Below are 56,295 nucleotides of genomic sequence, written 5' to 3'. Positions count from 1 at the left end.
CGGCAGCGTCGTCGAGTCGGCCATCGTCTCGGCCGACCTCGAATCCGCGCAGGTGCTCGTCGCCGCGAAACAGACGGTGACCAACAACGGTTCGCCCGAACCCCAATCGCGTCAGTACCGATTCCGCATCACCGTGACCAACGGTGAGACGGGCATGACCGTGTCGAAAGTGGAGTTCGTGGGATGAGCCGCAGAAGCGCACAGATCATTTTCGGCATCCTCGCCGTCTTCGGCCTGACCGCCGCCGCCGTGCTCGGCGTCAGCAGCTACCAGTTGTGGCAGCACGACCGTACCGAGCAGGCCCGCGGCGAGGCGATGAGCACGGCGAGCCGCACGGTGAGCGCCATGTTCAGCTATGAGCACGTCACCGTCGACACCGAGCTGCCCAAGGCGGCCGACGGCCTGAGCGAGTCGTTCCGCAACGACTACCTGCGGCTCATCGAGGAAGCCATCGCGCCGGGCGCCAAGGAGAAGCAGCTCACCGTCAAGGCGACAACGCAGGCCGAAGGCGTGATCTCCGCCGAACCGGAACACGCGGTGGTACTGCTGTACCTGAATCAGGTGACCACGAGCAAGGACACGCCGCAGGGCACCGCCTCGGGCAGCCGCGTCCGGGTCTCGCTGGACAAGACCGGCGATCGCTGGCTGGTTTCCCAGGTCACGCCGGTCTGAGTCCTAACGGCTGGTTTCGGGGTAGTTGTCGTCGTCCTCGCTGAGTAGCGCGGAGCCGGCCACACTGCCCTGGGAGAGGGCGTCGAGGAAGGCGCGGGCCCAGCGGTCCACGTCGTGGGTGAGGACCTGGCGGCGCATGGAGCGCATGCGGCGGCGTTTGGTGTCGCGGTCGTCGTCGAGGGCGCCGACGATCGCGTCCTTCACGCTGTCCAGGTCGTGCGGGTTGCACAGGTAGGACTGCCGCAATTCGGCTGCCGCACCGGTGAATTCGCTGAGGACCAGGGCGCCGTTGAGGTCGCTGTGGCAGGCCACGTACTCCTTGGCGACCAGGTTCATGCCGTCGCGCAGCGGTGTGACGAGCATGGCGTCGGCTGCCACGAAGAAGGCGATCAGCTCGTCGCGGGGGATCGGCCGGTGCAGGTAGTGCACCACCGGGTAGCCCACACGGGCGAATTCGCCGTTGATCCGGCCCACCTGACGTTCGATGTCGCCGCGCATCTTGATGTAGCTCTGTACGCGCTCACGCGACGGCGTTGCCAGCTGGACCATCACTGTCTCGGCCGGGTCGATGCGACCCTCCTCCAGGAGCTCCTGGAGGGCATTGAGGCGGATGTCGATGCCCTTGGTGTAGTCGAGACGGTCGACGCCGAGCATGATGTTCTTCGGATTGCCGAGTTCGGCGCGAATCTTGGCCGCGCGCTCACGCACCGACCGGCGTCGTGAGTGCTCGTCGAGTTCGGCGGAATCGATCGAGATCGGGAACGCGCCCACGCGCACCGTGCGGAAACCGACCTGGACCACACCGAGCTTGGACCGCACACCGATGGTGCCGCGCGAGGTGGGCTGACCGGCCAGCCTGCGGGCCAGGTACAGGAAGTTCTGCGCGCCACCGGGTAGATGGAAACCGATCAGGTCGGCACCGAGCAGGCCCTCGACGATCTCGGTGCGCCACGGCATCTGCATGAACAGCTCGACCGGCGGGAACGGGATGTGCAGGAAGAACCCGATGGTCAGATCCGGGCGAAGCATGCGAAGCATCTTCGGCACCAGCTGCAGCTGGTAGTCCTGCACCCAGACCGTCGCGCCCTCGGCGGCCACCTTCGCGGTCTCCTCGGCGAAGCGCCGGTTGACCTCCACATAGGCCGCCCACCAGGCCCGGTCGTACACGGGCCGCACGATCACGTCGTGGTACAGCGGCCACAGCGTGCCGTTGGAGAACCCCTCGTAGTAGTCCTCCACCTCCTGCGACGACAGCGGCACCGGATACAGCTCGAGCCCGTCCTCGATGATCGGCTCGACGTCGACATCGGGCACCCCGGCCCAGCCGACCCAGGCGCCTTTGTTGCTGCGCAGTACCGGTTCCAGTGCGGTCACCAGACCGCCGGGGCTGCGCTTCCACCGGGTGGTGCCGTCGGGCAGTTTCTCGAGGTCGACCGGAAGCCGGTTGGCGACGACGACGAATCCCGATCCCGCACCCGAGGGTGCCACGGGTTCCTCGGACGGACGGTCGTTGGACTGTTCATCGATCATCTGGTCCACTCACGCATCCTTTGCGTCGCAGGGTGCCGTTTTGAGGTTGTAGTAGGTGATTGCTCAGCTGGGGCCGATGCCGAGCATCGACAGCAGCATGCGGCACTCGTCGGCGTCCTCGGCATATGCCGCGACCACGCGCTGGGCCTGGCGAGCGGTCTCGTCGGCCAGCGGTTCGAGCTCGTCGTCGGCGATGTCGTTGGCGGTGCTCTTCGCGGCCATAGTGGTTCGTCCTCCCGGTTTTCCAACGCTCTTCGTGCGAGTAGTCAATAGTATCGGGCGCCGGTTACCGTGGATTGGTTCGTCAACCCGACCGAAAGGTTTCCCCATGCCACTGGCCACGGTGAACGGCATCGCACTGAACTATCAGGTCAAGGGCGACCGTACCAAGGGCACCGACGTCAAGGGCGGCGGTCCGCTGGTGGTGTTGATCATGGGAACCGGTTCGCCCGGACGCGTCTGGGAGCTGCACCAGGTGCCTGCGCTGGTCGCGGCCGGATACCGGGTGTGCACCTTCGACAACCGCGGCATCGCGCCGTCCTACGAGGCAGCGGGCGGTATGCGCATCGAGGAACTGGTCGCCGACACCGCCGCGCTCATCGAATTCCTCGACGAGGGCCCCGCGCTGGTCGCCGGTACGTCGATGGGCGCGCGGGTGGCCCAGGAACTGGCGCTTGCCCGCCCCGATCTCGTGCGCAAGGCCGTGTTCATGGCCGGTCACGGCCGTCTCGACCAGTTCCAGAAGACCCTGTCGGCCGGTGAGCAGGACCTCGACGCCTCGGGCGTGCAACTGCCCGCCAAGTTCGAGGCGGCCGTCACCGCGGTGATGAACCTGTCGCCCGCCACCATGGCCGACCGCAACGCCGCCCGCGACTGGCTCGACCTGTTCGAATTCACCGGCGGACCGGCCACCGCGGGCATTCGCGCCCAGCGCGCCATGGACCACGACTTCGACCGTGTGGCCGCCTACCGCGCGATCACCGTGCCCTGCCTGGCGATCGGTTTCGCCGACGACCGCATGATTCCCCCGTACCTGTCGCGCGAGGTCGCCGAGGCCATCCCCGGCGCCCGGTACCAGGAAATCCCCGACGCGGGTCATTTCGGCTACCTCGAACGGCCCGAGGCCGTGAACAAGATCCTGCTCGATTTCTTCGCGAGCTGAGGTAACCGCCTACGCGTAACGTATGGCTTGCTAGGGTCGACACAACGCTCGGGGCTTGCCGGCCTCAGCGATCCCGTACACAGCGCCAGTATCCAGTGAGGTGAAATGAGCACCAACCCCTTCGACGACGAGGACGGCCGCTTCTTCGTTCTGGTCAACGATGAAGAGCAGCACTCCCTGTGGCCCGCGTTCGCGGAGGTCCCGGCGGGTTGGCGCGTCGTGTTCGGCGAAGAAAGCCGGGCCGCGTGCGTCGAGTACGTCGAGAAGAACTGGACCGATATGCGTCCCAAGAGCCTGCGTGACGCCATGGCCGCCGACGACGCCGCCCGCGCCCAGTCCTGACCGGTACCTTCCGAATACTGCGCCGGGACCGCTCGCTGGGCGTCCCCGCGTGACACCGAACTCGGTGTCACGCGGCGGACGTGTCCGGCTATGATGGTCGCTGCCCTCCGGGGCACATCAGTACCCGCCTCCTTAGCTCAGTGGTAGAGCACCGCTCTTGTAAAGCGAAGGTCGTCAGTTCAATCCTGACAGGGGGCTCCGAGAAACCCGACTTGTGGATCAGGTCGGGTTCTTCTATTTCTCCGCCACCTTTCACCGGCCGTGGCCAGGAGAAGAATCTCTGGTGAACACCCCCATCGGCCCCTCTACCGAGCGGTGATTCGCGCCTAGCATCCAACACCAGGCTCGACCGAATTCAGTGGCAACGGGGGGTTGCGTGCAGGTCTCACCAGAAGAACTCAGGACGGCGGCGGGGACCATCGACGAAGTCGTCGGTGATATCGGGCGTTTACCAGCCTTCGATGCGGGTGGTGGGGTGCTCGGAACGCTCGGGTCGTTCATGCAGGGCTCGCTCACCGGTCCCGAACTCGACAAACTCGAATCAGCCCGCACCAAGGCCCTGCGTGTGGTGTCCGGACGGTACAGCGAGCTCGCCAGCGTGCTGCGGCACAGCGCCGACGCCTATCGGGAAACTGATATCGACACCGCGACCCGGCTGAGTGCGCTAGGCGACCTCAACGCGGGAGTGCGCTGACATGGCGCCTACCCGTTCACAAGTCATGTACTGGAATATCGACCTCGATTACCCGGCGCGACAAGCTGATTCGATCAGCCAAGGGCTCGTCACCGCCGCGTCGAAGATGTACACGACGATCGCGGGGCTCGACTGGTCGGGCGAGGCGTACACCGCCGCCGCGACCCGCGCCGATCGCGAGCAGACCCAGATGCGCGTTCTGGCAAGCGCATTCGACGACCTGGCCGCCGCATGCCGCACCGGGCAAGCGGCGATGGCGCCGATCGTGCAGACCCTGAAGACAACCGTCCGAGACCTCGAGGCGGACAGTTTCACTGTGCACGAGCAGTGGGATGTCTCAGAAACGCTGACCAATGCCGCACCCGATGCGGTCCGTGCCAACGAAGCGGCCAATCAGACGGTGTCGTTGCAGCGTCTCGCCGCCGAGCTCGGCTGGGCGGATGAGGCATGCGCACAGGCCATCCGTACCGCTCTCACCGCGATTGCCACGCTGGCGCCCGAGTCGGCGGGCCTCAACCCGACCGCCGCCGAACGCGACCTCGCGGACTTCATGAGTGGGAAAGCTACGCCGGAGGAACTCGAGCGGTTGACCCTCGCCACCACCCTCACTGAGCAGCAGCGTGCCGACCTGCTCGCTGGGCGACCGGTGGATCTACCCCAAGAACAGTACGATTACCTGCAGCAACTGATGCGCTCGATGGAGGGCAAGAGCGTCGAACAGATCGCGGCGATCGGTGCGGGGTTGCCCGAGGACCAGCAGAACACCGTCAGCGCCGGTGTCGCCAACGCACTGCAGCTCATGTCGAACCCACAGGTCACCACAATGGGCATGGTGGGTGATACCGCTCATGTTGCCGATCGCGGCGGCATGACCCAGCTGCCGGCCCCGATCCGCACACTGCTCACCGAGAGCCCGCTGCAGAAGGGCAAACCGGGCGATTCCGGCCACGGCAATCCCGTCGACCTCGGCGACACCGTGCCCCGAGCCGATGATTTCACCACGCTCGCCGAGTTGATGAACCGCGGCGACGACGGTCTCGCACAAGGCAGCGATCTGGACCGGGGTGTTCTGAAACAGGCGGCGGAAATCGTGGGCGGGGCAAACACCGTCGGCGAAACCGGAATCACCGCTGACAATCCGGACAAGCTCGCCAGTCGGATGCTGGAGGCGGCATCGGGCGACCATCAGGCGGTTCACGACTTCCTGACCGGCGACAATATGTCCGCAACTGTGTCTCCGGGGCAGACTTACGATGCACAACAGCACATCGGCGCATTGCTCGACAACAACTGGGCGGGCCAAGAACAGGGACTCACCGCCGTGTTGCAGGGCATCGATGCGCATGCGATGTCGGATGACCAGCATCTGAATTCGCAAGCGGGGGCCTCGGCCGGGGAAATTGCCGAATACATCGGCTCCCACAAGGATCAGCTGCTGCATATAGACGGCAGTGTGGAGTCGATCGGCTCGGCGAATCCCAAGATTACCGGGGCGCTCGGCGATCTGATGTCGAACTACATCCCGAATATGGTCGGCGTCCGACCCGAACTACTGCAGACCGGTGGATTCAGTGCACTCGGTCAGGATCAGGTGAACAATATCTTCGCGGTGATGGATTCCAATCCCCAAACGGCCGTGAATTTCAACACCTCGGCCTATGCTGCGATTTCGCAGCTGAATCAGCAGTTCGGGCTGAGCGGTGGCCAGGACTCGGCGCTTGGCATGTGGGCAGGCAAGATCGATCAGGGAGCCCAGGTCGGGATGCAACTCGAGTTGGACACCCGTATCAAGGACCAGGCCGAGGCGCTCAAGGAAAAGCAGGCGTTGTTCGATTCTGTGCGTGAGGGCACCGCCTTTGCGGGCAAGCGATTGCCGATTATCGGCGACGACAGTACCGAATTGGCATGGAAGATGACTTCTCCCCACGTGCGTTCGTGGCTCCTCGGATCGGTGCCCGAGATCGGACCACAAGCCGACATCAGCGCGGAGGGGAACTCGTCCGAGCGCTACTACAACGTGTTGCAGGGGATGTCGCTCGCATCCGGACAACCGGACTATCGTAACGACCCCGACGTCGGACAATTCTTCGATCCGGCAACAGGGAAACTGAAGTCGTACGAGGATATCGGCCGGATGAACGGAGATTCCCCCGAGACGAATTTGGTCGAGTTCAATGGTGCGATGATGCGTTTTCTCCCCGGTCTCGTACAGTACGAAGCTCAGTGGGACAACGGGAAGGATCCCCGCGAGAGCGGGACGCGGTAATGGGGTGGGCGCGAGTGTGGGGCGCCGCCGCGGTAGTTCTCGTCGGTACGTGCGCCGGCTGTTCACCGAAGGATGCGGAGCCTTACCGATTGCCCGAGTATCTTCATGTCAGTTTTCGCTGGTCGGCAGATCCGGGTATCGAGGTGCGGTCCGCACCCGCTGCAGTTGTCCGGGGATTCGTTGAATCGTCGTTTGTCGCATGGGCGACCAATACAACCTTCCTGCACGAAGGTGTTGCCGACACAACGTATCCGGGATTTCGGGTATTTTTCGATAATGCCGAGACCAGCAGGACTTTGTATTTCGGAAAGTTCGGACATGAAGTCATCGCCGCTGATCGACCAGCTTTCGGGACAATGTACGCGCATTTCGTCGACCTCGATCAGCAACCCGACGGTGGTTGGCGTGCGGGGGTCTGTACCTGGGCCGACGCGGTGGTGACTCAGCGGGGGCCCCGCGAATTTCAGCCGTTCGGTGCGAACGCCCTCAATCCACACTGGACAACGCTCGACTTCAGGCGGGCTACCGACAGGCCAGTGGCGGTGCCGACGCTGTCCGGGCCTGCGCGATACCCCACCGACGACGTTTTCGAAGGATGGGTGCTGCGCGACACCACCATCACCGAGAAGTGGTCCACGCGCGCGAGCAGCGACCCTTGCGCCACAGTTGAGAATCCAGTGCCTCCGGAGCTGCGCAACCCGCAACCCTTCAGGCAACCTGCGGCGCTTCCAGAATTGCCACCCGAACCAGGATGGCCTGAGTAACAGGCGGATTCGGGGAGCTCGCGCTGGATCCTCTCACTTCGGGAGGGAACGCATTACTTCTACACTGCCGTCGGGCCGACCTTCTGATTACTCTGAAACGGTTAGTTCGTCCTGATTCATCGGTGCGGTAGCAACGGGATGGAGGATCGGCGTGGCTGTTTACGAGGTGGGGCATCGGTCGGCTGTGGTGAGTGGGGCGGGGTCGGGGATCGGACGGGCGGTGGCGCTCGGGCTGGCGGGGAACGGGGCGTCGGTGGTGGTGTTCGATCTGAACGAGGGGGCGGCGCGGGAGGTTGCCGACGAGATCGTGGTGAACGGGGGGACTGCGGTGGCGCTGGCCGGGGATGCGGCTGATCCGGGGGACGTGGCAAGGAGTGTGGCGGCCGCGCAGGAGATGTTGCCGTTGGGGATCGCTGTGAACAATGCGGGGATCACGGGGGAGCGCAACGCGATCGGTGATTATTCGATCGAGGGGTGGCGCAAGGTGATGGCGGTGAATCTCGATTCCGTGTTCTACGGAATGCGCGAGCAATTGCCGGTGCTCGCGGCCAACGGTGGCGGGGCGATCGTGAATATGGCGTCGATCCTCGCCAGTGTCGGAAATCCCGAATACGCCGGATATGTCACCGCCAAGCACGCGCTGCTCGGTCTGACGAAGAACGGTGCCCTCGAATACGCCAGGCAGAATGTCCGCGTGAACGCCGTCGGACCCGGCTACATCCGCACCCCGCTCCTGGCCGACGATCCCGAAACCACCAAGTTCCTGGAAGACAAGCACCCGATCGGCCGCCTCGGTACGCCGGAAGAGGTCGCCAACCTGGTCCTGTTCCTCGCCAGCGACGCCGCCAGTTTCATCACCGGCAGCTATCACCTCGTAGACGGTGGCTACACCGCGCAGTGAAAGAGTCTGCCTACCAAGCCGACTGGTTTTGGTCGGCGGCCGCTCGGGCGATGAGGTTTTGGAGCTCTTTGTTCAAGCGGTCGGAGGTCAGGGGGTGGGCTGAGACTCGGGTCGCGTCTCGAAGGAGATAGCGGCCGTCGTCGGTGTAGTCGATGACCTGGAGTGTTGTGCCACCTTCTTGCCAGCCGTCCAGGGCGGGACCCTTGTCGACGCGGAATTCGGCGTAGGTGCGGAACGGGCGTTTGAGGAACGCCAGGGCGTGTTCGGCCGGAGTCCGACGGGTGGCGTAAGGGTCTGGGGTGGTGGTGAATTCGTCGCGGTGCAGGTCGAAACCCTGGCTTGTGCCCGGCGGAACCGTCGGCAGGATGGAGATCAGCCGCTGGGTCACGGCGTGGGCGGGGCGCAGGTAGATGAGGATGTTGGCGCCCTGGCCGTATTCGGGGCCGGGGAGTTGAGCCGCGACGGTGCCGATGGTTGACTCGGTTGTCGCACACGCTCGGACCATGCGGGTCCGGCCGTCGAAACGGTGACCGAACAATTCGATGCGGATCTCCGGATGCGCCAAGGCGTGCAGGGCGTGGTACAGCGACTCGTCGTCGCCGATCTTGGCGATCAGGGAGTCGGCGGCGATCCGGCATTCACGGTCGAACTCGGCCTGCGTTTCCACACCTGCGGTGAAGGTCAGCGGCCACGGCATGCGGTCGCGGCCGAGAGTTTCCCAGGCGACCCAGAATTCGAACTGGGTGAGCTCCCAGTTGTCGGTCATGCGTCGCCACCGATGACCGGCGGGACATGCGCCCGGTCCGGACCGAGCAGTTCCTCGTGCACGCCGCGCAGATAGTCGGGAGCTCCGTGTTCGTTCTCGTCGTCCTTGCCACCGCGCGCGCCCGGTGCGCCCATGCCGCCCATGCCGGGCATCCCCGCCCGGCCCGCCGACCCGCCTGCGGACGCGGCGAGCTTCTGGCCTGCTCCGGCGCCGGGGGCGGCACCGCCTGCGCCGGGGAGCGAGCTGCCCGCGCCGGGAACGCTCGGGCTTCCGCCGCCCGCACCTGCACCCGCACCTGCGCCGCCGCCTGAGCCCAGGCCGTTCGGGGTGGTGCCTGCTGGCGTGGTTGCGGCTGGGTTCGTCGCCGGGGTGGAGGCCGGTGTGGTGTCCTCGGGTGTCGTGGCGGCGGGTTCCTCCGTCGACGATGAGGAATCGTCGCCGCTGTCCTCGTCGTCGCCCGGTTCGGTCGTTGTCGGGTCTTCCGGCTCGGTGGTCGTGTTTGCCGGGCTCGTACCCGGGGTTCCACCGGTGTTGCTGTTGTCGCCGTTGGTGATTCCGCTGCCGGGGCCGTCGCCGGGATCGCCGTTCCCCGGGTTGTCCTGCTGCGGTTTGGACGGTCCCGGCACCTTGGGGACCTGGGTGTCGGACTGCTGGGCAACCGGCTGGTAGACGGTTCGCATGACCTCACGGGCGGCGGCCTGCGCGGCTTCCGCCCGGCCGGCGCTTGCGCTATCGATGACCTTCCCGGTGGCGGGCGAGAGAACGGACACCAGGATTCCCAATTTGCTGTCGCCCTGGTCGTCGGACTCGTGCGGGACCGAGTACTTCACCTGCTGAAAGCCCGACCGCGCCTCGTCAATCTTGTTGGCGATCAGCTTGGCGGCCTGATCGACCTTGTGGATATCCGCGAGATACGCCTTGGTGCTGGCCAGTGCCTGAGTGGCAGCGCTACCCGCCCATCCACGCTCCATCTCCTTGCTGATGTTGTCGTGGAAGGCGGTCGCTTTGGCCGTCGTATCGTTGGCCAGCTGGGTCCAGCCTTGAATGCTTGTGCTCATCTGGCCGATGTCGATCGACTCGACGAACTGCATGATGCGGGAATGCGACATGTCGGTGAAAGTCTCCATCACCGGCGGCACGACCTGCTGGGTGTACTCACCGGAGAAACCCGAGGCCAGCGCCTGGTTCTCGCCGTAGATGCGGTTCCGCTCCTTGTTCCCGTCGGCCTGCGCGTCCAGTTCGGACTGCGCCGGCGCGATATCGGAATCGAACAGTGAGCCGACGCGATCCGTGGCCGCGCGCAGATTCGACAGTCCGGTCATAAAAGCTACGAACGGCATGGTTCCCCCAGTAGTCAGTCGAGCTTGTTGGTCTGCTGCTTGATCGCCAGTTGAGAGGCTTCGTCGCAGTTCTTGAATGCGGCACCGGCTTTGCGGTACATGTCGGCCATTTGAGTAAGGATCTCGATGTGTTGGGTTACCGCATCCAAGTATGATCCGCTTCCCGGCCCGCCCTCCGCGAGGTCGGCAAACTTCTTCGCGAGGGTACCTGCGGAATTGAGGTCGCCGAACGAGTCGGCGTCGACCATCCTTCGGGTACGCAGGGAGAGTGTCCGCAGGTCGGTGATGTAGTCCTCGCACCACTTCGCGCAACGCTCAGCAGCGTCGGATTCGATTATCAAGCGCCCGCCGGCGGCTTCACCAGCCAGTCGCTGAAATTCTTGTGCGGCAGCGTTAGTCATGGCAGTCGGCTCCTTTCGGCAGAGGGCGTCTACTGCGGGATGTAATCGATGAAGTGTGGGGCAGCATCCTCGGCAAGGACACATGGGTCGATAGTCGACTTACTGTCGACAAACTTTGTGGCGTTGATGAGCGCGCGACCTTGCTGTGTTTCCACGGCAATTTCGCACTCGACCGGAACTGCTTCGTCGCCGATTGTGAATCGCAGGGCTTTTCGGTCACCTATCGTGACATCTTTGAAGTCGTGGTAGCGATCGTTAGCGCGAATCTCTTCGATGGTGTAGACGGTGGACATGAACGAGATGAAGTGATCGCCGCCCCGCCACGCGCAGCCCTTCCACTCCGCCCGCGGGACCGAGAAAAGGTTGGTGTCCTTCGACGCCGGGTCGAGTCCCGCCGCGACCAACGCACTCTCCGGCACCCCACACGGATCGAACAACTGCTCCTTCGTCAACGGAGCCCCACTCACCTCCGGCTGCCCGTCCACACTCTGCCCACACCCGGAGAGCACGAGCGCAACGCCCACCCCCACGGCGATCCCCACCAGTCGCATCGTCTCTCCTCTTCGCACAGAACCACTCGCTCTCTTTAGACGCGCGCCGACCCATTCCGGTTCCATTGCCGACCAACCCCTCGAGTTGACGGGCCGACGCTGTCAGCCTCCCGCGGCCCGCGAGCGTTGCGGCTGGGCCGGGCGACGTAAAGCCGCTCGCCAACGTATCCACGGTGTCCATATCGGCGGCGACCGAGTTGTCGCCGTGGCGGTGCCCGTGGGTTGGCACGGGCACCAGTAGCGATCAGGCGGGGACGTTGGCTCCGTAGCCCAGGTCGCGGAGGGCGGCTTTGATCTTGGACTGGGCTTCGTCGAGGGATTCGGGCGTGGGGGAGTTGTCGGCTCCGGAGATGTCGAAGTCGCCCATGGAGTAGGCGGGGAAGACGTGGGTGTGCAGGTGGGGGACCTCGAGGCCGGCGATGAGGAGGCCTGCGCGCGGGGCCTCGAAGGCGGCGCGGACGGCCTGGCCGATCTTCTGGGCGACGGCCATCAGGCGGGCCATCACGTCGGGGTCGATGTCCTGCCACTGGTCGATCTCGGCGCGGGGCACCACGAGGGTGTGGCCCTGAGTGACGGGGGCGATGGTGAGGAAGGCGACGAATTCGTCGTCCTCCCAGACGAAGCGGCCGGGGATCTGACCTGCGATGATCGCGCTGAAAACGGATGCCATAGAGCGAGCCTAATCTGCCCTTTGGCACCCCCGCCTGCTGCCGTCGAGGGCGAGTGGTCACCTCCCGCTGTTGTCTGCCACGCCGACATCGACCTGCGACGTGCCTCTGCTCGGGTGATTCGCGGCTGGGTGTCGAGGACGTGGTCATCGGGCCGCATGAATGGTCGGGCGGGTCGTGGCGAATCGGCCCTGAGCATCGCCTGACGGGTCGAGAGTCGTGCATTAAAGTACTGGCGGCGCGATTATGGAGGGGAGATTCGCTTGCCAGATGTTGATCCTGTCTCTGGTCAGATCGAACAGCTTCAGCGCGCACTCAACGACGCGCGAGGCACAGCGACGAGCCCGGACGGAGCGCTTCGGGCCGAAGTCGGCGCCAATGGCACCTTCCACAGCCTTGAATTGACCGTTGAAGGGGAAGCGCTCACACCGCAACAGGTCGTTGCGATGGTAGTCGACCTGCATCGCCAGGCTCAGGCGCAAGCCGCTGAGGCTATGCACAAGGCGGTGGCGGCTTTGGGGAACGATCCGCGGTTGCGGGAGGGACGTCGAGCGGTCGCCGATAGTCTGGCCGCCCCGTCGGCGGAGCAGCCGCCAGCGAGTAGCCCTTCGGTGAGTAGCACGCCAATGAGTAACCGACCGGCGAACGTGGTAGAGGCACAGCAGTCTGCGCAGACACAACTGCCGCAGCAACGGAGGACAGGCCGCGCCCGCAGTCCCCGCTCAACCGACCGGGCCCGCGTAGCACGAAAACCCGATCGCGACATGGTCGTCGAACCAACCGATGTGGTCGATGAGGAAACACTGTACTTCCGCGAACGCAATCGCAATGGATGGCTCATCGACGGATGGGTGAAGCTCGAGAGTGGGGAGTAGAAGATCATGGCTGCAGTAGACCTGAGCCTGGATACAGGACGCGCGAAAGAACTCGCGACAACGCTTGGCAACGCAGAGTCGGACATGGCGACTGTGTTCGAGGGCGAGACCGGCGATGCTGGTGTCACGCTGCCTGGCACGAACATTCCTAATGTAGCGACTACCGCGCTCACCAAAGTGTCCAAGGCCTCCCGCACTCTGATCTCGGAGTACGAGGCGCTGTCGACCGGCACCTCAACCTCCGTCATCGAGTTCGAGAACCAGGACACCACCACCGCGAGCGGTATCGCCGCAAACCAGGGGGCGTTGGCATGACCACGTTGAGTCCATCGGAGCAGAAATCAGCAACTGATGCTGGTGCGTTGACAGTCGCGCAGGTCCTCGGATGGAACACCGATAGTCTCAGCACGCTGGGAAGTAGATGGACCGCGCAAGCAGTGGAGCTGACGACATTCGACGACGCGAAAGCCCGGGCGGTCGACGCGAGCCACGACTACTGGACCGGTACCGCGGGCGACGCGATGCGGACCAAACACGAAGAAGTCCGCGCCACGACCAAGACCCTCATCGTGGCGCTGCAAGATGGTGCCACGGCCGCGCGACAGGGCGAGACCAGCTTGACCACGGCGAAAACCGCTGTGAGGAACGCCGTGGATACCGCGAAGTCCAATGGATACGAAGTCGCCGATGACGGCACCGTCACAATATCGACGACTACCCACCAGACCTTGCTCGCTCAACTCCCCGACGCGTCGTCGTATTCCGTTGCGGCTGGCGCGCTGCAGGTCGATGCTGATGCGTCCACAGTTGCAATCAAGAATGCGTTGGAGAACGCCCGCACGGCAGCTGTCGCGGTCGAGACGGCGCTCCAGAAGGCGTTCGCAAGTCTGACTGAAGGCGACTCTCCCACCACGCTCCTAGCCGGGAACCCCCAGAATGTCTCCGACCCAGAGGTCCTGGCGCCAGGACCGACCTCGGCTGGTCAGCAGATCGTCGACGCCAAGTACGACTATTATAAGGCGCTGATCGAACGAAATGGGGGAACTTTCGACGAGGGGGTTGATCAGAAGAATTTGCTTGCCATTCGAAAGGAGACGAATACTGCCGCGAACGGCGGAAACGGGGTTTACGACGACAAGGCAGTTCTACTCTGGGTTGACGAACGTGGAGTAAAGCACGTCAGCGAGTACAAAGCCAACACGGATCCGACGAATAGATACATCGACACAGATGAGGCGGTTGATGTGAACGGGGACGGCAAGAAGGAGCTCGGCCGACTCCCCGCCGGGTCCTATGAATACGGGCACAATTGGTTCAAGAACAAGCATGACAGCGTCGGTGACGGAAACGTATTCAAGATGCCGGAGGGTTCGAAAGCGGAAGCGGAGTACGACACCGATCACGACGGGTTGTTCAATGAGAACGTCCGTGCTGGGGGTGGCGAAACTATGTACTGGCATTGCGGGAGGGAGGAAGGGGCGGGGGAGAAGGAGGGCGTCGCCAGCGCGGGGTGTCAGACAATGCCGCCCGACGATTGGAGCCGATTCACCTCCGATATGGGAGTCTCGGTCAATGATAAATTCACGGGCGAACAGACACCTCTACGTTACACACTGGTGAATGAGAACTCGGCGAACGGAAATACGGAGTATCGGCATAACGATGGAACAGTCTGAGCGCCGGCGGCCACCCTTGCCGATGGTTTGGAAAATACCGATGGCGGTGGCCACGGTCGCAACGCTCGCTAGCTGCGCCTGGTTGTTGTGGGCGTGCTGCAGGGTTTTCGATGATGACGAGGTCAGGTTTTGGGCAGGGGCGGCCGCTGTCGTTCCGATCATGGTGTGGCTCGTGTCGACGATCATTTCTGCCATACGGTATTCGGGGTGGTGGCGCTGGAGTTTGGTTCTGCCGTTGTGCGTGATCATCACCGTGTTGCTGACCGAGTTCTATGTACCTGGTCGAATCGGCTGGCAGATGTCGCGAGGTGATATGGAGCGTGCCGCAGCCGAATGTGAAAGATTGGGCGCCCAGTACAGGAATGCGACATCCGGCGATCCTGCCGCGCTGATCGGGCAGTACGAATTCCATCGTATAGAAGACGGGCCTGATGGAGAATGCGAATTCCATTTTCCGAAGGGCTATCAGGGTGTTGGCAACGGGTTTGTTTATATCCCCTCCGGCCGAAATCCGGACGGAATCGGCAGTGGTGATACAAATTATGTCCACTTGGGTGGACACTGGTATTACTACAAGTGACTCACACGGCGACGTAGTGGGACAGGATGCCCTGTACCTCGTAGATGTCGACCTGGCGGTTGAATCGCTGCTTGACCGGTTCGTGGCTGCCGCTGAGCCAGATGTAGAGCTCGGCGTCGAGGTCGAAGGTGCCTGCTGTTTCGACGGCGAAGTGGGTGATCGAGCGGTACGGGATGCTGTGGTAGCTCACCTTGCGGCCGGTGACGCCCTGTTTGTCGATCATGATGAGGCGCCGGTTGGTGAACAGCATGGCGTCGCGGACCAGCAGGTAGGCGGCGTACACCTGCTCGCCCTGGCCGAACAGTTTGGCGTATTCCTGCTGGGCGGCGGCGGGGTCGATGCGACCCGCGTTGCCCATCATGCCGTCGAGCAATCCCACGATCGTCCCCCGCTTCCGCTGTTGGATCCATTGTGGCCCAAGCCGACCCGATACGGCCAGGGTGAACCGTGGTCGACGGGCAGATGTCGGGATCAGGGGGTCGCGCGTGTGCGCGCGGCGGCGCGACTAATCTGTTCCGGTGCGCGTACTCGTCATCGGTTCCGGAGCCCGTGAACATGCCCTCGTCCTGGCGCTGCGCCGGGATCCGTCGGTGACGGCGGTGATCGCCGCCCCAGGCAATCCCGGTATCGGCCAGCAGGCCGAGCTGCGGCCGGTCGATCCCTGCTCGGCCGAGGACGTGGCCGCGCTGGCCGGTGAGGTCGCGGCCGACCTGGTGGTGATCGGGCCCGAGGTGCCGCTGGTGCTCGGTGTGGCCGACGCGGTGCGCGCGGCCGGGATCCCCGTGTTCGGCCCGTCGGCCGACGCGGCGCGGATCGAAGGGTCCAAGGCGTTCGCCAAGGATGTGATGGCGGCGGCGGGTGTGCGGACGGCGCACAGCGAGATCGTCGACACCCCGGCCGACCTGGATGCCGCGCTCGACCGTTTCGGCCCCACCTGGGTGGTCAAGGACGACGGCCTGGCCGCCGGCAAGGGTGTGGTGGTGACCGCCGATCGCCGGGCCGCCCGCGATCACGGTGCCGAGCTGCTCGAGCAGGGTCATCCGGTGCTGCTCGAGTCGTTCCTCGACGGGCCGGAGGTTTCGCTGTTCTGCCTGGTCGACGGCGAGACCGTGGTGCCGCTGCTGCCCGCGCAGGACCACAAGCGCGTCGGTGACGGCGACGCGGGCCCCAACACCGGTGGCATGGGCGCCTACACCCCGCTGCCGTGGCTGCCCGCCGAGACGCTCACCGAGATCGTCGACGATGTCGTGAAGCCCGTTGCGGCCGAACTGGTTCGGCGCGGCAGCGGTTTCTCCGGGCTCCTGTACGCCGGTCTGGCGATCGGCACCAACGGTCCGGCCGTCGTCGAATTCAATTGCCGCTTCGGTGATCCCGAGACCCAGGCGGTGCTCGCGCTGCTCGACAGCCCGTTCGCCGAGCTGCTGCACGCCACCGCCACCGGCCGCCTCGCCGAGATCGATCCGCCGCGCTGGAAGGACGGCTCGGCCGTCACGGTCGTGCTCGCCGCCGAGAACTACCCCGCCCGTCCCCGCACCGGCGACGTGATCACCGGTGCCGAGGAAGGCGCGCTCGACGGTGACACCCTCGTCCTGCACGCGGGCACGGCCCTGCGCGAGGACAAGGCCCTGGTCTCGGCGGGTGGCCGCGTCCTCAATGTCGTCGGCATCGGCGAGGACCTGGCCGAGGCCCGCGAACGCGCCTACGCCCGTCTTGCCAAGATCAAGCTTCCCGGCAGCCATTTCCGCACCGATATCGGCGCCACCGAGGTCGTCGTCCCGGAACGGAAGCGGTAGCCGGTCAGGTCAGGCTGAGGCCGTGCAGGGCCAGCCAGGCCTGGGGGTCCACGTGCTGGCCGTTCTGGACGATCTCGAAGTGCAGATGGGGGCCGGTGGAGTCGCCGCGGTTGCCGATGCGGGCGATCTGCATGCCCGCGGGGACGCGTTCGCCCGGGGAGACGAAGAAGTCGTACATGTGGCCGTAGATGCTGATGGTTCCGTCGTCGTGGCGGATGCGGACCCACAGGCCGAAGCCCTGGGCGGGGCCCGCCTCGACGACGGTGCCGTCGGCGACGGCGTAGATGGGGCTGCCGATGGGTCCCGCGATGTCGATGCCGCGATGCATGGTGCCCCAGCGTGAGCCGAAACCGGATGTGAACAGCCCCTTGGCGGGCAGGCTGAAACCGCCGGTCGACGGGGTGCTCGCACCGGGAACCATGACGCCGGGCACCACGGGGGCGCGTTCGCCCATCCAGTCCTGCCACTGGCCCGACGACGCGGCCGCCGCCTCGGCTTTGGCGCGTTCCAGGGTGGCCCGGGCCGCCGCGGCGACCACCGCGGCCTCGCGGCGCTTCTCGCCGTTGTCGATGGCGACGAGCAGGCGGCGCACCGACTGCGGGTTGGGTGGGATCTGCGGGGGATAGGCGATGGCGACCCGCTGGGCCTCACCCGGTGCGAGCGGCCGGTCGACGAGCCCGCTGAACTGCCCGTCCGAAGCCGCGAGCACCGCGACCACCGCGACGCCCGCGATGAGCACACGCCGCTCGACGAGCACCGCACGCACCCGCTCGCTGCTCGGCCTGCGCGACCACAGTTCCGTCGCCCGCCGAGAAGGCCGCTCCCAGAACACTTTCCGAATGTCACCACGGCGCAGGTCAGCCGCGATATCCCCGAGCGCCGGATGCTTGCCGGCCCACGCCGACACCCGATCACGCACCGGCACCTGTGCAGGTAGATGCTCACGCCAATTCGCCCGGAGCACAAGACCGTTCATGGTCGAACGGCGAGTATGTAAGGTACCCGACCTGTTCGGTGTGACAGCCCCCATTTCATCGCTGTCCGACTCGGCACCGCCGTCCGAGCCCGCCCTCGGCCGTGCGGCGTGGCCCGCCGTCGGGACGACATCGCCGTTCGCCCTTGTCCCGCGTGGCGTGGAATCACCGTTCGCCTGCACGTCGCAGGCCTCGATCCCGTGCGCCTCCTCGGTGGTGTTCGCATCGGCGGACGCGGTGTCGCGATCGACCATCGCTCCGGGCACGGCATCGGCGACGACTCCTCGCCCCGCATCGGCAGGCTCGCGCACCCCACCCGACGCGAGTCCGTCCACCTCGGTCCGCCTCATACCGCCCCCACGACCCTGTCCCGGCGCCACGCTTCCAGTGGCGTCGGTGCCTGCGTATTCGCTGTCGGAGCCATTGTGCCGACCATATCTGTGCAGGCGCGCGATCGGGTGATCTACCGTCTCTCGGGTGTCCACAGAATCGCTACGGTCGACCATTCCTCCCTTCTACGTGATGGACGTGTGGAAGGCGGCCGCCGAACGGGCCAGGTCGCACGGTGACGTGCTGGTACTCGCGGCGGGGCAGCCGTCGACGCAGGCGCCCGCGCCGGTGCTGCGGGCGACACGTGCGGCGATCGACCACGAGCTGCTCGGGTACACCGAGACGTTCGGGATCCTGCCGCTACGCGAGGCCATCGCGGGCCATCACAGCGAGACCTACGGCTACGACGTGCACCCCGACGAGGTGGTGGTGACCACCGGATCGTCGGGCGCGTTCACGCTGATCTTCCTCGCCGCCTTCGACGTGGGCGACACCGTCGTGGTCGCCCGGCCGGGCTACCCGGCCTACCGCAACACGCTCACCGCCCTCGGTTGCCGGGTCGTCGAGCTGGACTGCGGCCCGCAGACCCGCTTCCAGCCGACGGTGGCGATGCTCGAGGCACTACCCGAACCGCCTGCGGGGCTGGTGCTGGCGAGCCCGGCGAATCCGACCGGAACCATGATCGACCCGGCGGAGCTGGCCGCCATCGCTTGTTGGTGCGAAACGCACGGCACGCTGCTGATCTCCGACGAGATCTATCACGGCATCACCTACGCGGGCGCGAGCACGCCGACCTCCTCGGCGTGGGAGTTCTCCCGCGACGCGGTGGTGATCGGGTCGGTGTCGAAGTACTTCTCGATGACCGGGTGGCGGCTGGGCTGGATGCTCGCGCCCGCGCACCTGCGCCCCGCGTTGCAGCGGCTGGCGTCGAACATGACGGTGTGCCCGCCCGCGATCTCGCAGTACGCGGCGGTGCACGCCTTCGGGCCCGAGGCCAAGGACGAACTCGACGGGCACGTGCGCCGGTACGCGACCAATCGGGCGTTGCTGCTCGAGGGTTTGCCCGCGCTCGGCATCACCGATCTGGCGCCCGCCGACGGTGCCTTCTACGCCTACGCGGATATCGGTCATTTGACCAGTAATTCACTGGAGTGGTGCGCACGGGTTCTCGCCGAAACCGGAGTGGCGGTGGCACCGGGACTCGACTTCGATACCGAGCGCGGTCTTCGCACGATTCGCTTTTCCTTCGCAGGCGCCACAAACGACATTTCCGCAGCGCTGGACCGGTTGTCAACGGTGATGTCCCCCAACAACTTTCCCTAGTACGAACACATCGGTGCCGGGATACGGTAAAACTCAGATATCCCGAATTCCCAGCGTTTCCCCGATGACGATTGCGCACGGTTGAACTGATGATGACTGGCACGATGGCACGGTGACCACCGCGACGACTCCGAAAGGCGAACGACGTCGCCAGACTCTGGTGGCGGCGGCGGCTGAACTGTTGCTCGAAGGCGGCTTCGACGCCGTGCGACATCGTTCGGTGGCCTCGAGAGCCGATCTTCCCCTCGCGTCCACCACCTACTACTTCGCCTCACTGGAAGATCTGATCGCCAGCGCCGTCGAGTTCAGCGGCGCCCGTGAACTCGACGCGATGCGCCGCCGCGTCGGCGACGTGAGCCACCGCCGACGCGGCACCGAGGCGACCGTCGATCTGGTGCTCGACCTGCTGGTCGGCCCCGACGACAGCGATCTCGACGCCCGTGGGCAACTGATCGCCCGCTACGAGCGGTCGGTCGCCTCCGCGCGGCATCCTGAGCTGCGCGAGGTGCAGCTACGACTACGCACCCAGCTCGAAGACCTGCTCGCCGACGTGTTGCGCCGCTCCGACCGGGTGGTGCGCCCCGAGCAGTTACGCAGGCTCGTCGCCGTCGTCGACGGTGCCGTCGTCGCCGCGCTGATCGAGGGACACCCCGAGCCGCGCCGCCCCGCCCGAGCCGGATTGCTCGAGATGATCGACATCGTGGCCCCGCCCGTGGTGCCCAACATGATGCCCCAGCAGGGCGAACGGGTCAGGCAACTAGACTGAGTGCTCGTGAGCCTCGTCCCGAATGTCCTCGCCACCCGATACGCCAGCCCGGAGCTCGTCGCGCTCTGGTCGCCCGAGAACAAGATCGTGCTCGAGCGCAAGCTGTGGCTCGAGGTGCTGCGCGCCCAGTCGCAGCTCGGGATCGACGTTCCCGCAGGGGTGGTCGAGGACTACGAGCGGGTCATCGATCACGTGGACCTGGCCTCGATCGCCGAGCGCGAGCGGGTCACCCGCCACGATGTGAAGGCCCGCATCGAGGAGTTCAACGCGCTGGCCGGGCACGAGCACGTGCACAAGGGCATGACCAGCCGCGACCTCACCGAGAACGTGGAGCAGCTGCAGATCCGGCTCTCGCTCGAGCACGTCTACGACCACGGTGTCGCCATCGCCGCGCGGCTCGGTGAGCGGGCCGCCGAGTATCAGGCGCTGGTGATGGCGGGCCGCTCGCACAATGTCGCGGCGCAGGCCACCACGCTCGGCAAGCGTTTCGCTTCGGCCGCCGACGAGGTGCTCGTCGCGCTCACCCGGCTGCGTGAGCTGATCGACCGCTACCCGCTGCGCGGCATCAAGGGCCCGATGGGCACCGCCCAGGACATGCTCGACCTGCTCGACGGTGACGCGGGCAAGCTCGCCGCCCTCGAGCAGCAGGTGGCGACCCACCTCGGTTTCAAGAACGTCTTCACCAGCGTGGGCCAGGTGTACCCGCGCTCGCTCGACCACGACGTGCTCTCGGCGCTGGTGCAGCTGGGTGCCGGGCCGTCGTCGTTCGCGCACACGATCCGCCTGATGGCGGGCCACGAGCTGGTCACCGAAGGGTTCCAGCCGGGTCAGGTCGGGTCCTCGGCCATGCCACACAAGATGAACACCCGCTCCTGTGAGCGGGTGAACGGTCTGCAGGTGGTGCTGCGCGGCTACGGCTCGATGGCCGCGGAGCTGGCGGGCGCGCAGTGGAACGAGGGCGACGTGTTCTGCTCGGTGGTGCGTCGCGTCGCACTGCCCGATGCCTTCTTCGCCATCGACGGGCAGATGGAGACGTTCCTGACCGTGCTCGCCGAGTTCGGTGCCTACCCGGCGGTGGTGTCGCGCGAGCTCGACCGGTACCTGCCGTTCCTGGCCACCACCCGCATCCTGATGGCGGCGGTGCGCGCCGGTGTCGGCCGCGAGACCGCGCACGAGGTCATCAAGGAGCACGCGGTGGCCGTCGCCCTCGCCATGCGTGAGCAGGGGCGCGAACCCGATCTGCTCGACCGGCTCGCCGCCGACGACCGGATGCCGCTCGACCGTGCCGCCCTCGACGCGGCGCTGGCCGACAAGTCCGCGTTCATCGGCGCGGCCACCGATCAGGTGTCCGAGGTGATCGCCCAGGTGCAGAAGCTGGTCGAGGCCAACCCGGAGGCCGCGCGGTACACGCCCTCGCCGATTCTGTAGAGCCGTGCGCATGAGCCCGCCCCTGCCCGCCCTGCGGCGGCGGTGGCGGGCTCTCGTGCGTTTTCGATACCGTGCGCGGATGAATCCGTACACGATCTTCGCCGACATCGTCGCCGGTCGGGCGCCTGCTTCCAAGGTGTACGAGGACGATGATGTCCTGGCGTTCATGGATATTCGTCCCGTGACGCCCGGCCATGTGCTCGTGGTGCCCAAGGTGGCCGCGCCGAGCCTTGCCGAACTCGATCCGGAGTTGGGCGGCAAGCTGTTTCAGGTGGGGCAGCGGATCGCGGCGGCTCTGCGTGACAGCGAGGTGGCCGCCGACGGCGTGAATTTCTTTCTCGCCGACGGGGTTACGGCCGGCCAAGAGGTATTCCACGTGCACCTGCACGTCATTCCGCGCACGCCCGGCGACGGCTTCGGGCTGCGCGCGCGACCCACCTCGCCCGCCCGCGCCGATCTGGACTACCTCGCGGGCTCGATCCGGGGCGCTCTTACCCGCTGACCTGCGATTTCGGACGAAGCGGTCAATACATACCCAAAAGTTTGCCGAAGAAACGCCCAAATCGCCGAATGCTTCCTTGGTGTTCATCGGTGGGTTACTTTGGACTGTCATTGGCATGCGGTTATGGAGGGTAGATCGTGCGTCGTTCAGGTGTTGCTGCTTCAGTGCTGGCATTCGCCATCGCGTTCATCGGTCCGGGCGTTCTGCAGCCCGCACCCGCCGCGGCCGCGGACATCGTCGGGGAGCGTGCGCTCACCCCGAACCGCACCGCGATCACCGTCACCTCGCCCGCGATGGGGCGCAATATCGAGCTGCAGGTTCTGCACCCGGCGGGTGGCGGAGCGCGCGGTACGTACTACCTGCTCGACGGCCTCGATCCGGGCATCGGCCAGAGCACCTGGACCAATGCCACCGACGCCGAGGCGTTCTTCCGTGGCAAGCACGTGAACGTGGTGCTGCCGATGGGCGGGCAGGCCAGCTACTACACCGACTGGATCGCCGACGACCCGCGTTTCGGCCGGTACAAGTGGGAAACGTTCCTCACCCGTGAACTGCCGGGCCTGATCGACGCTCGCTTCGACGGCAACGGCGTGAACGCCATCGGTGGCCTGTCGATGGGCGGCAACGCGGCCTACATCCTGGCCGCTCGCAACCCCGGCCTCTACCGGGCCGTCGCCGGCTACAGCGCGTGCCCCGACATGGGCATGGCGGCGGGCGCGATGATGTTCTCCATCACCAACCGCGGTGGTAACCCACTCAATATGTGGGGTGCGCCGGGCAGTCCCGAATGGGCGGCGCACGACCCGGCCCAGCTGCTCGACAACCTGCGCGGCAAGGCGCTGTACATGTCGACCGGCACCGGCATCCCCGGCCACCACGAGGCCCAGCTCAAGCCTCAGCTGCCGGAGAACATCGTTCTCGGTGGCCCCATCGAGGTCGGCGTCAACGGCTGCATGGCTTCCTTCGGCCAGCGGCTCGCGGCCGCGGGCATCGGGGCCGACATCGACTACCACCCTGTCGGCACCCACTCCTGGGGTTACTGGCAGGACGCCCTGCACCACTCCTGGCCCACCATCGGACCCGCTCTCGGGGCCTAACGTGTCGAGCGGCGGCGCAGCAATGCGCCGCCTGCCACGGCCAGGATCGACAGTGCCACGGCGACAAGGACGTAACCTGCGGGGAAGCCGAGGATTTCGACGTACTCCTTCTCGACTACGCGGTCGCGCACTGCGGTGTCGGTGTCGGCCGGGCCGAAGGTGAAGTCGGTGGTGATGGTGGCGGGGCGGGGAATGGAGACCGACAGTTCGGTCAGGTAGGTCTTGCCCGCGGCGAGCGCGATCAGATCAGGGTCGGTGAGTGCGCCCACGGGGGAAGCGAATTCGGTCGTGGTGAACTGGGATTCGGTGTCGGCGTCGGTGCGGGTCAGGCGGTGGTCGCCGAAGACGTAGAGGTGCACCGACTGGGGAGTGGTAGCCGCCGCCGACATGCGCATCGGGTAGACGAGGCGATCGGAATCGAAGGTGAGGCGCACCGGGTCCAGGGCGCCGTCGAGGGGTTCGGGGCTGGTGAGCCGCATGGCGACGAACGACCAGCCTTCGCGCAGGTACGGTTCGAGGGTGGCGCTCACCTCGGGGCGCAGTTGATAGCCGTTGGCGGACAACCATTCCCGCACACCGGTGAGGTCACCACCGCGCAGCGTTGTCGCCTCGAGCGGACCCAATCGCACCTGGCCGAGCACCTCTGGACCGGAACCCGGTGCGCCACCGGAGGACTCGTACCTGTCGCTGTCGAACCAGTACCGGTCGACCACCACCTCCGGCGCGGTCAGCCGCGACAGCTCGGCGAACGAAGCCGCACTACCCGCCGACACCGTGGCAGGCGTGGGCGTCGGCACGATCAACGCCGCATCGGCACCGGTGAACCGCATCCCCAACCGCATCAGAATGGTTTCGCGTCGACCGTCCCAACCGAGCACGGCGGTCTCACTGTCCACCCGCGCCGAGCCGTCGCCGCTCACCACCCCGCCACACGCACACGCCACCGCGGGCGCCACGACAACCGAACCGGAAGCCAGCAGCAGCGCACCGGCGACAACAAGCGAACGAACCGTCCCGCGAATCCCCATGCGAGCAGGTTACGGACCCCGCCCCGAGCCGCCATCCGCAGAAATACTCACCGCCATGAGCGGGGCGGATCCCGGTGACGGCCGAGTTGGCGGGCCGGGGTCGGGGGCGGCGACTACGGTGGACACATGGCTGGCGAGAATCAGACGGTGGTGTCGGCGCCGATCGCGAAGAAGGTGCCCGTCGAACGGGTGCACCACGGTGACACGTTCGTCGACGAGTACGAGTGGCTGCGGGACAAGGAAGATCCCGAGGTCATCGCGTACCTGGAGGACGAGAACGCCTACACCGCGGCGCGCACCGATCAGCTGCAGCCCCTGCGGGACAAGATCTTCGACGAGATCAAGGCGCGCACCCAGGAAACGGACCTGTCGGTGCCGACCCGGCTGGGGGAGTACTGGTACTACTCGCGCAGCTTCGAGGGCAAGCAGTACGGCGTGCACTGCCGCTGTCCGATCGACGCCGAGGCCGAGGGCATCGACGCCTGGACGCCGCCGCAACTCGAGGTCGACACCTCCATCGAGGGTGAGCAGGTGCTGCTCGACAGCAATGTGCTCGCCGAGGGCCTCGACTTCTTCGCACTCGGTGCGTTCTCGCTGAGCCACGACGGCAACCTGCTCGCCTACTCGGTCGACAGCACCGGCGACGAGCGCTACACCCTGCGCATCAAGGACCTGCGCACCGGCGAACTGCTGCCCGACGAGGTCGTCGGCGCCGCACCGGGGGCCACCTGGTCGCTGGACGGGACGCACATCTTCTATCAGACCGTCGACGAATCCTGGCGCCCCGACACCGTATGGCGGCACCGCGTCGGCACCGCGTCCACCGACGACGTGAAGGTCTTCCACGAGCCGGACGAGCGCTACTGGGTGAGCGTCGGCGCCACCCGCTCCGAGAAGTACCTGATGATCTGGCTGGGTTCCAAGATCACCACCGAGGGCTGGGTGCTGGAGTCGGACACCCCCGAGGGCGAGTTCCGGGTGCTGCTGCCACGGCGCGAGGGTGTGGAGTACTCGGCCGAGCACGCGGTGATCGCGGGTGCGGACCGTTTCCTGATCCTGCACAACGACGTGGTCGACGGCGTGAAGGCGGAGAACTTCGTGCTCGCCGAAGCGCCTGCCACCGACCCGTCGAACATGACGATCCTGATCGGGCACCGCGAGGACGTGCGGCTCGAGGACATCGATGCCTTCGCCGACCACCTGGTACTCGGCTACCGCCGCGGCGCCCTGCCCCGCCTCGCGGTGTGGCCGCTCACCCCCGCGGGCTACGGCGAGCTGACCGAACTCGAGTTCGGGCTCGAATTGTTCTCCGCCGGTATGGGATCCAGCCCGGAGTGGGAGCAGCCGACGCTGCGGGTGGGTGTCACCTCGTTCATCACCCCGATGCAGGTGTTCGACTACGTGCCCGCCACCGGGGAACTGCTGCTGCGCAAGGAGCAGCCGGTGCTCGGTGGCTACAACGCCGAAGACTATGAGCAGCATCGTGATTGGGCAGTGGCCTCCGACGGCACCCGCATCCCGATCTCGCTGATCCAGCGGCGCGATCTGCCCGCCGGGCCCAAGCCGATGTTGCTGTACGGGTACGGCTCCTACGAGGCCAGCATCGATCCGTCGTTCTCGGTGTCGCGGCTGTCGCTGCTGGAGCGCGGCATGGTGTTCGCGGTGGCCCATGTGCGCGGCGGCGGCGAGATGGGCCGGCTCTGGTACGAGCACGGCAAGACCCTGTCGAAGATGAACACCTTCACCGACTTCGTCTCCGTCGCAAGCCATCTCGTCGACGCGGGGACCACCGCACCCGACCGGCTCGTCGCCGACGGCGGCAGCGCGGGCGGTCTGCTGATGGGCGCGGTGGCCAACCTGGCGCCGGAGCTGTTCGCGGGCATCCTGGCCAATGTCCCGTTCGTCGATCCGCTCACCTCCATCCTCGATCCGTCGCTGCCGTTGACGGTGATCGAGTGGGACGAGTGGGGTAATCCGTTGGCCGACAAGGACGTCTACGAGTACATGAAGTCGTACTCGCCGTACGAGAACGTCGAGGCCAAGGACTATCCGCCGATCCTGGCGATCACCAGCCTCAACGACACCCGTGTGCTGTACGTGGAACCGGCCAAGTGGGTCGCCAAGCTGCGCGCCACCAAGACCGGTGACAGTGAAGTGCTGCTGAAAACGGAGATGAGCGCGGGCCACGGCGGGGTGAGCGGCCGCTACGAGAAGTGGAAGGAAGTCGCGTTCGAGTACGCCTGGGTGCTGGACACGGTGGGCCTGGCCGACAAATAGACGCTCGCCGACAAATAGACGCTCGCTACTGTTCATCGCGCAACCACGCTGCCGTCACCTCCGGCTGCCATCGTTGACACATGAACGGCGAGCTGATCGTTTCGGTGTCGGGAATCCGGGATACCACGCGCGATGCCGCGATCGAGTTCGCGGAGCTGATGGATCAGCGCGGGGTGCGGCTGTCGTTGCTGGTCGCGCCCCGGCTGAAGGGCAAATACCGGCTGGTCGACGATCCGGCGACGCAATCGTGGTTGCGCGGGCGGCGGCTGGCCGGTGACGCCATCGTGCTGCACGGCTACGACCAGGCGGCCACCAAGTCGAGGCGGGCCGAATTCGCCACGCTGCCCCGGCACGAGGCGACGCTGCGGCTCAAAGCGGCCGATCGGGTGATGGAACAGGTGCAGTTGCGCACCCGGCTGTTCGCGGCCCCGCGCTGGGACGCCTCCGCCGGTGCGCTCGCCGCGCTCCCCGACGTGGGTTTCCGCCTCGCCCTCGGCCTGACCACCATGCTCGACCTGGAAAACAATGTGGCGCAGCGTTCGCGGGTGTACGGCATCGGCGAGGGCTTCCGGGCCGAACCCTGGTGGTGCCGGGCGCTGGTGATGGGCGCGGCCCGCACTGCCCGGCGCGGCGGCGTCCTGCGCCTGGCGATCTCGGGGGCGCAGTTGCAGCGCTCGGGCCCGCGCCAGGCAGTGCTCGACGCGGTCGACCTCGCGCTCTACCACGGCGCCCGGAGCACTGTTTACCGCTGGGAGCCGGTCCCGGCGAGCAAAGCCGCCTGACCGGCCCCGCCGCGCGCGTATCGGCGATCACCCGCGCGCGGCGGCGGCCTATCGGCTGCCCCTGCCTGCGCTGTCCGAATATTCGCGCTGTAATCGTGCCCGTTTCGAAGCCGCCGGTCGGCTGCCACACGGTTACGATCCTCGAGCGTTATTCGAGGGTTTCCGCTAGTTGTGCGAACACGGCAGGAGGCAGCGCTGATGACGGGCACCGCGACGAAAGCCGCGACCACCACGAAATACCTGTCCTGGGTGACATTGGCGCTGATGACCACGAGTTCGGTGGCGAGTCTGCGGTCCGCACCGACAATGGCCGTCTACGGACTTGCCTGTGTTTTCCTCTACATCGTTCCCGCCGTTCTCTTCCTCATGCCGACCTCGCTGGTCGCGGCGGAATTGGCATCGGGCTGGGACGGCGGGGTCTACAAATGGGTGGGCGACGGCCTGAGTAAACCGCTGGGTTTCCTCGCGGTGTGGTGCCAGTTCGCCATGACGATTTTCTACTATCCGAGCCTGCTGGCTTATGTGGCAAGCACTTTCGCCTACATCATTCATCCCTCGCTCGCGTCGAACGGCCCGTACGTGGCGATCGTGATCATCACCGTCTACTGGGCGGGGGTGTATGTGTCCTCGCGCGGCACGACGACGGTGGCCGGGTTGTCCAGCATGGGACTGATCATCGGCACGCTGGTTCCCGGCACGCTGCTCGTCGTCCTCGGGCTGGTATTCCTCGGCCAGGGCAATCCTTCGGCGGCACCGATGGACTCGGCGCATCTGCTACCGGCCTGGACCGGCCTGGCGAGCCTCGTCTTGATCGTGAACAACTTCCTGTCCTACGCGGGAATGGAGATGAACGCGGTCCACGTGTCGTCGCTGCGCAATCCCGGCAAGGAATTCCCCAAGGCCATGGCATTGGCGGCAGGGTTGGTGCTGGTCATCTTCATCCTGCCCGCGCTCGCGATCAGCTGGGTGGTGCCCTCGGCGAGTTTGAGCCTGACGGCCGGGGTGATGCAGGCGTTCGACGGATTCTTCAGCCACTTTCACATCGGATTCCTCACCCCGATCGTCGGCATCGCCCTGGTGGCAGCCGCACTGGGCGGGATGCTCACCTGGCTGGCCGGACCGTCCAAGGGGCTGCTGCTGATCGGGCGGAGCGAGGGCTATCTGCCGCCGGTTCTCACCCGGCTCAACAAGCACGGTGTGCAGCAGAACATGCTGGTCGCCCAGGGCGTTTTCACCACGGCCATCGCCTTGCTCTACGCACTGATTCCCAATGTGTCGAGCGCGTACTGGATTCTGTCGGTGATCACCACGCAGGTGTATCTCATCATGTATGTGCTGATGTTCGCCGCGGCCGCGAAATTGCGCCGCGACGACCCGGATCATCCCCGTGGTTACCGGGCGCCCGCGTTGTACGCGCTGTGTCTGCTCGGATCGGTGTCCTCGGTGGCGGCGTTCGCCATCGGATTCGTGCCGCCCTCGCAATTCGGCAGCGGTAGTCCGCTGGTGTATTTCGCGATCGTCGGCGGTGGAATGGGCATCGTCGGGCTGCTCATTCCCTATCTGTTCTACCGGAATCGCCGGGAAAGCTGGAAGATCGCCGTTCCGCAGGAGGCTCAGTGATGAGTACCGCAGATGCCCCCGACCGCACCAGGATCTGGATATACCTCACGGCCGCCGTGCTGCTCGTCGTCTTCGCCTTGATCGGGCTGCTCACCTTCGACGAAATCCACCGGAACAACGAAGCGACCGCGAAAGCCCAACAGCTGCACAGCAATTTGCTCGCCGCAGGCCTGCCCGCACCCGAGCCGGATGTCATCGCCTCGGCGCTCGGTGACGACGGTGGTTCGGTGTGCCAGGACCCGGACGCGGCCCACATCAAGGCGAAATACCAAGCCGCACTGAGCAATGGCGCCTCCGGGCCCGGACAGCGCCCGGTGATCGGCTCGAAGGAGGCCGCCGAGGCGGTCGGCCAGGCGATCGCCGTCTACTGCCCGCAACACCTGGCCGACTACCGTGCACATCTCGACACCCTGCATCTCGACGACACGACGAAGTGAGGCCACGATGACCAAGGCTCCCGATGTCGACGCGCTGCGCGCCAAGGTTTCCGGACTCATGGGCGAGGCGAAAAGCGACCTCGCACAGCTGGTTTCGTTCCGATCCGTGGCCGACCCGCGCCAATTCCCGGCGGAAGGCTGCACGCAGGCAGCGCAGTGGGTGGCCGATGCTTTCACCGAGCTCGGGCTGACGGTCGGCCTGCACGAGACGCCCGACGGCAGCCAGGCCGTCATCGGGCACCGGCCGGGTCCGCCCGGCAGCCCGACGGTGCTGCTGTACTGCCACTACGACGTGCAACCACCACTCGATGACCAGGCATGGGAAACCCCGGTCTGGACGCTCACGGAGAAGGACGGCCGCTGGTACGGGCGCGGCGCCGCCGACTGCAAGGGCAATATCGTCACCCACCTCACGGCCCTGCGGGCGATCGGCCCCGACTTCCCGGTCGGCATCAAGCTGGTGGCGGAGGGCTCGGAGGAACAGGGCACCGGTGGGCTGGAGAAATTCGTCGTCGCGAATCCCGAGCTGCTCACCGCCGACGCCATCCTGGTCGCCGACTGCGGCAATTTCGCCGTCGGCCTGCCGACCTTCACCCAGACCCTGCGCGGTCAGGTGAATGTCGTCGTCACCGTGACGACCCTCGCCGGGCCGATGCATTCGGGCATGTTCGGTGGGCCCGCACCCGACGCGCTGGCGGCGATGATCCAGCTGCTGTCGTCCCTGCGTGACGAGCACGGCAACACCACCGTCGACGGCCTCACCGCCGACCAGCAGTGGACCGGGGTGCAATACCCGCCCAAGGACTTCCGGGCCGACGCGGGCGTCCTCGACGGCGTGGACCTGATCGGCGGCGGCACCGTCGCCGACATGCTGTGGGCACGTCCGGCGCTGACCGTGCTCGGCATGGACGTGCCCGCCGTGGTCGGCTCGTCGGCGGCGATCCAGCCGAGCACAAGGGCGCGGCTCAACCTGCGCATCCCGCCCGGCACCGACCCGCAACACGCCTACGAACTATTGGAAAAGCACCTGCGGGCGCACACACCGTGGAGCGCGCGGCTCGACATCGAACTGGAGGGGCTCGGCGAACCGTTCGTCGCCGCCGAACACGGCCCCGCCCGCGACGCCATGTCCGAGGCGATGGCGACCGCGTACGGCCGACCGGCCACGACGGAAGGTCAGGGCGGTTCCATCCCGCTGTGCAATGTCTTCGCCGACACCTACCCGAAGGCCGAGATCATGCTGATCGGGGTCGAGGAACCCAAATGCCTCATCCACGCGCCCAACGAGAGCGTCGATCCGAGCGAGATCGAGCACATGGCGCTGGCCGAGGCGTTGTTCCTGAGTACCTACGGGCGCTAGAACTGGTCCTGGTCCTCGGGGTCGATCACCCGGAACTCGGTACCGGCCGGTGCCATCTCGGCGAGGCGGCCGAAGTAGATGCCGTGCGCGGAGCGATCGATGATGCCGAAATGGATCGGCAGGGCGGTGCGTGGGTTGACCGCGCGCAGGTAGTCGACGGTGTCCCAGATCCGCATCCACGGGGCGACGGCCGGGATGGCGAGCACACCGACCGGCACCGGCGGCACCCACAGCGAGTCACCCGGATGCACCAGCTGGGCGGGATCGGCGGCGGTGCCCAGCTGGAAGACGGTGTTGTCGATCACCGGGATCTCGGGGTGGATCACCGCGTGGCGGCCGCCGCCACCGGTGATCTGTAAGTCGCCGATGTCGAGCACCTGACCGGCCGATACCGGCTCCCAGCCCTCGCTGCGCTGCTGGGCGGTCTGCGGGTCGGACAGCAGTCGCGCGCCCGGATTGGCGTCGATCAGGTCGGCGATCCGGTTCGGGTCGATGTGGTCGGGGTGCTGGTGGGTCACCGCGATCGCGTCCAGACCGGTGATGCCCTCGAACCCGTGCGCGAACGTGCCGGGATCGAACAGCACTTTCGCGCCGTGCAGTTCCACGAGGATGCAGGAATGGCCGAAGTGGGCGATACGCATGACCCGATGCTAAGCGCCACAGACCCCGGAGGGCTGGCACGACGGCCGGGTCAACTAGGATTTCTGAGGTAACCCCCACACCACATGAGGAGCATTGCGTGGCACGAGTCGTGGTCGAGGTCATGCCGAAGGCCGAGATTCTGGACCCCCAGGGGCAGGCCGTGGTCGGCGCGCTCCCACGTCTGGGATTCGCCGGCATCTCGGATGTACGGCAGGGCAAGCGATTCGAGCTCGAGGTGGACGACAGCGTCTCCGACGCCCAGCTCGAACAGATCGCCGAGGCGCTGCTGGCCAATACGGTGATCGAGGACTGGAAGGTCGTCCGGGTCTCATGAGTGCTCGCATCGGGGTCATCACGTTCCCGGGCACGCTCGACGATGTCGACGCGGCCCGCGCGGTGCGCCTGGCGGGCGCCGACGCGGTGAGCCTGTGGCACGCCGACGCCGACATCAAGGATGTCGACGCGGTGATCGTGCCCGGTGGCTTCTCCTACGGCGACTACCTGCGCTGCGGCGCCATCGCCCGGTTCGCGCCGGTGATGGGCGAAGTGGTCCGGGCCGCCGGTCAGGGCCTGCCGGTGCTCGGCATCTGCAACGGCTTCCAGGTGCTGTGCGAGGCCGGGCTTCTGCCCGGTGCGCTCACCCGCAACGAGGGCCTGCACTTCATCTGCCGGGACGAATGGCTCACGGTCGAGGCGACGAACACCGCCTGGACCTCGCGGTACGAGCCGGGCGCGCAGATCCTCATCCCGCTCAAGTCGGGCGAGGGCCGTTTCCAGGCGTCGACGAAGGTGCTCGACGAGCTGGAGGGGGAGGGCCGCGTGGTGTTCCGCTACTCCGGCGAGAACCCGAACGGTTCGCAGCGCGGAATCGCCGGTATCTCCTCGGCCGACGGCCGGGTCGTCGGCCTGATGCCGCACCCCGAGCACGCCACCGAGGCGCTCACCGGGCCGAGCGACGACGGTCTCGGGATGTTCTTCTCCGTGATCGACAGCTTCGTCAACGCCTGAATCAGTCCAACCGGTCGATGATGTCGAAGTCGACCCCGTCGGCCCGCGCCAGGTGCGTGGGGCCGACGGCCTGATTGCCGAGGAAACCGCGCCGGGTGGCCGGACTGTCGACCGCGAGACCCTCGGCCAGCCGGGCCTGCAGGGTCGGCACGTCGAGCGTGCCGACGGTGTCGGCCACGCTGCGCAGCAGATGCACCGCCTCATAGGTGGAGTTGCCGAACGTTGTGAGCCCCGGGGCGAATTTCCCCTGGTGGCGGCGGTAGCGGGCGCGGCGGTCGTCGCTGTCGTCGAGGAAGAAACTCGAGGCGACATACAGATTCGTATTGGCGCCGGGCCCCGCGCTGAGCAGCACGTTCTCGTCCACGGCGGGGCTGAGGCGCGGTAGGAAAGTCGGTAGTCCCACGGCGGTGAACTGCTTGTTGAAGCGCGCGGTGTCGGCACCGACCATCAGGATCAGGACGGCGTCGGCGAACAGCAGGGCGGGTTCGTCGAGGAAGCTCGCGAAATCCGTGGTGCCCATCGGCACATAGCGTTCCAGCACGATATCGGCCGGTGAGGGCAGCGCGCGACGCAGCGCGTGCGCGGTCTGGCGCGGCCAGACGTAGTCGTTGCCGATCACCGCCCAGCGGCGCACCCCCAGCTCCCGGCCCATCCACGCGGCGGCGGGCACGGTCTGGTGATCGGGATGTTCGCCGACCATCAGCACGCCCGCGCGTTCGTCGGGCAGGCCTTCGTGATCGGTGGCGTACAGATACGGCACCCGGCTGTCGACGGCCGTGGCCACCGCACGGCGCACGGCCGAGGTGTGCCAGCCGGTGATCGCGCCGACCATTCCGGTGGCCAGCAGTGCCTCGACTTCGTTGGCGACCACGCTCGGTGGGCGGCCGCCGTCGATGGTCGTGAGCCTGATCTCGCGGCCGAGAATTCCTGTGCCGCTGTTGATTTCGTCTACAGCCAGTGATATCGCCGCAGTACACGACGGTGCGATGATGCCACCCGGGCCCTGGGTGGGCACGATCGAGAGAATCTCGATCGTCTCATCCCGGCTCTCGTCGAAGGTGGGCATTCTGTACTCTATCGCCTAGCTCGAGCAGCCTTGTTCGAATGAATTTCTCGGCAGGTGGGAATGCGATCGGTGTCCATCATAAGTGGCTGTTCCACACTGCACGGCGCGCTGCGCTCGGCAGAGCGAAATTGGGTTCGCCGATTAGACGCGGCGCTGTCGGCCGACAATCTCACCGATGACCACTGGGCGATTCTCACCCAGCTGTCCACCGAGCACGGCGTGACCATGTCGGAGTTGGCCTCGCAGGCCCGCCTGGCCCCGTCCTCGGCCACCCGGCACGCCGACAATCTCGCCGAGCGCGGCCTGATCTTCCGCGTCGCGGCAACCGATGACCGGCGCCGGATTCTCATCGGACTGAGCAGCCTCGGCGCCAAGCTCGTGGCCAAGATCCGGCGCGAGGAACAGCTGGCCGAAGAGGAGTTGAAGGCGCGGCTGGGAGCCCGACGCTACAACGATCTCGTGGCTGCGCTCGCGGTGATCGCCGACCAGTAGCGGGTGCCGGTCCCGGCGTTCGGCCGCCGGAGCCGACGGTATTGCCCCTAGGATCGGCCCTATGCCGGTATCTCTGACTGCGGCCACGGCCAGTGGATTGTGTGCGTTCATCGATGCTTCGCCGTCGCCTTTTCATGTGTGCGCGACCGTCGCGGCGGAATTGGATGCCAATGGCTTCACGCCGTTGACCGAGGCGCAGTCCTGGGACGACGCGGGTGGGAAACACTATGTGGTCCGTGGCGGTTCGCTGATCGCCTGGGCCGATTACGACGCGGCGCCCGCCGACCCGTTTCGCGTGGTCGGGGCGCATACCGACAGCCCCAATCTGCGGGTGAAGCAGCATCCGGATCTGGCCGGGTTCGGGTGGCAGCTGGTCGGGCTCGAGCCCTACGGCGGTGCCTGGCTGAATTCGTGGCTCGACCGGGAGCTGGGGATCTCGGGGCGGCTGAGTGTGCGCGACGGTGCACGGATGCGCGACGTGCTGGTGCGCGTCGACGAACCGATTCTGCGGGTGCCGCAGCTGGCGATCCACCTGTCCGAGGACCGGCGCGGGGTGACGCTCGACCCGCAACGCCACGTGAACGCCATCTGGGGCATCGGTGATTCGCCCGCCTCGTTCCTGGATTTCGTGGCCGAGCGTGCCGGGGTGGACGGCGACTCGGTGCTCGGCTGGGAACTGATGACCCACGATCTGGCGCCGAGCACCATCGTCGGCCGCCGGCACGACCTGGTGAGCGCGCCGCGACTGGACAATCAGGGCACCTGTTACGCCGGACTGCAGGCGTTCCTCGCCGCCGCCGACGACCCCGGCGCGGCCACGGCGGTACTGGTGATGTTCGACCACGAGGAAGTGGGCAGCCAATCCGATCGCGGCGCCCAATCGGATCTGCTGCCCGCCGTGCTCGAGCGGATCGTGCTCGCCCGTGGCGGTGGACGCGCGGACTATCTTGCCGCGCTCGCCGGTTCGGTGGTCGCCTCCGGTGACATGGCCCATGCCACGCACCCGAACTATCCCGACCGGCACGAACCCGCGCACCGGATCGAGGTCGGCGGCGGGCCGGTGCTCAAGGTCAATCAGAACCTGCGCTACGCCACCGACGCCGCCGGTGCCGGTGCGTTCGCGCTGGCGTGCGCCCAGGCCGAGGTGCCGTTGCAGCGATATGTGCACCGCGCCGACCTGCCGTGTGGATCGACCATCGGCCCGATGACCGCGGCCCGCACCGGCATATCCACTGTCGACGTGGGCGCACCGCAGTTGGCCATGCATTCGTGCCGCGAACTGATGGGCGCCGCCGACATCCCCGCCTACGCCTCGGCGCTGGCCGCCTTCCTCACGCCGACGCCCCTGGACTGAGGCCGATAGGTGATCACGGCGTACACCAGGACCGCGAAAGTGGCCCACACGTAAGTACTTCCGATGATCTGCTGCCACCACGCCCAGTCCAGCTCGTGATCGCGGTTGTGCGGCAGCAACCATTGCGGGCCGATGATGAAGACCACCGTGAACACGGCGACCAGCGTCGTGAACGCGCGCGAACGCCTGCGCACCGCCAGGTCGACGGCGACGACCAGCGCCAGGGCCACCCACACCCAGTGATGCGACCACGACACCGGCGAGACGAGCAGGATCGCGGCGGCGTTCACCAGCATGGCCGCCACGTCGCGGCCCGCCTCGATGAGCCGGTACATCCATACCGCTGCCAGCGTGATCGTCAACGCCGACAACAGAACCCAGAGCGCGGTGGCCACCGAGGAGTCGATGCCCAGTCGGTACAGAGTGCCCTTGATCGACTGGTTCCCGGCGAAATACGGAGTGCCGATGCGGCCGGTGTCGGTGACGGTGTGGAACCAGTACTCGACCGAATCACTCGGGAAGAGCAGGAAGCCGACGCCGACGGCGCCGGCGGCCGAAACCACAAGCGTCGCCGCGGCTTTCCAATCGCGGCGCAGCAGGAAATACAGCAGGTAACCGGCCGGGATCAGCTTGATCGACACGGCGATGCCGATCAGCATTCCGCGCGGCCAGAACGGTTTGCGCACCAGGATGTCGACGGTGACCGCCGCCATCAGGATCAGGTTGATCTGCCCGAAATTGACCGTCTGCCGCACCGGTTCCAGGAACTGCGCCAAGCCGAGACCGGCGATCACCACGGCGAGCACCGTGATCCGGTCGAACTCGGGCCGCACCCGGATGAGCACGAGCCACAGCGCGATCGCCAGGCTGAGCAACGAGGTGGTTAGCACGAGCACCTCGGCCGCGACCAGCGGCAACAGGGCGAGTGGGACGAAGAACAACGCGGCGAGCGGGGGATAGGTGAACGGCAGCCCGAGCCCGCGCACCGGCGGCATCGGTCCGTAGAGGTCGCCGCCGTCGAGCCAGACACGGGCACCGGTGCGGTACACCTGCAGGTCGATGAAGGCGGTCCACCAGTTCGCAGCGAAGGCGATCACGCCGGAGACCACGAACAACGCGATCGCGGCGGCCAGCAGGCGCCGTTGCCGACCCGGCCGCGAGTTCTGTTCCCGATCCCGGGCGCCCGACGCGATGCGCGCGGAAAACGGCGGCTCTACCTGCTCGGCAACCCCCGGACTTTCGTTCACGGCGCCAGCGTAACGGGTGCTCACCGCGGTGAACCGCAAGTGTGATCAGACCGGATCCGCGCACCACCGGCGGCCGGGGAGTACAGGCGGCGGGCCGCGACGGCCCTACCGATAGACTCGGAGCCAAGTTCCCCCCGGCCGAAAGGACCCTGGTCTCCCGTGACACTGCAGGTCGACACCGTCGCCACCGCCGCAGCCACCCCGGATGCTCCGCAGCCGTACAAGGAACTCGGTCTCAAAGACGACGAGTACGCCCGCATCAAGGAGATTCTCGGCCGTCGGCCCACCGACGCCGAGCTGGCCATGTACTCGGTGATGTGGAGCGAGCACTGCTCCTACAAGTCCTCGAAGGTGCACCTGCGCTACTTCGGTGAGACCACCACCGACGAGATGAAGGCCTCGATGCTGGCCGGCATCGGCGAGAACGCCGGTGTGGTCGACATCGGCGACGGCTGGGCCGTCACCTTCAAGGTCGAAAGCCACAACCACCCGTCGTACGTGGAGCCGTACCAGGGCGCGGCCACCGGCGTCGGCGGCATCGTGCGCGACATCATGGCCATGGGCGCGCGCCCCATCGCGGTGATGGACCAGCTGCGCTTCGGCGCGGCCGACGCCCCCGACACCCGTCGCGTGGTCGACGGGGTGGTGCGCGGCATCGGCGGCTACGGCAACTCCCTCGGCCTGCCCAATGTCGGCGGCGAGACGGTGTTCGACGCCTCCTACCAGGGCAACCCCCTCGTGAACGCGCTGTGCGCCGGCGCGATGCGCGTGGAAGACCTGCACCTGGCCTTCGCCTCCGGCGCGGGCAACAAGATCATCCTGTTCGGTGCGCGCACCGGCCTCGACGGCATCGGCGGCGTGTCGGTGCTCGCCTCCGACAGCTTCTCCGGCGACGAGTCCGGCACCGGCCGCAAGAAGCTGCCCGCCGTGCAGGTGGGCGACCCGTTCACCGAGAAGGTGCTCATCGAGTGCTGTCTCGACCTGTACAAGGCCGGCCTCGTGGTCGGCATCCAGGACCTCGGCGGCGCCGGACTGTCCTGTGCCACTTCCGAACTCGCCGCAGCGGGCGACGGCGGCATGCACATCGACCTCACCAAGGTGCCGCTGCGCGCCAAGCACATGACCCCCGCCGAGATCCTGTCGAGCGAGTCGCAGGAGCGCATGTGCGCGGTGGTCACCCCCGAGAACGTCGACGCGTTCATGGCGGTGTGCAAGAAGTGGGACGTGCTGGCCACCGTCATCGGTGAGGTCACCGACGGCGACCACCTCGTCATCAGCTGGCACGGCGAGACCGTGGTCGACGTGCCGCCGCGCACCGTCGCCCACGAGGGCCCGGTGTACGAGCGCCCGGTGCAGCGCCCGGACTACCAGGACGCGCTGATCGCCGACACCACCACGAACCTGCCCCGGCCCAAGACCGCCGACGAGCTGCGCGAAACCCTGCTGACCCTGCTGGCCAGCCCGCAGCTGTGCAGCCGCAAGTGGATCACCGAGCAGTACGACCGCTACGTGCGCGGCAACACCGTGCTCGCCGAGCACGCCGACGCGGGCGTGGTTCGCATCGACGAGACCTCGGGCCGCGGCATCGCCCTGGCCACCGACGCCTCGGGCCGCTACACCAAGCTCGACCCCTACACCGGCGCCCAACTGGCGCTGGCCGAGGCCTACCGCAACGTCGCGACCACCGGCGCCACCCCGAAGGCCGTCACCAACTGCCTGAACTTCGGTTCGCCGGAGGACCCGGGCGTGATGTGGCAGTTCCAGCAGGCCGTGCGCGGCCTCGCGGACGGTTGCGCGGCGCTCGGCATCCCGGTCACCGGCGGCAACGTGAGCTTCTACAACCAGACCGGCAAGGACGCCATCCTGCCCACCCCGGTGGTCGGCGTGCTCGGCGTGATCGACGACGTGCACCGACGCATCCCGACCGGCCTCGGCCTCGAGCCGGGTGAGTCGCTGATCCTGCTCGGCGACACGCACGACGAACTCGACGGCTCCATCTGGTCGCAGGTGGTGCACGGTCATCTCGGTGGTGTGCCGCCCAAGGTCGACCTGGCCCGGGAGAAGCTGCTGTCGGAGGTGCTCGTCTCCGGTTCGCGCGACGGCATGATCTCGGCCGCCCACGACCTGTCCGAGGGCGGTCTCGCGCAGACCGTCGTCGAGGCCGCGCTGGCCGGTGAAACCGGTTGCCGCATCGTGCTTCCCGAGGGCAGCGACCCGTTCGTGCAGCTGTTCTCCGAGTCGGCCGGGCGCGTGCTCGTCGCGGTGCCGCGCTCGGAGGAGACCCGGTTCACCAAGATGTGCGACGCGCGGCAGCTGCCGTGGGTGCGCATCGGCGTGGTCGACCAGGGTTCGGATTCGATCGAGGTGCAGGGCCAGTTCTCGGTGACGCTCGCGGAATTGCGTGAGGTTTTCGAGGGCACGCTGCCTAAGCTGTTCGGAGCGCACACCTAGAGCAGGAGGAGCCGAGCTTGACCACATCGGAGACGAGCTCGGCACCCACCGGCGCCACCGCTGCACCCGCCGACAACCCGTTGTTGCGCGGAGTGCACCTGGCGGAACGGTTCTTCCACCCGAACTACACCGGGTTGCTCGTGGCGACCATGCTGTTCGGCTGGTCGCTCACACCGTCGCTGCTGCCGCGCGACTGGTTCTTCCAGGGCCTGGTCAGCGGTATCAATGCCACGATCGGGTACGGCCTCGGGTGTGCGTTGGCCTGGGCTTGGCGGCGGTGGGTGGTGCCGCGGGTGACGGTGCCGGAGCAGCTCGCCGCGTGGTGGGCGGAGCGTCCGCGGTGGACGCCGATGGCGGTGAAGGCGCTGATCGTGGTGGCGTGCGTGGTGTTCGCGGTGCTGATGTCGATCCAATCGGGTCGCTGGCAACGCGAGATCACCGATCTGATGGGGATGGCGCCGGTTTCGGACTCGTACGCGCGCACGGTGCTGCTCGGCGCCGCCGTGGTGGGGCTGCTGATCTGGATCGCGCGTGGAGTGCGCAAGTTGGTGCGTGCGGTGGCGCGCGGTCTCAATCAGTGGATCCGGGTGCCCGCGTCGTTCGCGCGACCGCTCGGGGTGCTGATCGTGGTGATCGGCGCGGTGCTGCTGTTCAACGGCGTGCTGGCGAAAGCCTTTTTCACCGTGGCGAATTCGGCGTTCAGCGCGCGCAACAGCCACACTTCCGCGCACGCGATCCAGCCGACGCTGCCCGAACGGTCCGGCAGCCCCGGCTCGCTGGCGGCGTGGGAAACGCTCGGTTCCGAAGGCCGCTGGTTCGTCTCGAACGCACCGACCGCCCTCGCCATCAGCCAGGTCACCGGCAAACCGGCCCGCGAACCCATCCGGGTATACGCGGGGCTGGAATCGGCCGACGGATTCGAGGCGCAAACCGACCTGGCCGTGGCCGAACTCGAACGAACCAAGGCTTTCGACCGCAAGGTGCTGGTGGTGATCAGCACCACCGGCACCGGCTGGGTCGACTCGACCAGCGCCGAATCGGTCGAGTTGATGTTCGGCGGGGACAGCGCTCTGGTCGCCACCCAGTACTCGTACCTGCCGAGTGCGCTGTCGTTCCTGTCCGACCGGGACAAGTCGATGAGCATGGGCCGCATGCTGTTCGACAAGGTGTACGAACGCTGGTCGACGCTGCCCGAGAACGCTCGGCCCAAGCTGCTCGTCTACGGGGAGAGCCTCGGTTCCCAGGGGTCGGAGGGCGCGTTCTCCGGGCTGGCCGACATCCGCAACCGCACCGACGGTGTGCTCTGGGTCGGCCCGCCCAACTCCAACCGGCTGTGGTCGGAATTCGTCGCCCGCCGTGATCCGGGGACCGACGAGATCACCCCGATCTTCGCCGACGGGCTCTCGGTGCGCTTCGCCGCCAGCGCCGATCAGCTCGCCCGGCCGTCGGACAACTGGACCGATCCGCGCATCGTGTACCTGCAGCACGCCTCGGACCCGGTGGTGTGGTGGTCGCCCGACCTGCTGTTCAGCAGGCCCGACTGGCTCACCGAGAAACGTGGTCCCGATGTGTCACCGGCGATGTCGTGGTATCCGATCGTCACCTTCTGGCAGGTGGCGGCGGATCTGCCACGCGCGCAATCGGTCTCGAACGGACACGGCCACAACTACGGGAACCTGGTGCCCGATGCCTGGGCAGCGATCGCTCGACCACCGGACTACACACCGGAATTGGCGCAGCGGATCCGGCTGTTCCTCGACGAATCCGCGGCCACCGAGCATCAACTGAAGTAGCCGAACCCCTCGATCGGCTACTTGCGGCTACGACACCGACTTGAACGGATTGTGTTCGGCGATCAGCTGTTCGATGCGTGCCTCGTCGAGGCGGCTCATCACGGTCTGGGTTTCCTGCTGATCGCGCACCACCTTGGCGAGGGTGAAGCAGCTCGTCACCAGGAACAGGCCCGACATGGCGAGGAAGGCGCGCTGCCAGCCGTCCAGCGGCAGGTAGGCGATGCCCGCGCCGGTGCCGAACAGGCTGACGGCGAAGGCGATTGCGGCCTGGGCCATGTAGGCCGTGGTGTTCTTCGGCTTGGCATTGGGAGTGCTCATGGAACAAGCATGGGCGGCGCAGGATTCGCGCGGGCGCGTGAAACTACTCACCGGCGATGGGTACTTGCCGAAAGTGACCGACCCACCACTCACAACGACTGCCCCTGGCGCGCCCGCCAGCCATACTTGATCGGTGTCTGCGACCGGGTCGACCCTCGTCACGCTGCGTACGCGCGGCAAGCGGGTGGTGCGGCGCGTCGAGGACATCGTCGATCTGAACTACCCCGGACTCGTCGTCGCCACCCTGTTCTTCGCGCTGTCGGTGACGCCGTCGCTGGTGCCGCGCGACTGGCTGTTCCAGGGGCTCATCAGTGGGATCAACGCGGCCATCGGCTACGGGCTCGGGTGCGTGCTCGAGTGGGGGTTGCGGCGGTGGGCGCGGCCACGGATTCCGCTGGCGGGGCCGCCTGACCGGGTGCGATACGCCATCAAGGCCGTGGTGCTGGTGGTGTGCGCGGTCGTGGCGGCCGGGATGCTCGTGCAGTCGGCGCGCTGGCAGCGGGAGATCACCTCGCTGATGGGGATGGAGGGCACGACCACCCCCGCGTATCTGCGGACCGGGCTGCTCAGTGTGGCCGTGGGGGTGGCGGTGGTCGCGGTGTATCGGACGGTGCGCGCGCTGATCCTCGTGCTGGCCCGTCAGCTCAACCGGTGGGTGCGGGTGCCACGCGAATTGGCGCCGTCGGCCGGGGCATTGGTGCTGGTGGTGTTCGCGGTGACGGTGTTCAACGGGGTGGCCTCGCGGGCGTTCTTCGCCGTCGCCAACTCCGCGTTCAGCGTGCGCAACGACCGGACCACCGAGTACGCGGTGCAGCCCGTGGCACCGGAGAAGTCCGGGAGCCCGGCTTCGCTCGCGCCCTGGGAGACACTCGGTTTCGAAGGGCGGTGGTTCGTCGCCAACGGTCCCGATGCCGCCGACATCACCGCGGTGACGGGAAGGCCTGCGCGCGAACCGATCCGGGCCTATGTGGGGTTGGAATCGGTGCGCGGGGAGCAGACGGCGGCCGAGCTGGCGGTGGCCGAACTCGAGCGGACCAAGGCCTTCGAGCGGGCGGCGATGGTGCTGGTGACGACCACCGGGACCGGGTGGGTGAACGGGATGGCGGCCGGTTCGCTCGAATATCTCTACGGAGGTGACACGTCGATCGTGGCCACCCAGTACTCGTATCTGCCCAGCGTGTTGTCGTTTCTGTCCGACCGGGAGAAGGCCGCCGCGGCGAGCCGTGAGCTGTTCGACGCGGTGTACCGGCGGTGGTCGGCGCAGCCGGAACAGTTGCGGCCCAAGCTGTTCGTCTACGGGGAGAGTCTCGGGTCGCAGGGGTCGGAGGAGGCCTTCGACGGGCTGGCCGATCTGCGGGAGAAGGTCGACGGGGCGCTGTGGGTAGGGCCGCCCAATTCCAATCGGCTGTGGCGGCAGTTCGTTGCCCGGCGCGATCCGGGTTCGCGAGAGGTGGCGCCGGTGTATGCCGACGGGCTGGTCGTCCGGTTCGCCGATGACGCAACGGATTTCGACTCCCCAGAGGTATGGCGCGAGCCCCGCATCGCCTACCTGCAGCATCCCTCCGACCCGATCGTGTGGTGGTCGGCGGACCTGATCCTCACCCGGCCGGACTGGTTGCGTGAACCACGTGGTGACGATGTGTCGACACAGATGCGATGGGCGCCGTTCGTGACGTTCTGGCAGGTCACGGCCGATCTGACCAATGCGCAAGGGGTGTCGGACGGGCACGGGCATCGGTACGGGAGCCTCGTGCTGGACGGGTGGTTGGCGGTGACGGGGCAGTCGGTGAGTGCCGATGTGGTCGAGAAGGCCAGGGTGGCAGTGGAATCCGCCGAGAAGCTGGAGCGGGAGGTGAAGTGAGAGCCGGGGAGAACGTGATTGGGGCCGGGCGGGAAGCGGGCACCGGGATCTGTGCGAATGAATCGGGTGCCGGGGTCTGGACGGTACCGGTAACGGGCGGTGCGCGTGAGATGAGAGCCGGGCGCGCGTTCATGCGGCGCCGGGCACGCGTGCGGAGCACTCGAGTGCGTCGAGTGGTCGAAGTCGGTGTGGCGCTGTGTATACCGCCGGTGTGGAACAACTGGGTTCTGCCTGCCCTCGGTCTGCCTCTGCGCGGACGATCGGTGGCCAACGTGCTGTTCGCCGGCGCGTACACCGGGGTGTTCAGTGGTCGCCCGAACTGGTTGTCCGCCAGCGGTTTACGGTGGGGTCTCGGTAGTTCTGCGGTGGTTCTCGCGGGTTACGGCGTGGTCTTGGCCGTTCCGGCACTGCGCAAGTTGCCCGCCGAAGTCGCGGTGCGCGTCCCCGACACCTCCACCCTCGAATGGATCGCCGTCCACATTCCCGTCGGCACGGTCCTGGCCGAGGAAGCCGTCTTCCGCGCCACCCTCGACCCGCTCCTCGATTCCCGCGGCTGCCCGCCCATCGTCGGCGCCGCCGACTTCGCCCTCTGGCACATCCACCCCGCCCGCACCGCGGGCGACTCCCTCCCCGTCACCCTGGCCGCGACCACCGTCGCCGGCCTGATCTTCAGCGCACTGCGCCGCCGCGCCGACAGCGCCACCGCCCCAGCCCTCCTGCACCTCACGATCAACGCGGGCGGCGCCCTGTTGCCGACCCTGGCCACCTACGTCGAGACCCGACTTGCCGCTGGATCAGGCATCGGCCGGCTGCGAGGCCCGCTGACCATCCAGCCCTAGAGGCGGCCGCGATGTCGCGGACCGCGATGCTCGGGCGACGGTTTCGCCCTTCTCGGCGCGTCCGGCAACTCGGGGCATACGGTCTCTCGATTGCTGTCGGGGGCGGTCGGTAGCGTTTCACGTCATGGCTGGTCGGAATGTGGTCGATCCCGCTCAGGTGCGGGCGGCGGTGTTGGCGGTGGCGCAGTGGCTCGGGGACGAGAGTGTGCCCGCGCCGGGGCGTACGGAGTTGGGGGCGGCGGTGAAGGGGACGGCGCGGGCGTTGGCGGCGAGTGCGCCGGGGCATTCGGTGGAGGTGCGGGTGCCACCGTTCGTCGCGGTGCAGTGCATCGAAGGGCCTCGGCATACCAGGGGAAATCCGCCGAATGTGGTGGAGACCGATGCGCGGACGTGGTTGTTGCTGGCCACCGGGCTGCTGGAGTTCGACGATGCCGTGTCCTCGGGTGCGGTCTCGGCGTCCGGGACCAGGGCGGCGGAAATCGCCGGTTGGCTGCCGATCGTTCCCCTCCCGACGCCGCGCTGACGAGCCGCCCGCGCGGCTGACGGCTCAGTCGGAGTTGTTCTTGCGGTGCAGGCCCTTGTAGTCGTAGTAACGGGTGATGATCGTGCCCGCCACGACGGCGATCGCGATGCCGAGCAGTGCCATCCAGATGCCCCGATCGAGGCCGGCCGAGTAGTTCGCGTCGAAGTACAGGATCGAGCGCACGCCGAGGAACACCTGGTGCATCGGTTCGAATTCGGCCAGCCAGGACAGGTAGGTCGGGGTCGCCTCGATGGGCACGGTGCCACCCGAGGACGGCAGGCCGAGGATGACGAACAGCACCAGGTTCACCAGCAGACCCGCCGTGCCGAGTGCGGCCAGCGTCATCAGCGCCGTCCAGCCGACCGCGACCATGGCGAGCACCGAGTACAGGTACAGGGCGAGCGGATTGTCGATCGGCATGCCGACGAGCTTCGCCGCCAGCAGGAACACCGCCGAAACCACCACCGCGACAACCGTCGACACGCCCCACTTGACGAGCAGGGTGTGGAACCGGGAGATCGACGACGTCGGATAGTGCACGAACCACGGCCCGTACTCGGTTGGTACGAAACCGAACTGGGCGTCGACCATGGTGTGGATGACCATCGCCCCCACCATCCCCGCCAGCAGCAGGAGCAGGGCGAAGAAGAACGCCGTCAGGCCCTGACCGGTGCCGGGAGGCAGCGGTCGGTACTCCTGGGTGACGGTGTCGATGGGACTTTCGAGACTCAGCATCGCCGCACCGGAGATCTGCGGCGCGGGCGCGCCCTCCGGCGTCTGCGCGAGGGTGGCCTGCACCTGATCGACCAGCTGGACGCCGACCTGCTTGTCGACCTCGGCCAGCGCCTGCTCGCCGATCCGCTGCAGGATGGCGTCACCGTAGGCGCCCATGCGCGGATTGGTCTGCAGGGTGATGATGGGCTGTTCCATCTCGCCCGGCACGATCGAGCCCGCGCCGAGAATTCCCAGGCGTTTGCTGAAGTCGCCGGGGATGATGATCGCGCCGTACACCTGGCCGGTACGCAGCAACTGCTCGGACTCCGGCTTGCCGACCACCCGCAGGTCGATCTTGTCGGCGGGCACGTTCGCGACGAGCGCGTCGGTGACCTGCTTGCCGAAGTCGACCCGGCGGTGCTCACCACCGGTGTCGAGGACATCGCCCACATCGAGGTTCACCAGCGCGACCGGGAAATCGTGCAGATTCTTCTCCGGATCGGCCACATAACCCAGGTACATCACCCCGAGCAGGCCGGTGAGCACGGCGAGCACCAGTGTCGGGGCGAACACAATCTTGGCCCAGTGACGCCGAGGGCGCGTCGATGTGTCGAACATCGCTTCGCGGGCGGACGTCTTGCGGGAATCGCTCGGCGTCGACCTGGCGTTCTCACTGTTCGAACGCGATTCACCGGCTGCAACGTCTGCACTGTCGTCCGTCGTCACAATCGGCACGGTAACAGCTCGAAGCGGCCGATCAGCGTGTTCCGCGCGGAGATTGCTGCCGGGATGCGAGCACCCGTGGTACGCACCGGCAATTCACCCGTAGACTGACGAGTGCCCCCAGCCCGCCCGAACAGGGAGCAAACGGTGACCGACGCCGATCCGACGATCGACACAACATCCGCCATTTCCGACGAGCCCGAAAACGAGCCTCGCGAGGAGTGTGGCGTCTTCGGCGTCTGGGCTCCCGACGAGGACGTGGCCAAACTCACCTACTACGGCCTGTACGCGTTGCAGCATCGCGGACAGGAGGCGGCCGGTATCGCGGTCTCCGACGGTTCCCAGATCCTGGTCTTCAAGGATCTCGGCCTGGTGTCCCAGGTCTTCGACGAGCAGACGCTCGGCGCCATGCCCGGCCATATCGCGGTCGGCCATTGCCGCTACTCCACCACCGGTGGGGTCACCTGGGAGAACGCCCAGCCCATCTTCCGCACCACCGCCGTCGGCTCCGGCCTGGCGCTGGGCCACAACGGCAACCTGGTGAACACCGCCGAATTGGCCGGGCGCGCACGCGAACTCGGCCTGATCGGTGCGGGTGTGGTGAACGGTCGCCCGCAGATGACCGGTGCCACGTCCGACTCCGACATCGTCACCGCGCTGCTCGCGCACGCCTCGGCGGACTCGAGCATCGAGCAGGCCGCGATGGAACTGCTGCCGCAACTGCGCGGCGCCTTCTGCCTGACGTTCATGGACGAGCACACCCTCTACGCCGCGCGCGACCCGCACGGTGTGCGTCCGCTGGTGCTCGGCCGCCTCGATCGCGGGTGGGTCGTCGCCTCGGAGACGGCCGCGCTCGATATCGTCGGCGCCGCCTTCGTCCGGGAGATCGAACCGGGCGAGCTGCTCGCCATCGACTCCGACGGTGTGCGCTCGCTGCGCTTCGCCAACCCCGAACCCAAGGGTTGCGTCTTCGAATACGTGTACCTGGCGCGCCCCGACACGACCATCGCTGGTCGTTCGGTGCATTCCACCCGCGTGGAGATCGGCCGCAAACTGGCCAAGGAGAGCCCGGTCGAGGCCGACCTGGTGATCCCGGTGCCCGAGTCGGGCACGCCCGCCGCGGTCGGCTACGCCCAGGGCTCCGGCATTCCGTACGGCCAGGGCCTGATGAAGAACGCCTATGTGGGCCGCACCTTCATCCAGCCGAGCCAGACCATCCGTCAGCTCGGTATCCGGCTCAAGCTCAACCCGCTGCGCGAGGTGATCCGCGGCAAGCGGCTCATCGTCGTCGACGACTCCATCGTGCGCGGCAACACCCAGCGCGCCCTGATCCGGATGCTGCGCGAGGCCGGTGCGCTCGAGATCCATGTGCGCATCGCGTCGCCGCCGGTGAAGTGGCCGTGCTTCTACGGCATCGACTTCGCCTCGCGCGCGGAGCTCATCGCCAACGGCGCGGGCGGTTCCGACGACAGCTACGAGGCGATGGTCGAGAACGTCCGCCGCTCCATCGGTGCCGATTCGCTGGGCTACATCTCCACCGAGGGCATGATCGCGGCGACCGAGCAGCCGGCCTCGCGGCTGTGTACCGCCTGCTTCACCGGCGAGTACCCGATCGAGCTGCCGCAGGAGGCCGCCATCGGCAAGAACGTGCTCGAGGGGATGCTGTCGGGCCAGTCCGAGGCCGCGCTGCTCGGCGGCAATGTGAACGTCGACGCGCTCAGCCGCCCATAACCCATCCGCACAAGGGACCGGTCAGGATAAACCTGATCGGTCCCTTTTGTGTTGTGTACCTACAATTTTCCGGCCTATCCGAATTACGTAAGATTTGTTCATAACATCCGCGTAATTTTTCGCTCGATTTGAAACTGGGCGGTAATGGTTCGCCTGTACGGTCCCTCGTTATATCGCTAGCTCACCGCGTCGTCGCCGCTCCCGTGATCCGGGTGCGGCGACATCGCGGCGTTCGAGAATGGGACCTGATGTTGAACAGTGCAAAGAGCGCTCGCAAGAATCGCGCGAAACAAGCTGCGGCAGTGGGTGTTGCGGCTGTTGTCGCCGCCTCGCTTGCGGCCTGTGGGTCGGGACGCACCGATGACGCGGGCTCCGGCGCGGGGCTGGTCGTCGGCACCACGGACAAGATCTTCGCCCTCGACCCGGCCGCGGCCTACGACAACGGGTCGCTGCTCGTGGAGAACCAGATCTATTCGTATCTGCTGAACTTCGCACCCGGCGATACCACGCCCAAGCCGGATGCGGCGGAGAAATGCGAATTCACCGCACCGACGGTGTATACCTGCAAGATCAAGTCGGGTCTGAAATTCGCCAACGGTAATCCGTTGACCGCCAAGAGCGTCAAGTTCTCCTTCGACCGCATGGTCGCGATCAACGACCCGCACGGTCCCGCCGCACTGCTCGGCAACCTCGACAAGACCGATGTGGTCGACGATCTCACCGTCGCGTTCACCCTGAAGGTCGCCAACGATCAGACCTTCCCGACGATCCTGCCCACCCAGGCCGGACCGATCGTCGACGAGAAGGTGTTCCCGGCCGACAAGGTCGCCACCGACGAGGAAGTCGTTGCCGCCAAGGGCTATTCGGGCCCGTACACGATCAGCACCTACGACAAGAACAAGCTGGTCGAGTACAAGGCCAACGCCGACTACAACGGCATCCTCGGTAAGCCGAAGAACGACTCGGTCTCCACCAAGTACTACGCCACCTCCGACAACCTGAAGCTGGACCTGCAGAACGGCGCCATCGACGTCGGCTACCGCTCGTTCACGCCGACCGATATCGACAGCCTGCGTGCCGATTCCAAGGTGAAGGTCACCGACGGGCCCGGTGGCGAGCTGCGCTACATCGTGTTCAACATGAACACCATGCCGGGCAACACCCCCGAGCAGAAGCTGGCCGTGCGCAAGGCGATGGCGTCGTCGGTGGACCGCGAGGCGCTGGCCGCCGGTGTGTACAAGGGCACCTACCAGCCCGCGTACGGCTATGTGCCGCAGGGCATGATCGGCGCGGCCGAGCCGTTGAAGGACCTCTACGGCGCCAAGCCCGACAAGGACAAGGCGGCGAAGTTCCTCGCCGACGCGGGCGTGGCCACCCCGGTGACGCTGAACCTGCAGTACAACCCCGACCACTACGGCTCCAGCTCCTCGGAGGAGTACGCGGCGGTCAAGTCCCAGCTCGAGGCGTCGGGCCTGTTCAAGGTGAACCTGCAGTCCACCGAATGGGTCACCTACCAGAAGGAACGCGCCTCCGACGGCTACCCGATGTACCAGTTCGGCTGGTACCCGGACTTCCCGGACGGCGACAACTACCTGGCCCCGTTCTTCGGCCCGAACAACTTCCTGCAGTCGCATTTCGAGAACCCGGGCATCAACGCCCAGCTGACCGCCGAGCTCACCGAAGCCGATCCGGTCAAGCGGGTGGAGCTGATCAAGAAGATCCAGGCCGACCTGGCGCAGAACCACCTGCCGACGCTGCCGCTGCTCTCGGGCAAGCAGGTCGCGGTGTCCAAGCCCGGTGTGACCGGTGTGGATGAAACCCTCGACGGCTCCTTCAAGTTCCGGTTCACGGTACTGAGCAAGTGAGTGACGTTCCCGTTGCGCCCGGATCACCGGTCCGGGCGCAACGTTTCGGGTGGATGCGCGGCGGGGGTTCCCGCCAGGTGGCTTTGCTGCGGTACCTGCTGATCCGGCTCCTGCTGATCGTGCCGACCGCGTGGTTGCTGGTGACAGTGGTGTTTTTCCTGATGCGGGTGATCGGTGACCCCATCAGCGCGGCCATGGGTGGCCGGTTGACCCAGGATCAGATCGAGGAGCGCAAGGATGCGGCCGGGCTGAACCGGCCGATCCTGACCCAGTACTGGGAGTACATCACCGGGTTCCTGCGCGGTGACTTCGGGCGGACCCAGGACAACGAGGCCATCGCCGATGTGGTCGTCACCTACGGTGCGGCCACCTTCGAGCTGGTGTTCTGGGGACTGCTCGTCGCGTTCGCGGTCGGTATCCCGCTGGGCAGATACGCTGCGACACACCGGGATACGCCTGCCGACGCGGTGCTGCGGTTCTCGGCGGTGCTCGCCTACGCGGCGCCGGTGTTCTTCGTCGGCATGCTGCTGAAGCTGGTCTTCTCGGTGTGGCTGGGCTGGTTCCCGGTCGGTGGCCGGGCCAGTACGGATGTGGAGCTGGCGCTGCAGCACGTGTCGCCGAAGACGAACATCCTGTTCATCGATTCGATTCTCTACGGCGAACCGTCCTATGTGCTCGACGTGCTCGAACACGCGGTGCTGCCCGCGGTGGCGCTCGGCCTGCTCACCGGCGGCATCTTCCTGCGGCTGGTCCGGGTGAACCTGATCCAGACCCTGCGTAGCGACTATGTCGAGGCGGCGCGGGCGCGCGGGTTGTCCTCGCGGGTGGTCACCGGGCGGCACGCGGTGCGCAACGCGCTCATCCCGATCATCACGGTGATGGGCATGTGCATCGCGATGATGCTCGGCGGCGCGGTGCTCACCGAGACCACGTTCGAATGGAAGGGCCTCGGCTATCAGCTCGCCGAATACCTGCGGGCCCGTGACTTCATCGCGGTGCAGGGCATCGTGGCGTTCATCGCACTGCTCGTCGCGGTGATGAGCTTCCTGGTGGATGCCGTTGTCGCACTGATTGATCCGAGGGTGAGGTTCTGATGGCAGTCACGAAACGCAGGCTGCCCGGCACCGAATTGTTGTCGAAAACCGTTGGGATGCAGCGGGTCACGCTCATCACCGGGTTGATTCTGGTGGCCGGATTCGTGCTGGTCGCGGCCTTCGCGCCGCTGCTCGCGCCCTACGATCTGGCGCAGAACACCTCCGATGGTGTGGCTTTCGCATCGCAGCAGGGACCGTCGGCCGAGCACTGGTTCGGTACCTCGGTGCGCAGCGAGGACGTGCTGTCACGGGTGCTGTTCGGCGCCCGCACCGCGCTGCTCGTCATCGCGATCGCGGTGACGCTGTCGCTGCTGATCGGGGTGCCGCTCGGGTTGCTGTCGGGCTACGTGGGCCGGTGGGTCGACCGGGTGCTGGTGATGGTGATGGATGCGATCTACGCGTTTCCGTCGCTGCTGCTCGCCATCGTCGTCTCGATCGTCATCGCGGGCGGCACGTCGAGCAGCTTGGGCGGCATGTTGTCGGCGGCGATCGCCATCACCGTTGTGTATGTGCCGCAGTACTTCCGGGTGGTGCGCAACGCGACGGTGGCGGTGAAGACGGAACCGTACGTGGACGCCGCGCGGGTGACCGGTGCGTCGACGGCACGAATCATGTTCCGCCACATCATGTCCAATGTCACCGGTTCGCTGCCGGTGATCGTCACCATCAACGCGGCCGATGCCATCCTCACCCTCGCCGCGCTCGGCTTCCTCGGGTTCGGCATCGAACCCACCCAGGCCGCTGAATGGGGTTACGACCTGAACAAGGCGCTCAACGATGTGTCCAACGGGATCTGGTGGACCTCCATCTTCCCCGGCACCGCCATCGTGCTCGTGGTACTCGGCATGACCCTGGTCGGGGAGAGTCTCGACGAATCGCTGAATCCGCTGCTGCGTACCAGGCGTGCGGTCACTTCGAAGGAGTCCGTCGATGAGTGAGAAGACTGCCGCACTGGCCGTTTCGGGCCTGTCGGTCACCTTCACGACCGACGCGGGCCCGGTGAACGCGGTACGCGACGTGTCCTACGAGGTGTTTCCCGGTGAGGTGCTCGCCATCGTCGGCGAGTCCGGGTCGGGCAAGTCGGTGAGCTCACGCACCGCGATCGGGCTGCTGCCGCAGTCCGCGTCGGTGCGCGGTCTGGTGACCATCGGCGATCGACCGGTCACGTCGATGACCGAGAAGCAGCTCACCGCCCTGCGCGGCGGTGCGGTGTCGATGGTGTTCCAAGAGCCCGCCCGGGCGCTGGACCCACTGTTCACCGTCGGGTTCCAGATCTGTGAAGCGCTGCGCGCGCACAGCGGGATGAGCCGGAAGGACGCCAAGGCCAAGGCCGTCGAGTTGCTACGCCTGGTCGGGCTGCCCGATCCGGAGCACCGGGTCGACTACTACCCGCACCAGCTGTCGGGCGGGCAGAAGCAGCGCGTGATGATCGCCATCGCCATCTCGTGCGAACCCAAGGTGATCATCGCCGACGAACCGACCACCGCGCTCGACGTGACGGTGCAGGCCGAGATCCTCGAACTGCTGCGTGATCTGCGCGACCGGCTCGGCAGTGCGATCGTGCTCATCACCCACAACATGGGTGTCGTCGCCGATCTGGCCGACCGGGTGGTGGTGATGCGCGCGGGCGAGGTGGTCGAACAGGCGCCGGTGCACGAACTGTTCGCCAGCCCCAAGGCCGAGTACACGCGGGCGCTGCTCGACGCGGTTCCGCACCTGGGGTCGGCGACGGCGCGGCCGGAGCCGGACCGGACCGTCGAGCCGGTGCTCGACGTGCGCGACCTGGTCGTCACGTTCCCGGGGCCGTTCGGCAGGCCGCCGTTCCGGGCCGTCGACAAGGTGAGCCTGCAGATCCGGCCGGGGGAGACCCTCGGCCTGGTCGGTGAATCGGGCTCGGGCAAGTCGACCATCGGACGGTGCGTCGCCGCTCTACAACGGCCGACCGAAGGTCACGTGCTGATCCGCGGCCAGGACATCGCGGGCCTGTCCCCGCGCAAGCTGCGGCCGATCCGGCGCCGCTTCGGGTTCGTGTTCCAGGACCCGGCGGGCTCGCTCAATCCCCGGATGACCGTCGGCGAATGCGTCGCCGAACCGCTGCTGGTGCACGGGGTCGGTGACAAGGCGAGCATCCGGGAACGGGTGCGGCACATGCTCGACGACGTCCACCTGCCCGCGGGCACCGAGAACCGGTACCCGCACGAACTGTCCGGCGGACAGCGTCAACGCGCCAGTCTGGCCCGTGCCCTCGTCCTCGACCCCGACCTGCTCGTCGCCGACGAACCGACCAGCGCCCTTGACGTCTCGGTGCAGGCCGCGGTCCTCGAGCTGTTCGCCGAACTGCAGCGCGGCTGCGGCTGGGCATGCCTGTTCATCAGCCACGACCTCGCCGTCGTCGACCAGCTGGCCGACCGGATCATGGTGCTGCGCGACGGAACCTGCGTCGAAGAAGGCGACAACGAACAGATCCTGCGCAATCCCCAGCACGACTACACCCGCCGGCTCGTCGCGGCCGTTCCCGTCCCCGACCCGGTGGAACAGCGGCGCCGTCGTACCGAACTGGCCACCGGCTGAGGCCGGCCGTCGGTAACCGCACCGAGCGGCCCGCGGGTGGGGCGAGTCCACCACCCGCGGGCCCGCGTTGTAAGTGCGAGGAGCCGGACGGCGGGGGGACTGGCGGATCACTTAGAGTTAACAGGCATCTATCCGCCGATTCGGTTTGGAGCTTTCCCCACAATGACTGAACAGACACCCAGCGGTGCAGGCGCTTCCTACGCCGCCGCGGGCGTGAGCATCGAAGCCGGTGACCGCGCCGTCGAATTGTTCGGACCATTGGCGAAGAAGGCCAGCCGACCCGAGGTGCAGGGTGGGATCGGCGGATTTGCCGGACTGTTCGCGCTCAAGGGCGGGTACCGGGAGCCGCTGCTCGCCGCCTCCACCGACGGCGTGGGCACCAAGATCGCCGTCGCCCAGGCGCTCGACAAGCACGACACCGTCGGCCTCGACCTGGTCGCCATGGTCGTCGACGACCTGGTGGTGTGCGGTGCCGAACCGCTGTTCCTGCAGGACTACATCGCCATCGGCAAGGTCGTCCCGGAGAAGGTCGCCGAACTGGTCTCCGGCATCGCCGAAGGCTGCATCAAGGCGGGCTGCGCGCTGCTCGGCGGCGAAACCGCCGAACACCCCGGGCTGATGGACCCCGACGACTACGACCTGTCGGCCACCGGCGTCGGCGTGGTCGAAGCCGACTCCGTGCTCGGCCCCGACCGGGTGCGTCCCGGCGATGTCGTCATCGCGATGGGTTCCTCGGGTCTGCACTCCAACGGCTACAGCCTGGCCCGCAAGGTGCTGCTCGACATCGACCGCATGTCGCTCACCGGGCACGTCGAGGAATTCGGCCGCACCCTCGGTGAGGAACTGCTCGAGCCGACCCGCATCTACGCCAAGGACTGCCTGGCGCTGATCGCCGAAACCGATGTGCGTACCTTCTCGCACGTCACCGGTGGCGGTCTGGCCGCCAATCTGGCGCGCGTGCTGCCCGCCGGGCTGGTCGCCGAACTGGATCGCGGCACCTGGAATCCGGCGCCGGTGTTCAAGATGATCGCCCAGCGCGGCCGGGTCGAGCGGCTCGAGATGGAGAAGACGTTCAACATGGGCGTCGGCATGGTGGCCATCGTCGCCCCCGAGGACGCCGACCGTGCGCTGGCGGTGCTCACCGCCCGCCACATCGACTGCTGGACACTGGGTCAGGTCAAGAAGGCCGCCGACGCCGACGCGCCGCGCGCGCTGCTGCTGGGCGACCACCCCAGGTTCTGATCGTCCGACAACTCAGCCGGGTCGCGAACGCGCGGCCCGGCTTTGTCGTGTTCAGGGGTTTGCCGACGGCCCCGCACGGCTATCCGACAAAGGTAGGGTCCGCCGCCTCGAGGAGGTCGGGGTCTCGAGTCCGGCGAACACGACGAGCGTCCTGTGTGTGCACAGGACGCTCGTCGTGTATTCGGATGTTCGCCGTACTGCTGCTGCGAGCCTGCGACGTTGCGCGGAACAACGGCTGAAGGGGGAGGCCACCACGAGCCTCCCCCTTCACCGGCGTTCGGTCAGCGACGCCAGCTGTCGTAGTCGTCGTCCTCGTTGTTCCAACGGGACGGCGAATCATCCGCGTCGTGCTCGTCGGATAGCAAGCCGCCACTCCCTCGGGAGTGGAGTGGAGTGCTATCCGCCAGCTCGCGCTGAAGGCTCGCGAAGTCGGTCGGCGTGGAGCTGTACTTGAGCTCACGTGCGACTTTGGTCTGCTTTGCCTTAGCCCGGCCACGGCCCATGGCTGACCCCCTCGCGTCACTGCGGGGCGGCCTGGGGTTTGTTGGCGGCCCCGTTCGAATTAATACTCTTCCTGACAGACACTTTAGCGTGTGTCCGGCGGTCGCGCTCCCAGGAGTGGGTGAAGAGCTGTCGAACGGGTGTCAGAGCACTCCGGGGATCGCCCGGATCACCCCGACGCGGGCGTCGCCGCCGAGGACCGCGGTGGCCGCGAGGTCGGTGTGTTCGTCGGTCCAATCGATGCCGAGTTTGCGCAGAATTGCCAGCGTCAGGGGCATTCGGGCACGGTCGTGACCGTCGTCGATCTTGTAGGCGAACCCACGTCCGTCCGGGAGCGCACCCGCGTGCACGCCGTCGGCGCCGATTTTGCAGAAGAGTCCGGGCGTGGCCGACATCGCCTGGAGATCGGGCCCGTTCGTGCCGGAAATCACTCGCGGATTGCTCCGCACGGCATCGGCGATCCGGCGTTCGGCGGTGCCGGGCTCGGCGGTGGTGAACGCCGCGAAGGCGCGCGCCAGGTTGATCAGCGAGACGGGGACGATCGGCAGGCCGCAGCCGTCGATCCCCAGGTCGGTCTCGGGTTCGCCGGTGACGTCGGCGACGGTGGCGAGAACCGCCTGCTGCAGTGGGTGTTCGAGGTCGAGGTATCCGGTGCGCGGCCAGTCGTTGATCGCGCAGGTCGCCAGCATCGCGGCGTGTTTGCCGGAGCAGTTCATGTACAGCGGGCTGCGGCCCGCGCCGGTGATGGCGGCGGCGCGGGCGTTCTCCTCGAACGGCAGGTCGGGTGGGCAGGCGAGGTCTGCCGGGGTGTGGCCGAAGCGGTCGAGCAGCCGGGTGACCAGGGCGATGTGGTCGGGCTCGCCGAAATGTGAGGCGGTGGTGATGGCGAGTTCGTCGTCATCGACGGGGTCGAAGCCGTTGCGCAGCAGGGTGAGTGCCTGCATGGGCTTGTTCGTCGAGCGGGGAAAGATCGGGCCGTGCACCTCACCCAGCTCGACGGTCGGGGTGCCGTCGGCGTCGAGCACGACGACCGAACCCCGGTGCACGCACTCGCGGAAGCCGGACCGCACCACCTCGACAAGTTCCACGCTCACGCCCGGACCTCCACGCTTCGTTTCCTGTTGTGCCGGTCGATCTGCCTGCGGATGTCGTCGGAGATGGTCGGCTCCTCCGTGAGCAGCCGGGTGAGCAGTGCGGGATCGGCGCCGGTGAACAGGTCGCGCACGGTGATGCCGTGGGCCGGGACGTGCACCACCCGCACCTCGTCGCCCGCGCCGATCGTCCCCTCGGTGAGCACCCGGAAGTAGGTGCCGGTGTCGGCGCGCAGGGCGAAGCGTTTCACCCACTGCTTCTCG

55 protein-coding genes, 1 tRNA gene and 1 pseudogene (2 of these 57 running past the window's edge) are annotated in these 56,295 nt (G+C 66.9%); 39 read left to right on the top strand and 18 right to left on the bottom strand.

All coding sequences use genetic code 11. The features are described from left to right. Together LDL21_RS20125 and LDL21_RS20120 are read left to right on the top strand one after the other, a co-directional pair. Window positions 1-187, top strand: partial view of an Rv1363c family protein gene (locus LDL21_RS20125; RefSeq protein ID WP_225281319.1) — the final stretch only. 662 nt of this gene lie to the left of the window's left edge; the window shows 187 of its 849 coding nt (coding positions 663-849); its start codon lies beyond the left edge, outside the window; it ends in the stop codon at window positions 185-187. Further along, window positions 184-672: a h domain protein gene (locus LDL21_RS20120; RefSeq protein ID WP_225281318.1), complete on the top strand. Its 489-nt coding sequence runs from the start codon at window positions 184-186 to the stop codon at window positions 670-672. Before LDL21_RS20125 ends, LDL21_RS20120 begins: the two co-directional genes overlap by 4 nt. A gap of 3 nt (window positions 673-675) precedes the next feature. On the opposite strand, the gene LDL21_RS20115 is transcribed toward LDL21_RS20120, so the two are convergent. Beyond that, complete coding sequence (locus LDL21_RS20115; RefSeq protein WP_181698763.1) at window positions 676-2,202, bottom strand: alpha,alpha-trehalose-phosphate synthase (UDP-forming); 1,527 nt, start codon at window positions 2,200-2,202, stop codon at window positions 676-678. Between the two features lie 63 nt (window positions 2,203-2,265). Beyond that, window positions 2,266-2,424: a hypothetical protein gene (locus LDL21_RS20110; protein WP_166655756.1), complete on the bottom strand. Its 159-nt coding sequence runs from the start codon at window positions 2,422-2,424 to the stop codon at window positions 2,266-2,268. Between the two features lie 106 nt (window positions 2,425-2,530). On the opposite strand from LDL21_RS20110, the gene LDL21_RS20105 reads away from it, so the two are divergent. The 7 genes from LDL21_RS20105 (at window position 2,531) to LDL21_RS20075 (ending at window position 8,331) form a co-directional block, all read left to right on the top strand. After that, complete coding sequence (locus LDL21_RS20105; protein ID WP_225281317.1) at window positions 2,531-3,364, top strand: alpha/beta fold hydrolase; 834 nt, start codon at window positions 2,531-2,533, stop codon at window positions 3,362-3,364. 105 nt (window positions 3,365-3,469) lie between these two features. Next, entirely contained in the window at window positions 3,470-3,706 is a 237-nt protein-coding gene (locus LDL21_RS20100; RefSeq protein ID WP_022565839.1) for an MbtH family protein, read from the top strand. 126 nt (window positions 3,707-3,832) lie between these two features. After that, a tRNA-Thr gene (locus LDL21_RS20095) sits at window positions 3,833-3,904 on the top strand. A 178-nt stretch (window positions 3,905-4,082) separates the two neighbouring features. Beyond that, window positions 4,083-4,400: a type VII secretion target gene (locus LDL21_RS20090; RefSeq protein ID WP_225281316.1), complete on the top strand. Its 318-nt coding sequence runs from the start codon at window positions 4,083-4,085 to the stop codon at window positions 4,398-4,400. A gap of 25 nt (window positions 4,401-4,425) precedes the next feature. After that, window positions 4,426-6,666, top strand: a complete 2,241-nt coding sequence (locus LDL21_RS20085) for a TPR repeat domain-containing protein (protein ID WP_225281315.1) — start codon at window positions 4,426-4,428, stop codon at window positions 6,664-6,666. An 89-nt stretch (window positions 6,667-6,755) separates the two neighbouring features. Further along, window positions 6,756-7,430 carry a hypothetical protein gene (locus LDL21_RS20080; protein ID WP_225281314.1) on the top strand — a complete coding sequence of 225 codons (675 nt, stop codon included), beginning with the start codon at window positions 6,756-6,758 and terminating at the stop codon, window positions 7,428-7,430. A 151-nt stretch (window positions 7,431-7,581) separates the two neighbouring features. Then, window positions 7,582-8,331: an SDR family NAD(P)-dependent oxidoreductase gene (locus LDL21_RS20075; RefSeq protein ID WP_067640737.1), complete on the top strand. Its 750-nt coding sequence runs from the start codon at window positions 7,582-7,584 to the stop codon at window positions 8,329-8,331. A gap of 10 nt (window positions 8,332-8,341) precedes the next feature. Here the strand turns inward: LDL21_RS20075 and LDL21_RS20070 are convergent, their stop codons facing one another. From LDL21_RS20070 to LDL21_RS20050, 5 genes are all read right to left on the bottom strand, one after another. Then, window positions 8,342-9,097: an ESX secretion-associated protein EspG gene (locus LDL21_RS20070; RefSeq protein WP_225281313.1), complete on the bottom strand. Its 756-nt coding sequence runs from the start codon at window positions 9,095-9,097 to the stop codon at window positions 8,342-8,344. Next, window positions 9,094-10,419 carry a PPE domain-containing protein gene (locus LDL21_RS29970; protein ID WP_305082686.1) on the bottom strand — a complete coding sequence of 442 codons (1,326 nt, stop codon included), beginning with the start codon at window positions 10,417-10,419 and terminating at the stop codon, window positions 9,094-9,096. The genes LDL21_RS20070 and LDL21_RS29970 overlap by 4 nt, the downstream gene beginning before the upstream one ends. A gap of 32 nt (window positions 10,420-10,451) precedes the next feature. Further along, window positions 10,452-10,838, bottom strand: a complete 387-nt coding sequence (locus LDL21_RS20060; protein WP_225281312.1) for a hypothetical protein — start codon at window positions 10,836-10,838, stop codon at window positions 10,452-10,454. 29 nt (window positions 10,839-10,867) lie between these two features. Then, window positions 10,868-11,389 carry a DUF3558 domain-containing protein gene (locus LDL21_RS20055; RefSeq protein WP_225281311.1) on the bottom strand — a complete coding sequence of 174 codons (522 nt, stop codon included), beginning with the start codon at window positions 11,387-11,389 and terminating at the stop codon, window positions 10,868-10,870. A 244-nt stretch (window positions 11,390-11,633) separates the two neighbouring features. After that, window positions 11,634-12,059, bottom strand: a complete 426-nt coding sequence (locus tag LDL21_RS20050; protein WP_067492298.1) for an HIT family protein — start codon at window positions 12,057-12,059, stop codon at window positions 11,634-11,636. Window positions 12,060-12,320: 261 nt separating this feature from the next. On the opposite strand from LDL21_RS20050, the pseudogene LDL21_RS30220 reads away from it, so the two are divergent. The 4 genes and pseudogenes from LDL21_RS30220 to LDL21_RS20030 all read left to right on the top strand — a co-directional run. Then, a pseudogene (locus tag LDL21_RS30220) lies at window positions 12,321-12,515 on the top strand (hypothetical protein); the annotation flags it as partial. A 423-nt stretch (window positions 12,516-12,938) separates the two neighbouring features. After that, window positions 12,939-13,247 (top strand): hypothetical protein, encoded by a 309-nt coding sequence (locus tag LDL21_RS20040; protein ID WP_225281310.1) that lies wholly within the window; start codon window positions 12,939-12,941, stop codon window positions 13,245-13,247. Continuing rightward, a complete protein-coding gene (locus LDL21_RS20035) occupies window positions 13,244-14,608 on the top strand; it encodes a WXG100 family type VII secretion target (RefSeq protein ID WP_225281309.1) in 1,365 nt (454 codons plus the stop codon). The genes LDL21_RS20040 and LDL21_RS20035 overlap by 4 nt, the downstream gene beginning before the upstream one ends. Then, window positions 14,595-15,188, top strand: a complete 594-nt coding sequence (locus LDL21_RS20030) for a hypothetical protein (protein ID WP_225281308.1) — start codon at window positions 14,595-14,597, stop codon at window positions 15,186-15,188. Before LDL21_RS20035 ends, LDL21_RS20030 begins: the two co-directional genes overlap by 14 nt. Before the next feature lies 1 nt (window position 15,189). Here LDL21_RS20030 and LDL21_RS20025 read toward each other — a convergent pair whose 3' ends face one another. Next, the gene (locus LDL21_RS20025) at window positions 15,190-15,567 is read right to left on the bottom strand and encodes a PH domain-containing protein (protein WP_372462209.1); all 378 of its coding nucleotides are present in this window, start codon (window positions 15,565-15,567) and stop codon (window positions 15,190-15,192) included. 139 nt (window positions 15,568-15,706) lie between these two features. Here LDL21_RS20025 and purD point away from each other — a divergent pair, with 139 nt between their 5' ends. Continuing rightward, the gene (gene purD / locus LDL21_RS20020; RefSeq protein WP_225281307.1) at window positions 15,707-16,981 is read left to right on the top strand and encodes a phosphoribosylamine--glycine ligase; all 1,275 of its coding nucleotides are present in this window, start codon (window positions 15,707-15,709) and stop codon (window positions 16,979-16,981) included. A 4-nt stretch (window positions 16,982-16,985) separates the two neighbouring features. Here purD and LDL21_RS30250 read toward each other — a convergent pair whose 3' ends face one another. Next, a complete protein-coding gene (locus LDL21_RS30250; protein ID WP_443678050.1) occupies window positions 16,986-17,822 on the bottom strand; it encodes a M23 family metallopeptidase in 837 nt (278 codons plus the stop codon). Window positions 17,823-18,432: 610 nt separating this feature from the next. Here LDL21_RS30250 and LDL21_RS20010 point away from each other — a divergent pair. From LDL21_RS20010 to LDL21_RS19990, 5 genes are all read left to right on the top strand, one after another. Beyond that, window positions 18,433-19,608: a pyridoxal phosphate-dependent aminotransferase gene (locus tag LDL21_RS20010; protein WP_225281306.1), complete on the top strand. Its 1,176-nt coding sequence runs from the start codon at window positions 18,433-18,435 to the stop codon at window positions 19,606-19,608. A 112-nt stretch (window positions 19,609-19,720) separates the two neighbouring features. Continuing rightward, window positions 19,721-20,374 carry a TetR/AcrR family transcriptional regulator gene (locus LDL21_RS20005; RefSeq protein ID WP_225281305.1) on the top strand — a complete coding sequence of 218 codons (654 nt, stop codon included), beginning with the start codon at window positions 19,721-19,723 and terminating at the stop codon, window positions 20,372-20,374. A 6-nt stretch (window positions 20,375-20,380) separates the two neighbouring features. Continuing rightward, window positions 20,381-21,802 (top strand): adenylosuccinate lyase, encoded by a 1,422-nt coding sequence (purB, locus tag LDL21_RS20000; RefSeq protein ID WP_181698723.1) that lies wholly within the window; start codon window positions 20,381-20,383, stop codon window positions 21,800-21,802. Between the two features lie 79 nt (window positions 21,803-21,881). Further along, window positions 21,882-22,304 (top strand): HIT family protein, encoded by a 423-nt coding sequence (locus LDL21_RS19995; RefSeq protein ID WP_225281304.1) that lies wholly within the window; start codon window positions 21,882-21,884, stop codon window positions 22,302-22,304. A 164-nt stretch (window positions 22,305-22,468) separates the two neighbouring features. Further along, on the top strand, window positions 22,469-23,401 hold the full coding sequence (locus LDL21_RS19990) for an alpha/beta hydrolase (RefSeq protein ID WP_225281303.1): 933 nt from the start codon (window positions 22,469-22,471) through the stop codon (window positions 23,399-23,401). Here the strand turns inward: LDL21_RS19990 and LDL21_RS19985 are convergent. After that, window positions 23,398-24,429, bottom strand: a complete 1,032-nt coding sequence (locus tag LDL21_RS19985) for a DUF2330 domain-containing protein (RefSeq protein WP_225281302.1) — start codon at window positions 24,427-24,429, stop codon at window positions 23,398-23,400. The two genes, LDL21_RS19990 and LDL21_RS19985, sit on opposite strands and share 4 nt — an antisense overlap. 126 nt (window positions 24,430-24,555) lie before the next feature. On the opposite strand from LDL21_RS19985, the gene LDL21_RS19980 reads away from it, so the two are divergent. The 5 genes from LDL21_RS19980 to LDL21_RS19960 all read left to right on the top strand — a co-directional run bounded on the left by LDL21_RS19980 (window position 24,556) and on the right by LDL21_RS19960 (window position 30,905). Next, window positions 24,556-26,706 carry a S9 family peptidase gene (locus LDL21_RS19980; RefSeq protein ID WP_225281301.1) on the top strand — a complete coding sequence of 717 codons (2,151 nt, stop codon included), beginning with the start codon at window positions 24,556-24,558 and terminating at the stop codon, window positions 26,704-26,706. A gap of 80 nt (window positions 26,707-26,786) precedes the next feature. Next, complete coding sequence (locus LDL21_RS19975; protein WP_067640755.1) at window positions 26,787-27,488, top strand: DUF2334 domain-containing protein; 702 nt, start codon at window positions 26,787-26,789, stop codon at window positions 27,486-27,488. A gap of 198 nt (window positions 27,489-27,686) precedes the next feature. Next, window positions 27,687-29,108: a glutamate/gamma-aminobutyrate antiporter GadC gene (gene gadC, locus LDL21_RS19970; RefSeq protein ID WP_225281300.1), complete on the top strand. Its 1,422-nt coding sequence runs from the start codon at window positions 27,687-27,689 to the stop codon at window positions 29,106-29,108. Further along, window positions 29,108-29,545 carry a hypothetical protein gene (locus tag LDL21_RS19965; protein WP_067640759.1) on the top strand — a complete coding sequence of 146 codons (438 nt, stop codon included), beginning with the start codon at window positions 29,108-29,110 and terminating at the stop codon, window positions 29,543-29,545. The genes gadC and LDL21_RS19965 overlap by 1 nt, the downstream gene beginning before the upstream one ends. A 7-nt stretch (window positions 29,546-29,552) precedes the next feature. Then, the gene (locus tag LDL21_RS19960; RefSeq protein WP_225281299.1) at window positions 29,553-30,905 is read left to right on the top strand and encodes a dipeptidase; all 1,353 of its coding nucleotides are present in this window, start codon (window positions 29,553-29,555) and stop codon (window positions 30,903-30,905) included. Here the strand turns inward: LDL21_RS19960 and LDL21_RS19955 are convergent. Beyond that, window positions 30,902-31,546, bottom strand: coding sequence for an MBL fold metallo-hydrolase (locus LDL21_RS19955; protein ID WP_067492318.1), 645 nt, complete (start codon window positions 31,544-31,546; stop codon window positions 30,902-30,904). The two genes, LDL21_RS19960 and LDL21_RS19955, sit on opposite strands and share 4 nt — an antisense overlap. Before the next feature lie 98 nt (window positions 31,547-31,644). Here LDL21_RS19955 and purS point away from each other — a divergent pair, with 98 nt between their 5' ends. After that, a complete protein-coding gene (gene purS / locus LDL21_RS19950) occupies window positions 31,645-31,881 on the top strand; it encodes a phosphoribosylformylglycinamidine synthase subunit PurS (RefSeq protein WP_056818769.1) in 237 nt (78 codons plus the stop codon). Continuing rightward, window positions 31,878-32,555 carry a phosphoribosylformylglycinamidine synthase subunit PurQ gene (purQ, locus tag LDL21_RS19945; protein WP_181698715.1) on the top strand — a complete coding sequence of 226 codons (678 nt, stop codon included), beginning with the start codon at window positions 31,878-31,880 and terminating at the stop codon, window positions 32,553-32,555. Before purS ends, purQ begins: the two co-directional genes overlap by 4 nt. A 1-nt stretch (window position 32,556) precedes the next feature. Here purQ and LDL21_RS19940 read toward each other — a convergent pair whose 3' ends face one another. After that, window positions 32,557-33,621, bottom strand: a complete 1,065-nt coding sequence (locus tag LDL21_RS19940) for a substrate-binding domain-containing protein (RefSeq protein WP_225281298.1) — start codon at window positions 33,619-33,621, stop codon at window positions 32,557-32,559. A gap of 60 nt (window positions 33,622-33,681) precedes the next feature. On the opposite strand from LDL21_RS19940, the gene LDL21_RS19935 reads away from it, so the two are divergent. Together LDL21_RS19935 and LDL21_RS19930 are read left to right on the top strand one after the other, a co-directional pair. Further along, window positions 33,682-34,113, top strand: coding sequence for a MarR family winged helix-turn-helix transcriptional regulator (locus LDL21_RS19935; RefSeq protein ID WP_181698713.1), 432 nt, complete (start codon window positions 33,682-33,684; stop codon window positions 34,111-34,113). Window positions 34,114-34,174: 61 nt separating this feature from the next. Continuing rightward, on the top strand, window positions 34,175-35,467 hold the full coding sequence (locus LDL21_RS19930; protein ID WP_225281297.1) for a M18 family aminopeptidase: 1,293 nt from the start codon (window positions 34,175-34,177) through the stop codon (window positions 35,465-35,467). On the opposite strand, the gene LDL21_RS19925 is transcribed toward LDL21_RS19930, so the two are convergent. Continuing rightward, on the bottom strand, window positions 35,419-36,714 hold the full coding sequence (locus LDL21_RS19925) for a glycosyltransferase 87 family protein (RefSeq protein ID WP_225281296.1): 1,296 nt from the start codon (window positions 36,712-36,714) through the stop codon (window positions 35,419-35,421). The two genes, LDL21_RS19930 and LDL21_RS19925, sit on opposite strands and share 49 nt — an antisense overlap. 159 nt (window positions 36,715-36,873) lie before the next feature. On the opposite strand from LDL21_RS19925, the gene purL reads away from it, so the two are divergent. Both purL and LDL21_RS19915 read left to right on the top strand, forming a co-directional pair. Further along, window positions 36,874-39,165, top strand: coding sequence for a phosphoribosylformylglycinamidine synthase subunit PurL (gene purL / locus LDL21_RS19920; protein WP_225281295.1), 2,292 nt, complete (start codon window positions 36,874-36,876; stop codon window positions 39,163-39,165). Window positions 39,166-39,182: 17 nt separating this feature from the next. Next, entirely contained in the window at window positions 39,183-40,958 is a 1,776-nt protein-coding gene (locus tag LDL21_RS19915) for an alpha/beta hydrolase (protein ID WP_225281294.1), read from the top strand. Between the two features lie 27 nt (window positions 40,959-40,985). Here LDL21_RS19915 and LDL21_RS19910 read toward each other — a convergent pair whose 3' ends face one another. Next, window positions 40,986-41,276, bottom strand: a complete 291-nt coding sequence (locus LDL21_RS19910; protein WP_067492324.1) for a YiaA/YiaB family inner membrane protein — start codon at window positions 41,274-41,276, stop codon at window positions 40,986-40,988. Window positions 41,277-41,409: 133 nt separating this feature from the next. Here LDL21_RS19910 and LDL21_RS19905 point away from each other — a divergent pair, with 133 nt between their 5' ends. The 3 genes from LDL21_RS19905 to LDL21_RS19895 all read left to right on the top strand — a co-directional run bounded on the left by LDL21_RS19905 (window position 41,410) and on the right by LDL21_RS19895 (window position 44,499). After that, the gene (locus LDL21_RS19905) at window positions 41,410-43,137 is read left to right on the top strand and encodes an alpha/beta hydrolase (RefSeq protein WP_225281293.1); all 1,728 of its coding nucleotides are present in this window, start codon (window positions 41,410-41,412) and stop codon (window positions 43,135-43,137) included. A gap of 173 nt (window positions 43,138-43,310) precedes the next feature. Further along, on the top strand, window positions 43,311-43,976 hold the full coding sequence (locus tag LDL21_RS19900; protein ID WP_225281292.1) for a CPBP family glutamic-type intramembrane protease: 666 nt from the start codon (window positions 43,311-43,313) through the stop codon (window positions 43,974-43,976). Window positions 43,977-44,100: 124 nt separating this feature from the next. Then, entirely contained in the window at window positions 44,101-44,499 is a 399-nt protein-coding gene (locus LDL21_RS19895; RefSeq protein WP_225281291.1) for a sterol carrier family protein, read from the top strand. A gap of 24 nt (window positions 44,500-44,523) precedes the next feature. On the opposite strand, the gene LDL21_RS19890 is transcribed toward LDL21_RS19895, so the two are convergent. Continuing rightward, window positions 44,524-45,786: a YhgE/Pip domain-containing protein gene (locus LDL21_RS19890; protein WP_225281290.1), complete on the bottom strand. Its 1,263-nt coding sequence runs from the start codon at window positions 45,784-45,786 to the stop codon at window positions 44,524-44,526. A 297-nt stretch (window positions 45,787-46,083) separates the two neighbouring features. Here LDL21_RS19890 and purF point away from each other — a divergent pair, with 297 nt between their 5' ends. From purF to purM, 6 genes are all read left to right on the top strand, one after another. Then, the gene (gene purF / locus LDL21_RS19885; RefSeq protein WP_181698707.1) at window positions 46,084-47,667 is read left to right on the top strand and encodes an amidophosphoribosyltransferase; all 1,584 of its coding nucleotides are present in this window, start codon (window positions 46,084-46,086) and stop codon (window positions 47,665-47,667) included. 248 nt (window positions 47,668-47,915) lie between these two features. Then, on the top strand, window positions 47,916-49,532 hold the full coding sequence (locus tag LDL21_RS19880) for an ABC transporter substrate-binding protein (RefSeq protein ID WP_225281289.1): 1,617 nt from the start codon (window positions 47,916-47,918) through the stop codon (window positions 49,530-49,532). Between the two features lie 53 nt (window positions 49,533-49,585). Continuing rightward, the gene (locus tag LDL21_RS19875; RefSeq protein ID WP_181698757.1) at window positions 49,586-50,626 is read left to right on the top strand and encodes an ABC transporter permease; all 1,041 of its coding nucleotides are present in this window, start codon (window positions 49,586-49,588) and stop codon (window positions 50,624-50,626) included. Continuing rightward, a complete protein-coding gene (locus LDL21_RS19870) occupies window positions 50,626-51,564 on the top strand; it encodes an ABC transporter permease (protein ID WP_225281288.1) in 939 nt (312 codons plus the stop codon). Before LDL21_RS19875 ends, LDL21_RS19870 begins: the two co-directional genes overlap by 1 nt. Then, window positions 51,557-53,197, top strand: coding sequence for an ABC transporter ATP-binding protein (locus tag LDL21_RS19865; protein WP_225281287.1), 1,641 nt, complete (start codon window positions 51,557-51,559; stop codon window positions 53,195-53,197). The genes LDL21_RS19870 and LDL21_RS19865 overlap by 8 nt, the downstream gene beginning before the upstream one ends. A 162-nt stretch (window positions 53,198-53,359) precedes the next feature. Beyond that, the gene (purM, locus tag LDL21_RS19860) at window positions 53,360-54,439 is read left to right on the top strand and encodes a phosphoribosylformylglycinamidine cyclo-ligase (RefSeq protein ID WP_225281286.1); all 1,080 of its coding nucleotides are present in this window, start codon (window positions 53,360-53,362) and stop codon (window positions 54,437-54,439) included. A gap of 281 nt (window positions 54,440-54,720) precedes the next feature. Here purM and LDL21_RS19855 read toward each other — a convergent pair whose 3' ends face one another. From LDL21_RS19855 to LDL21_RS19845, 3 genes are all read right to left on the bottom strand, one after another. After that, window positions 54,721-54,942 carry a DUF3073 domain-containing protein gene (locus LDL21_RS19855; RefSeq protein ID WP_084457250.1) on the bottom strand — a complete coding sequence of 74 codons (222 nt, stop codon included), beginning with the start codon at window positions 54,940-54,942 and terminating at the stop codon, window positions 54,721-54,723. Between the two features lie 141 nt (window positions 54,943-55,083). Continuing rightward, a complete protein-coding gene (locus tag LDL21_RS19850) occupies window positions 55,084-56,034 on the bottom strand; it encodes an asparaginase (protein WP_225281285.1) in 951 nt (316 codons plus the stop codon). Beyond that, window positions 56,031-56,295 carry the 3' end of an MOSC domain-containing protein gene (locus LDL21_RS19845; protein WP_225281284.1) on the bottom strand. 410 nt of this gene lie beyond the right edge of the window, so 265 of the gene's 675 nt are visible here — the last part of the coding sequence; the start codon falls outside the window, past its right edge; its stop codon occupies window positions 56,031-56,033. The genes LDL21_RS19850 and LDL21_RS19845 overlap by 4 nt, the downstream gene beginning before the upstream one ends.

This window comes from Nocardia rosealba, assembly GCF_020216065.1.
Lineage (GTDB): Bacteria > Actinomycetota > Actinomycetes > Mycobacteriales > Mycobacteriaceae > Nocardia > Nocardia rosealba.
This window is presented reverse-complemented; position numbering and strand designations above follow the sequence as displayed.

Bases quoted from the DNA above. Each gene is read 5' to 3' on its own strand.
- LDL21_RS20120 (WP_225281318.1), top strand. From the start codon at position 184: ATGAGCCGCAGAAGCGCACAGATCATTTTCGGCATCCTCGCCGTCTTC.
- LDL21_RS20115 (WP_181698763.1), bottom strand. From the start codon at position 2,202: ATGATCGATGAACAGTCCAACGACCGTCCGTCCGAGGAACCCGTGGCA.
- LDL21_RS20110 (WP_166655756.1), bottom strand. From the start codon at position 2,424: ATGGCCGCGAAGAGCACCGCCAACGACATCGCCGACGACGAGCTCGAA.
- LDL21_RS20105 (WP_225281317.1), top strand. From the start codon at position 2,531: ATGCCACTGGCCACGGTGAACGGCATCGCACTGAACTATCAGGTCAAG.
- LDL21_RS20100 (WP_022565839.1), top strand. From the start codon at position 3,470: ATGAGCACCAACCCCTTCGACGACGAGGACGGCCGCTTCTTCGTTCTG.
- LDL21_RS20085 (WP_225281315.1), top strand. From the start codon at position 4,426: ATGTACTGGAATATCGACCTCGATTACCCGGCGCGACAAGCTGATTCG.
- LDL21_RS20070 (WP_225281313.1), bottom strand. From the start codon at position 9,097: ATGACCGACAACTGGGAGCTCACCCAGTTCGAATTCTGGGTCGCCTGG.
- LDL21_RS29970 (WP_305082686.1), bottom strand. From the start codon at position 10,419: ATGACCGGACTGTCGAATCTGCGCGCGGCCACGGATCGCGTCGGCTCA.
- LDL21_RS20060 (WP_225281312.1), bottom strand. From the start codon at position 10,838: ATGACTAACGCTGCCGCACAAGAATTTCAGCGACTGGCTGGTGAAGCC.
- LDL21_RS20055 (WP_225281311.1), bottom strand. From the start codon at position 11,389: ATGCGACTGGTGGGGATCGCCGTGGGGGTGGGCGTTGCGCTCGTGCTC.
- LDL21_RS20050 (WP_067492298.1), bottom strand. From the start codon at position 12,059: ATGGCATCCGTTTTCAGCGCGATCATCGCAGGTCAGATCCCCGGCCGC.
- LDL21_RS20040 (WP_225281310.1), top strand. From the start codon at position 12,939: ATGGCTGCAGTAGACCTGAGCCTGGATACAGGACGCGCGAAAGAACTC.
- LDL21_RS20035 (WP_225281309.1), top strand. From the start codon at position 13,244: ATGACCACGTTGAGTCCATCGGAGCAGAAATCAGCAACTGATGCTGGT.
- LDL21_RS20030 (WP_225281308.1), top strand. From the start codon at position 14,595: ATGGAACAGTCTGAGCGCCGGCGGCCACCCTTGCCGATGGTTTGGAAA.
- LDL21_RS19995 (WP_225281304.1), top strand. From the start codon at position 21,882: ATGAATCCGTACACGATCTTCGCCGACATCGTCGCCGGTCGGGCGCCT.
- LDL21_RS19985 (WP_225281302.1), bottom strand. From the start codon at position 24,429: ATGGGGATTCGCGGGACGGTTCGTTCGCTTGTTGTCGCCGGTGCGCTG.
- LDL21_RS19980 (WP_225281301.1), top strand. From the start codon at position 24,556: ATGGCTGGCGAGAATCAGACGGTGGTGTCGGCGCCGATCGCGAAGAAG.
- LDL21_RS19975 (WP_067640755.1), top strand. From the start codon at position 26,787: ATGAACGGCGAGCTGATCGTTTCGGTGTCGGGAATCCGGGATACCACG.
- gadC (WP_225281300.1), top strand. From the start codon at position 27,687: ATGACGGGCACCGCGACGAAAGCCGCGACCACCACGAAATACCTGTCC.
- LDL21_RS19965 (WP_067640759.1), top strand. From the start codon at position 29,108: ATGAGTACCGCAGATGCCCCCGACCGCACCAGGATCTGGATATACCTC.
- LDL21_RS19960 (WP_225281299.1), top strand. From the start codon at position 29,553: ATGACCAAGGCTCCCGATGTCGACGCGCTGCGCGCCAAGGTTTCCGGA.
- LDL21_RS19955 (WP_067492318.1), bottom strand. From the start codon at position 31,546: ATGCGTATCGCCCACTTCGGCCATTCCTGCATCCTCGTGGAACTGCAC.
- purQ (WP_181698715.1), top strand. From the start codon at position 31,878: ATGAGTGCTCGCATCGGGGTCATCACGTTCCCGGGCACGCTCGACGAT.
- LDL21_RS19940 (WP_225281298.1), bottom strand. From the start codon at position 33,621: ATGCCCACCTTCGACGAGAGCCGGGATGAGACGATCGAGATTCTCTCG.
- LDL21_RS19935 (WP_181698713.1), top strand. From the start codon at position 33,682: ATGCGATCGGTGTCCATCATAAGTGGCTGTTCCACACTGCACGGCGCG.
- LDL21_RS19930 (WP_225281297.1), top strand. From the start codon at position 34,175: ATGCCGGTATCTCTGACTGCGGCCACGGCCAGTGGATTGTGTGCGTTC.
- LDL21_RS19910 (WP_067492324.1), bottom strand. From the start codon at position 41,276: ATGAGCACTCCCAATGCCAAGCCGAAGAACACCACGGCCTACATGGCC.
- LDL21_RS19895 (WP_225281291.1), top strand. From the start codon at position 44,101: ATGGCTGGTCGGAATGTGGTCGATCCCGCTCAGGTGCGGGCGGCGGTG.
- LDL21_RS19880 (WP_225281289.1), top strand. From the start codon at position 47,916: ATGTTGAACAGTGCAAAGAGCGCTCGCAAGAATCGCGCGAAACAAGCT.
- LDL21_RS19875 (WP_181698757.1), top strand. From the start codon at position 49,586: ATGCGCGGCGGGGGTTCCCGCCAGGTGGCTTTGCTGCGGTACCTGCTG.
- LDL21_RS19870 (WP_225281288.1), top strand. From the start codon at position 50,626: ATGGCAGTCACGAAACGCAGGCTGCCCGGCACCGAATTGTTGTCGAAA.
- LDL21_RS19865 (WP_225281287.1), top strand. From the start codon at position 51,557: ATGAGTGAGAAGACTGCCGCACTGGCCGTTTCGGGCCTGTCGGTCACC.
- purM (WP_225281286.1), top strand. From the start codon at position 53,360: ATGACTGAACAGACACCCAGCGGTGCAGGCGCTTCCTACGCCGCCGCG.
- LDL21_RS19855 (WP_084457250.1), bottom strand. From the start codon at position 54,942: ATGGGCCGTGGCCGGGCTAAGGCAAAGCAGACCAAAGTCGCACGTGAG.